The organism is Pseudomonas phoenicis (assembly GCF_047302395.1).
Taxonomy (GTDB): Bacteria; Pseudomonadota; Gammaproteobacteria; order Pseudomonadales; family Pseudomonadaceae; genus Aquipseudomonas.
Window position 1 is genome coordinate 1,486,580 of sequence record NZ_CP154852.1, and the last position, 55,781, is coordinate 1,542,360.

Genomic DNA, 55,781 nt, shown 5'->3' on the forward strand with positions numbered 1-55,781 from the left:
GGCCCATGGCAGCCTGTACCAGGCCGGCTGGGAAGGCTGACATGGGCCAGGCCAGCGCGCTCAAGGCGCCCCTCCCCTTGCCGGCAGCACTCACCGCCCATGCACCGGTTCGCCCTCAGGCGCGAGCCGAGGCTCCGCACTTCGAGGCCGACCAGGCGCACGTGCGCTTCGTCGGCCTGGGCAAGACCTACCCCGGTCAGGCGCAGCCGGCCTTGCAGGGCATCGACCTGAACATCCGCCGCGGCGAGATCTTCGGCATCATCGGCCGCAGCGGTGCCGGCAAATCTTCGCTGCTGCGCACCATCAACCGTTTGGAGCTGCCGAGCCTTGGGCAGGTGCTGATCGACCAGGTGGACATCGCGCCCTTCGACGAAGACCAGCTCGTGGCGCTGCGCCGGCGCATCGGCATGATCTTCCAGCACTTCAACCTGATGTTGGCCAAGACCGTGTGGCAGAACGTCGAGCTGCCCTTGAAGGTGGCCGGCGTGGCCAAGGCCGAGCGTCACCGCAAGGTGCGCGAGCTGCTGGAGCTGGTTGGATTGCACGACAAGCAGCATGTCTATCCCGCGCAGCTGTCGGGTGGACAAAAGCAGCGCGTGGGCATCGCCCGGGCATTGGTGCACGACCCGCAGATCCTGCTGTGCGACGAGGCCACCTCGGCCCTGGACCCGGAAACCACCGCCTCGATCCTGGCGCTGCTGCGCGACATCAACCGGCGCCTGGGCCTGACCGTGGTGTTGATCACCCACGAGATGGCGGTGATTCGCGACATCTGTCACCGGGTGGTGGTGCTCGAACGCGGTGAAGTGGTCGAACAGGGTGAGGTGTGGCGGGTGTTCGGCAACCCACGCCATGAAGTCACGCGTACCTTGCTGGCACCGTTGCAGACTTGCTTGCCCGACGCGTTGCTGGCCAAGCTGCGCGCCGGTCCCGGCGAGGGTCAGGGCGCCGTGGTACTCAAGCTCAGCGTGCTCGGCGAGCCGGCACTGAGCGAGCTGTTCGCCGACCTGGGCGGGCGCGTGCGCCTTCTGCAGGGCGGCGTGGAGACCATCGGCGAACATGTGCTGGGGCAACTGATCCTGGCGGTGCAGGACGCACCCTACGACACCGAACAACTGCGCGAGCGCGCCGGCCGCTGGGCCGAGCGCGTGGAGGTACTCGGCCATGGGCTTTGATCGTTTGCTCGAAGGCTTGCTCGACACCTTGCTGATGGTCGGCGTGTCGTCCTTGGTCGCGCTGTTGGTGGGGGTGCCGATGGCGGTGTTGCTGGTCACCAGCGACAAGGGCGGCATCTACGAGGCGCCGCTGCTGAACCGGGTGCTGGGCGCCTTCGTCAACCTGTTCCGCTCGATCCCGTTCCTGATCCTGATGGTGGCGCTGATCCCCTTCACCCGCCTATTGGTGGGCACCACCTATGGTGTGTGGGCCGCCGTGGTGCCGCTGACCATCGCCGCGACGCCGTTCTTCGCCCGCATCGCCGAAGTGAGTCTGCGCGAGGTCGACCACGGCTTGGTGGAAGCGGCCCAGGCCATGGGCTGCCGGCGCTGGCACATCACCTGGCACGTGCTGTTGCCCGAGGCGCTGCCCGGCATCGTCGGCGGCTTCACCATCACCCTGGTGACGCTGATCAACTCGTCGGCCATGGCTGGCGCGATCGGCGCCGGTGGGCTGGGCGACATCGCCTATCGCTATGGCTACCAACGTTTCGACAGCCAAGTGATGCTGACCGTGATCGCCATGCTGGTGGCACTGGTGGCGGTGATTCAACTGGGCGGCAACCGCCTGGCGAAGCGCTTGAACAAGCGTTGAAGGTTCGGCGGCGCGGGCTGCCAAACGCGGTGGCATCGCTCGGGCGATGGCGCCGCCTTCCGCCCGGCTTCGACTGGCATGCCCCAGACGCGTGCCGTTGCGACGCGCACTGCCTTCACTGGCCGTTCAGGTCCGCCGCAGACATCGGCCGCCCGAACCAGTATCCCTGCCCCAGCTCGCAGCCTTGTTCCAACAGAAATTCCGCCTGCTGCGCCTGTTCGATGCCCTCGGCGTGCACCTGCATGTTCATGCTGCGCGCCAGGGCGATGATCACGCGCACGATGGCGATGTCATCGTCGTCCTCCGGCAAACCGGCGACGAAGCCTTGGTCGATCTTGAGCTTCTGTACCGGCAGACGCTTGAGGCGCAACAACGAGGAATAGCCGGTGCCGAAATCGTCGATGGCCAGACGCAGGCCCAGCTCACGCAGACGGTGCAGTTGTTCGAGCGAGATTTCCGGATCGTCCATGACCGCGCTCTCGGTCACTTCCAGTTCCAGCAACGCCGGGCTCATGCCGGTTTGCGCCAGCACCTGCGCGACGTCCAGGTACAGACCACGCTGGCTGAACAGCCGGCTGGAGATGTTCACCGCCACGAACTGCAAGGCCTGGCCTTCGGCCTGCCAGCGCACCATCTGCCAGCAGGCCTGGCGCAACACCCACAGGTCGATTTCGGCGATCAGCCCGGTGCGCTCGGCGACCGGGATGAACTCGCCCGGTGGCACCAGGCCGCGTTCGGGGTGCTGCCAGCGCACCAGCGCCTCTACGCCGACCCGCGCGCCGCTGGTCAGGTCGTGCACCGGCTGGAAAAAGACGCGCAGCTCGTCCTGCTCCAGGGCGCGGCGCAGCTCGCTTGCGGTTTCCACGCGCTGCTGGGCATGGGCGGTCAGTTCCTCGGTGTACAGCGCGTAACCCGCACGGCCATTGCCTTTGGCCTTGTACAGCGCGGCATCGGCGTTGCGCAGCAGTTGCTCGGCGCTGCGCGCGTCGTTGGGAAACAGACCGATGCCGATGCTGACGCTGATCGACAAGCGGTGCCCGTCGCAATCGAACGGGGCCTTCATGTGCTCGAGGATGGTACGCGCCAGGTCCGCCGCCTGGCTCACCTGTTGGCAGCGCTCGAGCAGCACAGCGAATTCGTCGCCACCCAGCCGCGCCAGGGTCACACCGCTGCCGAGCAGTTCGCCCAAGCGTTCGCCGACGCGCTTGAGCAACTGATCGCCCAAGGTGTGGCCCAGGCCGTCGTTGATGCTCTGGAAATGGTCGAGGTCCATCAGCAACAGGGCGCAGCACCGCTTGTGGGTCTGAGCGGCGCTCAGGGCCTGTTCGACGCGGTCGTTGAACAGCAGGCGGTTGGGCAATCCGGTGAGCGGGTCGTGGTGGGCCAGGTAGGCCAGTTCCTGCTCGGAGTGCTTGATGGCGCTGATGTCGCTGAACACGGCCACGTAATGGCTGACCTGCCCCTGCTCGTCGCGAATGGCACGGATGGTCTGCCACTGCGGATAGATCTCGCCCGACTTGCGGCGGTTCCAGATCTCCCCGCTCCACTCGCCGGTGGCCTCGAGCGCCGCGTAGATGCCTTGATAGAACACCGATCCATGATGGCCGGATTTGAACTTGCTCGGCCGCTGACCCAGCACTTCGTCTTCCCGGTAACCGGTGATGCGCATGAACGCCCGGTTGACGTGCACGATCAAGCCATCGCGATCGGTCACCAGTACGCCTTCCAAGGTACTGTCGAAGACCGCTTCGGCCATACGCAGGCGTTGCCGGTCTTCGCGGCGCAAGCGCGCGCCCCGACCGATGGAGCCGAGCAGGCGGGCGCGATTGACGAAGAACAACACGGTGCTCGCCAGCAGCCACAGCGACACGCTGACGTTGTGGCCAAAAGCCTGGGCCTGGGGATCGTCGAACAGGTGATCCAGCACCTGCCCGGCCAGTACCAGCCAGAGAATCGAGAGCACCAGGTAGAGCGCAGCCATGCGCAAGGCGTCGCGAACGGAAACGGACATAGCGGGTGGGTTGGCCCAAGCTGAGTGGAAGCGCCAGTATAAGGGCACAATGCTGTCATGGCTGCCCATCTACGCGACGCGCTTGGATTTTCACCCGACGGAACGCCTCCAGCACCCCGGAACTAAATCCGACCCACCCACTCATAAGTGGCACATCGCTTCTGTAGCGGGCCGGGTCGCGCCGCACGCTCTTCGCAATCCGACGATCCGTACCGATGCCCAAGAACTTCGACCCGCCCTTGTCAGACGCTTCCCCGCCAGACACCGCCGAAACCCTCCTCGCCCTGCTCCATGCCCAAGCCGAAGTCGCGCGCCTGAGCGAACGCGAGCGGCTGTTCAGCTCGCTGTTGGAAAGCGTCAACGCCGCGCTTTGGGCTTTCGATTGGGAAACCCGCCAAGTGCTGTACGTCAGCCCTGCCTATGAGCGCATCTTCGGTCGCGCAGCCGCTTTGGTGATGGCCGACTTCAGCGAATGGCGCGACGCGGTCTATCCCGACGACTTGGCCTATGCCGAACAGAGCCTGGCGGACGTGCTGACCAGTGGCGCCGTCGAGGACCGCGAATACCGCATCATCAATGCGGCAGGCGAAGTGCGCTGGTTGAGCGACAAATGCTTTCTCAAGCAGGCCCGCGAGGGCGACCAGCGGGTCATCATCGTCGGCATCGCCGAGGACATCACGGAGAAGAAGCAGCTCGAAAGCGAGTTGCAGCGCCTGGCCACCATCGACGTGTTGACCCAGAGCAGTAACCGTCGGCATTTCTTCGAGTGCGCCCATCAGGCGTTCGAAGACGCCTGTGCCGACGACACCCCCCTGTCGTTCCTGCTGCTGGACATCGACGACTTCAAGCAGATCAACGACAGCTACGGCCACCAGGAAGGCGACCAGGTATTGCAGCGCATCGCCGACAGCGGCAAGAACGCCTTGCGCCGCGGCGACCTGTTCGGGCGCATCGGCGGCGAGGAGTTCGCAGCGGTGTTTCCGGGCTGCACGGCCGAGGCGGCGCAGCAGATCGCCCAGCGCCTGCAACGGGAGATCCAGCGCTTGAGCTTCAGCCATGGCCAGCAGGTGTATCGGGTCACCGTCAGCCAGGGGCTGACCGACCGCACACAGAACGACGAACTGCTCGACAGCCTGTTCGCCCGTGCCGACGAGGCGATGTACCAGGCCAAGCGTCAGGGCAAGAACCAGATCGTGCAGGGTTGAAAGCAGGCTATGGTCCAATGCCGGTCAGTTGAACTGGAATCGTGTCGATTAGGGCTGCTTTGCAGCCCATCGCGGCTGAAGCCGCTCCTACATGCAGGGTTACGCCCTGTAGGAGCGGCTTCAGCCGCGATGGGCCGCTAAGCGGCCCCAATTGCCCGATGACCGCCACCAGGCCGCACTTTTTCTCGGGCACAACCTTGGCGCGCAACCATTCTCCAGACATGAAAAAACCCGCCGAAGCGGGTTTTTTCATGAAGCGAGACAGCGATCAGGCGAGTTCGGCGAAGCACTCTTCGATGATCGCCAGGCCTTTGTCCAGCAGCGCGTCTTCGGCGGTCAGCGGAACCAGGATACGCAGGACGTTGCCGTAGGTGCCGCACGACAGCAGGATCAGACCCTTGTCACGCGCTTTGGCAACCACTTGCGCCACGGCAGCGGCGTTCGGCGTGTGGGTGCCCTTCTCGAACACTTCCACGGCGATCATCGAGCCCAGGCCACGGACGTCGCCAATGATCGGGTGCTTCTGCTGGATGGCACGCAGGCCGGCGGTCAGGTGCTCGCCAACGGTGCGGCTACGCTCGAGCAGCTTCTCTTCTTCGAACACTTCGATCACGGCCAGGGCCGCAGCGCAGGCGATGGGCGAACCGGCGTAGGTGCCGCCCAGGCCGCCCGGTGCGATGGCGTCCATGTACTCGGCCTTGCCGCAGACACCGGCCAGCGGGAAGCCACCGGCGATGGACTTGGCGAAGGTGGTCAGGTCAGGCGCGACGCCCATCTGCTCCATGGCGAAGAACGTACCGGTACGGCCAGCGCCGGTCTGCACTTCGTCGGCGATCAGCAGGATGCCGTGCTGGTCGCACAGTGCGCGCAGACGCTTCATCAGTTCGACGGGCGCGGGCAAGAAGCCGCCTTCGCCTTGCACAGGCTCGAGGATGATCGCGGCGATGTCCTTGGGCTCGGCATCGTTCTTGAAGATGCGCTCGACCGAAGCGATGGCCTCGTCGACGCTCACGCCGTGCAGTTCGTTGGGGAACAGCGCGCGGAACACACCGCCTGGCATCAGGCCCATGCCGGCCGAGTACGGCACGACCTTACCGGTCAGGCCCAGGGTCATCATGGTGCGGCCGTGGTAGGCGCCGGTGAAGGCGATGACGCCGGCACGGCCGGTGGCGGCACGGGCGATCTTGATGGCGTTCTCGACCGCTTCGGAGCCGGTGGAGACCAGTAGGGTCTTCTTCTCGAAGTCGCCGGGCACCAGGGCGTTGATCTTCTCGCACACTTCCACGTACGGCTCGTAGGCCAGGACTTGGAAGCAGGTATGGCTGACCTTGGTCAGCTGTTCCTGGACGGCGGCGACCACTTTAGGGTGCAGGTGGCCGGTGTTGAGGACCGCGATGCCGCCCGCGAAGTCGATCAGTTCGCGGCCTTCGACGTCGATGACCGTGGCGTTCTTCGCCTTGTCGACGAAGATCGGGTGGATCTGGCCGACGCCACGTGGGACGGCGGCGACGCGACGTTGCATCAAGGATTCGTTGGTCTTGCTCATAAAGCCCTCTTTGGCGCCCATAGGCATGGCGCGCTTATCGAGGGTGGCAGGAACGGCGGCGCACAGTATTCGTTGATCGACTGCCGCACGCGCTCCTGGCCACCAGGTACTGCGCTGTAAAAAAGGCCAGCGAGACGTCGCTCTCGCGCCCCGCTGGCAGAGGTGAAGCGTGTCAGTGCATCAGACGCTCAGGCACAGGTACTTGATTTCGAGGTAGTCCTCGATGCCGTACTTGGAACCTTCGCGGCCAAGGCCGGAAGCCTTGATGCCGCCGAACGGCGCGACTTCGTTGGAGATCAGGCCGGTGTTGATACCCACCATGCCGTATTCCAGCGCCTCGGCGACGCGGAACACGCGGCTCATGTCACGGGCATAGAAGTACGACGCCAGGCCGAATTCGGTGTCGTTGGACATGGCGATGACTTCGGCTTCGTCCTGGAAGCGGAACAGCGGCGCCAATGGGCCGAAGGTCTCTTCCTTGGCCACGGCAGCGGACTTGGGCACATCGACCAGGATGGTCGGCTCGAAGAAGTTGCCTTCGATCAGCTTGCCGCCCGACAACACCTTGGCGCCTTTGGACACGGCGTCTTCGATGTGTTCCTGGACCTTGGCCACGGCCTTGTGGTCGATCAGCGGACCCGTGGTGGTGCCCTCTTCCAGACCGTTGCCGATCTTCAGCTTGGCCACGGCAGCCTTGAGCTTCTCGGCGAAGGCATCGTAGACGCCGTCTTGCACGTAGATACGGTTGGCGCAGACGCAGGTCTGGCCGTTGTTGCGGTACTTGGAGATGATCGCGCCTTCGACAGCCTTATCCAGGTCCGCGTCGTCGAACACGATGAACGGTGCGTTGCCGCCCAGCTCCAGCGACACCTTCTTGATGTCCTTGGCGCACTCGCGCATCAGCTGGACGCCGATCTCGGTGGAGCCGGTGAAGGACAGCTTGCGCACCAGGCTGTTGCCGGTCAGTTCGCCGCCGACTTCGCCAGCGCTGCCGGTGACCACGCTCAGCACGCCTTCCGGGATGCCGGCACGGTGGGCCAGCTCGACCAGAGCCAGGGCGGAATACGGGGTCTGCGAAGCGGGCTTGACCACCATGGTGCAACCGGCGGCCAGGGCCGGGCCGGCTTTGCGGGTAATCATCGCGGCCGGGAAGTTCCACGGGGTGATGGCCGCAGTGACGCCGATCGGCTGCTTGATGACGATCAGGCGCTTGTCGGGCTGGTGGCCCGGAATGGTGTCGCCGTAGACGCGCTTGGCTTCTTCGGCGAACCACTCGATGAACGAGGCGGCGTAGGCGATTTCACCCTTGGCTTCGGCCAGCGGCTTGCCCTGCTCGGTGGTCATCAAACGGGCCAGGTCGTCCTGGTTCTCGATCATCAGCTCGAACCAGCGGCGCAGCTTGTTGGAACGCTCCTTGGCCGTCAGCGCGCGCCAGGCCGGCAGCGCCTTGTCGGCGGCCTCGATGGCGCGGCGGGTTTCGGCGGTACCCATTTTCGGTACGGTGCCGATGACTTCGCCGGTCGCCGGGTTGGTCACGTTGAGGGTCTGGCCATTGTCCGCATCCAGCCACTGGCCATTGATGTAGGCCTGCTGACGGAACAACTGAGCGTCTTTGAGCTGCATGTCGACTTCCCGGATTGTTGATGGTGGAAAAAACGCCCGGTATCGGGTACCAGGCGTTTGAAATCTCAAACGAATGCTAAGCGGCTGCTGGGGTGTAGGACAATAGGCCGTTCAGAAAAAAGAACGAACGGCAGTTGGCGATGTGTATGGGCGATGCCAAGACTCTGCTTGCCCGCTATCGCTACCCGCAGCGCCACACGGGTTATTCGCCTATCGCCGCCTGGTAGCCTGCCGCGTCCAGCAGCTTGTCCAGCTCGGCGCTGTCGCTCGGCTTGAGCTTGAAGATCCACGCCTCGTAAGGGGTTTCGTTCAAGGCTTCGGGGCTGTCGGCCAGCGTCTCGTTGACCGCGATCACTTCGCCGGCCACTGGCGAATAGATGTCCGACGCTGCCTTCACCGACTCGACTACGCCTGCTGCGTCGCCTGCGGCGAACACCTTGCCGACTTCCGCCAGCTCGACGAAGACCACATCGCCCAACGCATCCTGGGCGTGGTCACTGATGCCGACGGTGACCGTGCCATCGGCTTCCAGGCGGGCCCACTCGTGACTTTCGGCAAAACGCAGTTCGGCAGGGATGTTGCTCATGGGGTGTTTTCCTCAAATAGGCTCAGCGGTCGGCCCGCCGTGGGGGTGTTCAGATCAGGATCTTGCCGTGGCGCACGAAGGTCGGCTTGACCACGCGCACCGGGTACCACTTGCCACGGATTTCCACCTCTGCGCGCTCGCCGGTGGCGATGGGCAGGCGCGCCAGGGCAATGGATTTGCTCAAGGTAGGAGAGAAACTACCACTGGTGATCTCCCCTTCGCCAACCCCAGCGACGCGCACCACCTGGTGGGCGCGCAGTACGCCGCGCTCTTCGAGCACCAACCCGACCAGTTTTTCCTGCACGCCGCGGTCGATTTCCGCCAGCAGACCGGTACGGCCGATGAAGTCGCGGCCGGCCGGTTCCCAGGCGATATTGGCGTCGAGGTTGGAGGTCAGCGGGGTGTGCGCCTCGTCGATGTCCTGGCCATACAGGTTGAAGCCGGCCTCCAGGCGCAGCGTGTCACGCGCGCCCAGGCCGCTGGGGGCGATGCCGGCACCGACCAGGTCGTAGAACAGGCTCGGCGCGTGCGCGGCGGGCAACGTGATTTCCAGGCCGTCCTCGCCGGTGTAACCGGTGCGGGCAATGAACCATTCGCCGTCCGCCACGCCCTCGAACGGGCGCAGTTGGCGCACCAGCGTGGCGCGTGCGCTGCTCAGCAATTGGGCGATCCGGTCGCGTGCCCGAGGGCCTTGAATGGCCAGGATGGCCAGTTCGGGGCGGGGCTGGATCGACACGTCGAAGCCGTTGCCGCGTTTGTGCAGCCAGGCGATGACTTTCTCGCGCGTGGCAGCGTTGGCCACCAGGCGATAACCGGCTTGAGTGCGGTAGACGATGAGGTCGTCGACCACGGCTCCGTGCTCGTTGAGCATGGGGCTGTACAAAGCGTTACCTGGCGCTTCCAAGCGCGCAACGTCGTTGGCCATCAGGTATTGCAGACACAGGGTGGCATCGTTGCCATCGATGTCGATCACGGTCATGTGCGAAACGTCGAACACACCGCAATCGCTGCGGACCTGATGATGCTCCTCTACTTGCGAACCGTAGTGCAGGGGCATGTCCCAGCCACCGAAGTCGACCATCTTGGCACCCAGGGCCAAGTGCAGGTCATACAGGGGCGTACGCTGTCCCATGGGTTTCTCCTTCCGGGCGTGGCGGGCAACGGCGCGTGGTGACGTTGAATCGTTACCCGACTTTGTAGGGCGCGCCGCTGCGAGTGCGGCGCATTGTAGCCACATGCACACGGCCTGACACCCTCAGCGAGCAAGCCCCGGCCCGCGCGCAGAGCGTCGGATCAATCCGACGACCGGCAGCAGCCCCACCAGGACCAGGCTCAGCGCCGGCAACGACGCGCGTGCCCACTCGCCTTCGCTGGTCATTTCGAAAACCCGCACCGCCAGGGTGTCCCAACCGAACGGACGCATGAGCAGGGTCGCGGGCATTTCCTTGATCACATCGACGAACACCAACAGGCCGGCGCTCAAGGTGCCAGGCAGCAACAGCGGCAGGTAGACCTTGCCGAACAGCCGCAGGCCGCCGACGCCCAGGCTGCGCGAGGCTTCGGGCAGCGACGGTCGGATGCGCGCCAACGTGCTTTCCAGCGGGCCGAACGCCACCGCCATGAAGCGCACCAGGTAGGCCAGCAGCAAGGCCCACAGGCTGCCCAGCAACAGCGGTTTGCCGGCACCGCCCAGCCACTGCGAGAGAGGAATCACCAGCTGGTTGTCCAGGTAGCTGAAGGCGAGCATCAACGCGACCGCCAGTACCGAGCCGGGCAAGGCATAGCCCAGGTTGGCCAGGCCTACGCCGCTGCGGATCAGCGGGGTCGGCGCCTGGCGCCGGGCGAAGGCCAGGCACAGCGCCACGCCGACGGTGAGCAACGCCGCCACCGCGCCCAGCGACAAGGTGTGCCAGACCAGCCCCAGATAGCGCTCGTCGAGGTCGTGCCGGCCACGCTGGTAGAACCAGACCAGCAGTTGCAGCAACGGAATCACGAAGGCGCAGGCGAACACCAGCAAGCACCAAGCGCTCGCCGCCAGCGCCCTGACGCCGCGCAGCCGATACAGCGGCTGCACCCGCGCCCGCTCGCCACCCGTACGCCCGGCACCACGGGCGCGACGCTCGGCGTACAGCACCAGCATGACGAACAGCAGCAACAGGCTGGCCAACTGCGCCGCGCTGGACAGGCTGAAGAAGCCGTACCAGGTCTTGTAGATGGCCGTGGTGAAGGTGTCGAAATTGAACACCGCCACCGCGCCGAAATCCGCCAGGGTTTCCATCAAGGCCAAGGCCAGTCCGGCGCCGATGGCAGGTCGCGCCATGGGTAGCGCCACCCGCCAGAAAGCTTGCAGCGGCGACAGCCCGAGCACCCGTGCCGCCTCCATCAGGCCGCGCCCCTGGGCCAGGAAAGCACTGCGCGCCAGCAGGTAGACGTAGGGGTAGAAGACCAGCACCAGCACCACGATCACCCCGCCGGTGGAGCGCACCCGCGGCAGGCGCAGCGGGCCGAACGCCTCGCGCAGCGCGCTTTGCACAGGGCCGGCGAAGTCCAGCAGGCCGACGAAGACGAAGGCCAGCACATAGGCCGGAATGGCGAACGGCAGCATCAGCGCCCAATCGAGCCAGCGTCGGCCGGGGAACTCGCACAGGCTGGTCAGCCAGGCCAGGCTCACACCCAGCAGCAGCACGCCGATGCCCACCCCCAGCACCAGCGTCAGGGTGTTGCCCAGCAGGCGCCGCATCTGGGTGTCGAGCAGGTGCGACCAGATCTGCATGTCGATGCTTTGCCACGACAGCGCCAGCACGCTCAGCGGCAGCAGCACAAGCGCGGCGCACAGGGCGACCGGTACGTACCAGCGGCGTTGTGGGGTATGGGACACGACGGCTTCTCGGTCGGCGTGACGCTGCCGTGGCAGGTCGCAAAAGGATCGGAATTGCCCGAAGCGCGAGGCTTCGGGCACGGGGCCAAGTCAGTGCCAGCCGGCGCGGTCCATCAGGCGGATCGCCTCGGCCTGGCGCTTGCCGGCCACCTCCACCGGAATGCTGTCGGCCTTGAAGCGGCCCCAGGCCGCAACTTCGGCGGACGGCTCGACGTTGGGGTTGGCCGGGAATTCCTGGTTGAGGTCGGCGAACAGTTTCTGCGCCTGCTCACCGGTCATCCACTCCACCAGGCGCACGGCCGCCTCAGGGTGTGGCGCATGCCGGGTCAGGCCGATGCCCGACAGGTTGACGTGCACGCCACGGTCGTTCTGGTTGGGCCAGAACAGCTTGAGCGGCACTTGCGGGTTGGCCTTGTGCATGCGCCCGAAGTAGTAGGAATTGACCACACCGACGTCGCATTGGCCGGCCTCGATGGCCTGCAGCACGGCGTTGTCATCGGAGAATACGTCGGTAGAGAGGTTGTCGACCCAACCCTTGACGATGTCCTCGGTCTTGGCCTCGCCGTGGGTTTCGATCAGCGTGGCGGTCAACGACTGGTTGTAGACTTTTTTCGCCGTACGCAGGCACAGGCGCCCTTCCCACTGCTCGTCGGCCAGCGCCTCGTAGGTGCTCAGCTCCTCGGGCTTGACCCGCTCGGTCGAGTAGACGATGGTCCGCGCGCGCAGGCTCAGGCCCGTCCAATCGCCGGACGAGGCGCGGTATTGGGAGGGAATGTTCTGCTCGATGACGCCGGATTTGATCGGTTGCAGGATGCCCATGCGCTCCGCCTGCCACAGGTTGCCGGCATCCACCGTGAGCAGCAGGTCGGCGACGCCGTTCTGGCCCTCGGCCTTGATGCGCTGCATCAGCGGCGCTTCCTTGTCGGTGATGAATTTGACCTGTATGCCGGTCTTGGCCGTATAGGCGTCGAACACCGGTTTGATCAGCTCGTCGATGCGCGAGGAATACACCACCACCTCGTCCGCCGCCTGGGCCGTGCCACCGAACAGGGAAAGGGCCAGGACGGCCCATGCGGGCTTGCGTGACAACATGGGAAAGCGCTCCTCTGGACTTGAGAGGCGCAAAGGGTAGTGGTTCTTATTTGCCTACTCACCCCTGGAGCAGTTACCGGATGTTGCCAGGACGCGGCAACCTACCGCGTCCAGCGTTTCAAGGCCGCGCCAGTGCCGGCAGGTCGCCGCTGAGGCCGAGCGCCTGGCGCACGAACAACGCCTTGGCGTCAGGCAACCCTTCCACTGCCTTGAGCCCGGTATTACGCAGCCAACGCAGCGCCAGGCGGTCGGACTGGAACAAGCGCTCGAAGCCTTCCATGGCCGCCATCAGGGCCAGATTGTGCGGCATGCGCCGCCGCTCGTAACGGCTCAGCACTTTGAGGTCGGCCAGCCGTTCGCCACGGGCGCTGGCGTGCAGCAACTCTTCGGCCAGCACCGCAGCGTCGAGCAGGCCCAGGTTGACGCCCTGCCCGGCCAGCGGGTGGATGGTGTGGGCCGCATCGCCGATCAAAGCCAGACCCGGCTCGACGTAACGCTTGGCATGCCGCTGACGCAGCGGCACGCACACGCGGGGATCGGCCTCCAGCACCTGCCCCAAACGCCCTTCGAACGCCGCTTGCAGGGCCTTGCAGAAATCCTGGTCGTCCAGCGCCATGGCCTTTTGCGCCTCTTCCGGCGTGGTCGACCAGACGATCGAACACCAATCCTGCGCGCCGTCGCGCTCCAGGGGCAGGAAAGCCAACGGGCCGTGGTCGGTGAAACGCTGCCAGGCGGTGCGCTGGTGGCCCTGGCTGCAACGCACACTGGTGACGATGGCATGGTGCAGGTAATCCCATTCACGGGTTTCGCTGCCCGCCAGGCGCCGCACCGCCGAATGCGCGCCATCGGCGGCGATCACCAGGGGCGTGCGCAGGCGCCGGCCGTCGGCCAGGGTCAGCAGCCAATCGTCGCCCGAATGACGCAACTGCTCCAGACGTGCATTGGCCAGCAGGTTGATATCGCTGTCGTGCAACTGCTCGAGCAGCGCGTCCTGCACGATACGGTTCTCGACGATGTGGCCGAGCACCGGGGCATGCACGCTGGCGGCGGAAAAGTGGATCTGCCCGGTGCCGGTGCCGTCCCATACGCGCATGTCGGTGTAGGGCGAGGCGCGCCGCGCGGCGATGCCCGGCCAGGCGCCCAGGCGTTCGAGCATGCGCTGGCTGGCGGCCGACAGGGCGCTCACACGCGGTTCGAAGCGGGCGGCGGCCGAGAACGGCGCGACGCTCAGCGCACCGCCGTCGAGCAGGTACACCTGTAAGCCGCTGTGGCGCAAGGCCAGAGCCAAGGCGCTACCCACCATGCCGGCACCGACAATCAACAGATCTGCGCGCATTTCCATGCTCTACGCCTGCCTCGTTTGCGGCTTGAGCCGCACGTATAGGGTTTTGTCGACCCGCGCGACCAGCTCGCCGGCTTCGTCGCGGATGTCGACCTGAAGCCGGGGCAGGTACTTCTTGCCCGTGGCGGTCTGCTGGCGGATCTCGTCGAGCAAGGCGTCGTCGATTTCGAATTCGGCGTATACCGGGCCTTTGCCGGGGGCGATGAAATCGATGCTGGCGGCCTTGTCCCAGACGATGTAGCCGCTGCCCAGCTGTTCGATCAGCAATAGCATGTAGAACGGGTCGACCATCGAGTACAGGCTGCCGCCGAACTGCGTGCCCACGTAGTTGCGGTTCCAGAAGGTGAGCTTCATGCGCACCGCGATGCGCCGCAGGTCGGGGCTGATCGACAGCACACGGATACCGGCGCCCAGGTACGGCGGGTAGCAGTTGAGCAGCCAGCGCAGCGTCCGCGCGCGCCGTGCGCGCTTGCGCGGATCGCTCATCGAGCGCCTCGCGGATCGGGGCGTGTGCCCAGGCCCATGGCCTGGCGGGCGAACCAGCGCTTGGCCGGCGGCAACAGATCGAGACCGAGCAGGCCCAGGTTGCGCCCGGTGGTCAGGAGCGTGCCGGTACTGCCGAACAGCCGCGTGACCTGGTCGGAGAAGCCGACGGTCAAGGCTTGGTCGAGGCGCTGGCGGCGCAGGTAACCCTCGAGGGTGGCCAGGTCGCCGGGTACCGAGGGGCCGGCGAGCAAGGCATCGGCCAGCGATTGCACGTCACGCAACGACAGGTTGAAGCCCTGTCCGGCGATCGGGTGCAGGCTGTGTGCGGCGTTGCCCAGCACCACCAGATGCGGGCGCACCTGCTCTTGGGCCTCGATCAACGACAGCGGATACAGATGCCGCGCGCCGACCTGGCGGAAACCGCCCAGGCGATAGCCGAAGGCGGCCTGCAGTTCGTCGAGGAACGGGCGCTCGTCGAGTTCCGCCAGGCGCTTGGCATCCATGCCGCGACGGGTCCAGACCAGCGCGCAGCGGTTGTCGGGCAACGGCAGCAAGGCCATCGGGCCTTGCTCGGTGAAGCGCTCGAAGGCCTGGCCGCCGTGGCGTTGGCCGGGTGTGACGTTGGCGATCAGCGCGCTCTGCTCATAGGCGCGGTGGCGCACATGGATGCCAAGCTGTTCGCGCAGCGCCGAGCGGCCACCGTCGGCCAGCACTGCGAGGTCGCATTCGAGTTGGGTGTCGTCGTCCAGGCGCAGGCGATAGCCCTGTTCGACGGCCTGTAGCGAAGTCACTTCGGCCGGGCAGCGCCAGGTCACCACCTCGGGGTCCAGCGCCTGCCACAGGCATTGGCCGAGCCAGGCGTTCTCCACCACGAACCCCAATGCCGGCACGCCTTCCTCGCTGGCCTCGAGGCGGGTCGAGCCGAAGCGGCCACGGTCGGACACCTGGATCTGCAGGATCGGCTCGGCGCGCACGGCGATTTCTGGCCACAGCCCCAGGTGCTGGTAGATCTGCTGGGTGCCGTACGACAACGCCGAAGAGCGGGCATCGTAGCTGGGCTGGAAGCTGTCGCCCGGGGCGAAGGGCTCGATCAGCACGATGCGCCAGCCGCGCGCCTTGGCCCCGGCTTGCAGCGCCAGGGCCAGGCTGGCGCCGACCAGGCCGCCGCCGATGATCGCCAGGTTGACCCGGCTCATGCCGCTTCACCGCGGGCCGCGGCCATCAGCGCTTCGATCTCGGCAACGGTCTTGGGCACGCCATGGGTGAGGATTTCGCAGCCGCTGCGGGTCACCACGACGTCGTCTTCGATGCGCACGCCGATACCGCGCCATTTCTTGGCCACGTTCTGGTTGTCGGCGGCGATGTAGATGCCGGGCTCGACGGTCAGGGCCATGCCCGGTTCGAGCACGCGCCACTGGCCGCCGACCTTGTAGTCGCCGACATCGTGCACGTCCATGCCCAGCCAGTGCCCGGCGCGATGCATGTAGAAGGCGCGGTAGGCCTCGCTGTCGATCAGGGCCTGCACCTCGCCCTTGAGCAGGCCCAGTTCCACCAGGCCTTCGGTGATGACGCGCACGGTCGCCTCATGGGCGTGGTTCCAGTGCTTGCCCGGGGCGATCTGGGCGAAGGCCGCTTCCTGGGCGGCGAGCACCACCTCGTAGATGGCTTTCTGTTCCGGTGAGAAACGTCCGTTGACCGGGAAGGTGCGGGTGATGTCGCTGGCGTAGCAGTCGATTTCGCAACCGGCGTCGATCAACACCAGATCGCCGTCCTTCAACAGGGCGTCGTTCTCCTGGTAATGCAGGATGCAGCCGTTGCGCCCGGCCGCGACGATCGAGCCATAGGCCGGCATCTTCGCGCCGCCACGGCGGAAGGCATAGTCGAGTTCGGCTTCCAGGCTGTATTCGCGCAGCCCCGCACGGCATGCCTGCATGGCGCGGACATGGGCGCCGGCGGAGATCTCGGCGGCCAAGCGCATGACCTTCACTTCGGCGGCCGACTTGTACAAGCGCATGTCGTGCAGCAGGTGGTCCAGGGCCACGAACTCGTTGGGCGGCTGCGCGCCCAACCGCGCCTTGGAGCGGATGACGTTGATCCAGTCCATCAGGCGCCGGTCGAATTCGGGGTTGCTGCCCATGGCGCTGTAGACCCGCTCGCGGCCTTCGATCAGGCCCGGCAGGATTTCGTCGATGTCGGTGATGGGGAAGGCGTCATCGGCGCCGTGCAGGCTGATGGCGCCTTCCTGCCCGGCACGCAGGCCGTCCCATTGTTCGCGCTCGGCGTTGCGCTCGCGGCAGAACAGCACGTACTCGCCGTGCTCGCGCCCGGGAATCAGGGCGATGACCGCTTCGGGCTCGGGGAAGCCGCTGAGGTACTGGAAGTCGCTGTCCTGACGGTAGACGTGCTCGACGTCACGGTTACGGATCGCCAGGGCCGCTGCGGGCAGGATGGCGATGCTGTTGGGGACCATCTGCGCCATCAGCGCCTTGCGCCGACGGGCGTATTCGGCCTTGGGTATGTGGCTCATGGGCAATACGACCCCCGGTTCGATCAGTGCAGAGCGGGCTTGGGCGCAGGCGCGGCAGGCTTGGCCAGCTCGGTGAACAGCAGCAGTGGCGCCACGCGCAGGTATTCCATGACCTGCATGTAGTCGCTCTCGCCGTCTTCGGATTCTTCCAGGGCTTCCTGCACCTGGGAAATGGCGACCAGGTCCTTCAGCACTTCCTTGGCGTCGGTGCTCAGCTCCAGGCCGCCGGCGTTCTGCCCGAACCCGGCGAGGAAGCCCTGGCACCATTGGCCGAGGGCGATGGCGCGGGTTTCCAGCGCGGCTTCGTCGCCGGGCAGCAGCAGCACGATGGCGATGTCTTCGCCGGTCAGCTCGCCTTTGACCATCTCTTGCAGGCCAAGCAGGGCGTTGCGCACGCTGTCGACGGGCTCGTTCTCGAGCAGTTGCGCGGCATCGGCCAGCCAGGCCTCGGCCTCGAACCCGGCGCCGGCGCAGCAACGCCCCAGCAGCAGGCCATGCAGCTCGGCGGGGGAAACGGGGTGGCCGTTGCTGGAAAGCAGATTGGCGAAGGCGGTGTATGGCGAATTGGTATTGGGCATGGGCAACTAGGCGCCAGACGGCGCGATGTCTAGAATGGAAGGCTCGTATCCTAGCACCGGCAGGCGCGCCAAGACCATCGGCGATGGCCGGCACGGCAGGCCCAGAGGCATGATCGTCGGGCGACTCAACAACGGAGTGAAGCGAGTGGAACCCACTCAAGAGAACGACCTGCAACGGCTGATGAGCCGCTTCGAAGTCCTGATCGACCGGGTCGAGCAACTAAAACGGCGAAATGCACTCCTAATGGCTCAGGAAAAATCCTGGCGCGAGGAACGCGCGCACCTCATCGAAAAGAACGAGATCGCCAAGCGCAAGGTCGAATCGATGATCGTGCGCCTCAAGGCCCTGGAGCAAGACTCATGAGTTCACCCAACAGCGTCACCGTGCGGATCCTCGACAAGGATTACTCCATCATCTGTCCGCCCGAAGAGCGCAACAACCTGGTCGGAGCCGCCCGCTACCTGGACGGCAAGATGCGCGAGATCCGCAGCAGCGGCAAGGTGATCGGAGCAGACCGCATCGCGGTCATGGCCGCACTGAACATCACCCACGAATTGCTGCATCGTCAGGAGTCGCCCGCGTCCGCCCCGGCAGGCACCACGCGCGAGCAGGTACGCGATCTGCTCGACCGTGTCGATCAGGCACTCTCCGACGACACGGGTACCAAAATCGACTGAGGTAGGTATACTGGCGCCACTCCCTGGTGGATGCGCCAGTCGGTTATGTCCCTGAGCCGATACGCTTAACCACGGGGGTTGCACGCTGAGGTGGGTGTGCATGTCCGCTCGACGGAAAGCCTTAACGCCTCCTGCAATCTCCACCTTGAACTTTCGGGTTCAAGGGCTACACCGATAGCGGTCCTATCGGGGAGCCCGAATTTCTTCGCCCGCCTACCCTGGCGGGCGTTTCGTCTGCGCCGCCAATGCCGGCCGCTTCCGGGACCGCCAGTGCCATGACCGACACCGCGCCGCTCACCCGCCCCCAACTTCGACGTCAGTTGCGCAAGGCCCGCCGCGCCCTCAGCGCAGCGCAGCAGCGCGACGCCGCGCGGGGCCTGTACCGACAACTGGCCCAGCACCCGCTGTTCCGCCATGCCCGGCACATTGCCCTGTACCTGCCCAACGACGGCGAAATCGACCCCAAATGGCTGATCCGCGAGGCGCACAGGCGCGGCAAGCATGTGTACCTGCCCATCCTGCACGCCTGGCCGCGCACGCACATGGTCTTCCAGCGCTTCGAAGCGGGCGAATCGCTGCGCCGCAACCGCTTCGGCATTGCGGAACCTGTGGTCAACCGCAAACGCCAACGGCCGATCTGGGCGCTGGACCTGATCCTGTTGCCATTGGTGGGTTTCGATGAAGACGGTGGCCGGCTGGGCATGGGCGGCGGCTTCTATGACCGCAGCCTGGCGTATCGGTCGCGGCGCACGACATGGAACAAGCCGCTGTTGCTGGGGCTGGCCCATGAGTGCCAGAAGGTCGAGCGGCTACAACAGGCCAGCTGGGACGTGCCGCTGGCAGGCACGGTGACGGACAGCGCCTGGTACCTGGCCGCCGCCGAAGCGTCGCAAGGCCCGACTTAACGCGGCGTTTGCACCTGCGCTACAGGGGTTTGGTAGGCTGCGTCGAGCTTGCGCTCCCACAGGCTTTGCGCATAACCGGTGGTCACGACGCCGAGGCCGAAAATGAAGACCAAGACCCACAGCAGATCCGGTTTGCGTTTGTTCATCGATTGCCCCCCAGGCAAACAGAAATGCCCTATTGCGCAGTGCGTCATGAGGGCAGCTAGCTTGAAAATCGGGCGCATTCTGCGCTAACCCAGGCCGCCAGGCAAATGCTGAAAACGACCGGTGGTCGGTTTCATGAAACAGATTATTACCACGATTGTCCGGAGCACTTCTCATGGCCCATTGGCTGATGAAATCCGAGCCCGATGAGCTCTCCATCGAAACGCTGGGCCAGTTGGGCGATGCCCGCTGGGATGGCGTGCGTAACTATCAGGCGCGCAATTTCCTGCGGGCGATGAGCATAGGCGACACCTTCTTCTTCTACCACGCGAGCTGCCCACGGCCAGGCATCGCAGGTATCGCGCAGATCATGGCGGCGGCGTATCCCGACCCTACCGCACTGGATGCGAGCAGCCCGTACCATGACGCCAAGGCCAGCGCCGAGAAGAATCCGTGGAGCGCCGTAGATGTGAAGCATGTGCGCACTTTTGCCCACGTATTGGACTTGGGGCTGCTCAAGCAGCAGAGCGCGCTGGCCGAACTGGCCTTGGTGCAAAAAGGCAGCCGCCTGTCGGTGATGCCGGTCAGCGAAGCCCAATGGGCGGCGGTGCTGGCCCTGGCGACCTGAGCGAGCCCGCCCAGCCGATCACTGCACGATGAGGTTGTTGAACAGCAGGTCCTCGACGATCGGCTTGCCCTCTTCGGCTTGTAGTACTTGCTGCACCTGCTTCAGGGCTTCTTGACGCAAGTGCTCCTTGGCCTCGACGTTGCTCATGCCGTCGACCGTCTGCTGGGTGAACAGCGCCACCAACTGGTTGCGGATCAAGGGCTCGTGCAACTTGACCGCCGCTGCGGCCTCGGCACCGGTCACGCGCAGGGCCACATCGGCCTTGTAGACATGCAGCTTGGCGCTGCCGTCCAGCGCGTAGTTGCCCACGAAAGGCGGTGTCAGGCTGTAGTAGGCCACTTTCGCCTCGCCTTCCTTGGCCTCTTCCTCGGCCAGGGCCGCCATGGGCAGCATCAGGGCCAATACCATCAAGATCCACGCTTTCACCAATTCCGCTCCTTCCTCAAGATGGCCCCCAGCTTAACCAGCGGGCCAAGCAAACCCAAACCCCAGCTTATGCGACACCATCAGTTGCGGCCATGCTCGTTGACCGGACCTGGGGCATTCCTACACTTATCGGCCACGACCCGCAAAGGAAGAGTCCGATGAAAGCGCTGAGATGCAAAGCCCTGGGGCCGGCCAGCCAACTGCTGCTCGAAGACGTCGCCGAGCCGGACCTCGGGCCGAATCAGGTGTTGCTGCGCGTGCATGCAGCCGGGGTCAACTTCCCCGACACGCTGATCATCGAAGGCCGCTATCAATTCCAACCGCCATTGCCTTTCTCGCCCGGTGGCGAGGCGGCAGGCGTGGTGGCCGCAGTCGGCGGGCAAGTCACGGGCTTGAAAGTCGGCGATCGGGTCATGGCGTTGACCGGCTGGGGCAGTTTTGCCGAGTACGTGGCGGTCGACCAGCATCAGGTGCTGCCGATGCCGGCCGCCCTGGATTTCACCACCGCCGCCGGTTTCGCCATGACCTACGGCACCGCCCTGCACGCGCTGACCCAGCGCGGCCGCCTGCAACCTGGGGAAACCCTGCTGGTGCTGGGCGCTTCGGGCGGCGTGGGCCTGGCGGCGGTGGAGATCGGCAAGGCCCTGGGCGCACGCGTCATCGCCGCCGCCAGCCATCCGGACAAATTGGCCGTGGTCCGGCAGGCCGGAGCCGATGAAGTGGTCGACTACAGCCAAGCCAGTTTGAAAGACGAGATCAAGCGCCTGACCGCCAGCCAGGGCGTGGACGTGGTGTTCGACCCGGTCGGCGGCGCGCTGACCGAGCAAGCCTTGCGCGGTCTCGCCTGGGACGGCCGCCTGCTGGTGGTCGGTTTTGCCAGCGGTGAGATCGCCCAGCTCGCCGCCAACCTGACCTTGCTCAAAGGCGCCGCGGTGGTCGGCGTGTTCTGGGGCGCCTTCGCCCAACGCCAACCGCAGGACAACGCCGCCAATTTCCAGCGCCTGTTCGCCTGGCACGCCACCGGCCAGCTCAAACCCCTGGTGTCGCAGACCTACAGCCTGGCTGACGCCGGCCAGGCCATCGAGCGGCTGGCCCAGCGCCAGGCCGTGGGCAAGCTGGTGGTGCAGGTGATCGCAGACGCTCAGGCCTGACGCAGCGTGTGGCAGCGCTTGAAGCGCGCCTCCAGGTTGCGGTCGGGCATCTGGTGCGTACGCAAGGCTTGCAGTGTTTGCTCGACGTAATCGCGGGTCGTGCCGAAATGCCCTTTGGCACAGGCGAGAATTTCCCCGAGCAACGTGTCCGGCAGGTTGCCGGCATAGCACGGCAAATGCCGTTCCAGCACGAAGCCTAGCGCCTGTACCCGGCTGCCGTCGGCCAGACGGCAATTGAGCCAATGCGGCCGATAGGCCGGGAACGGCATCTCACGCCGCCATAGCGCCAACAGCGAGTCGTGCAGACCGACGTCGTCCAACCGATAGGCGAAACCGCTGCACGAACCGCCGCGATCCAGGCCGAACACCAGCCCCGGCGTCTGCGGCGTACCACGATGCGCGTGGGACCACAGATACAGGCCACGGTGATAGCCATGCACCCGCGCCCGTTGGCGCTCCAGCGCATGGCATTCGGGCCGCCAGATCAATGAGCCGTAGGCGAACAGCCAGACCGGCCCGCCGGCATGGCGCGCCATGGTGGTCGTCATCGAATGAAGCAGCTGCTCTTCGGTCAGTTGCTGACCGAAATCGAGCCGCGGAGGGTAAGACACTTGCCAAGGACCGGATTCGATTGCCGACATGGTGCGCCGCCACTGTTTCCCAGAAACCACAGAAGGTTCCAACTCTAACGCAGTGATGCGCTAACAGATTCGCCGTTAGGCAGAAAGTCGGAACTTTCATCGAAAGCGGGGTTACGCCTCGCGCTCGATCGAGGGAAAACCGGCCTCAGCCACGCGGCGCGTAGGCGAACACATCGGCGCGCATCTGGTGCGCGTCCATTCCCGCTTCGACCAGGGCATCGAGGGTGGCGTAGACCATGTTGGGCGACCCACTGGCGTAGACGTGCACTTCGCCAAGGTCGGCGATGTCTTCGCAGACTGCCGTGTGCAGCAGCCCGCAGCGCCCTTCCCAACCACACACGTCGCTGACCACCTTGTGCAGGAACAGGTTGGGCCGCTGCGCCCATTCGTGCCAATGCTCGATGTGGTAGAAGTCTTCGGGCTGGCGCACGCCCCAATACAGATGCACCGGGTGCTCGAAGTCCTGCGCCCGGCAATGCTCGAGCAGGCTGTGCATCTGCGCCATGCCGGTGCCAGCGGCGATCAGCACCAACGGCCCGTCGGGCAGCTCGGCCAGGTGCGCATCGCCGAACGGCATCTCGATACGCGCCAGACGCTCGCGCCTGAGCTGCTCGATCAGCGCCTTGGCGCCTGCCTCGCGGGCCAGGATGTGCAGCTCGAGGTCACGCCCACCATGGGGCGCGGACGCCAGGGAAAATGCGGCCTTGTTCGCGCCTTCGCGCTCGATCATCAGGTACTGCCCGGCGTGGTAGCGCACGGTTTTGCCGGCCGGGCCACGCAGGCGCACACGCCACACGTCGCCGCCGACCTCCAGGCATTCGCTGAGGGTGCAGGTCAGCTTGCGCACCGGCAGCTCGCCCAGAGCCAGCACCCCGTCCCAGAGCAACACGCAGTCTTCGAGCGGCTGCGCGATGCAGGTGAACAGCTCGCCATGGTCGCGAACCTCGCCGTCCTGGCGTACCCGCCCCTCCACCAGCAACGCCGCGCAGACGTGGCAGTTGCCGTTGCGGCAGCTGCTCGGGCAGTTGTAGCCCAAGCGCCGCGCCGCCTCCAGAATCCGTTCTCCGGGCTCGAGCGAAAGCACGGCCCCGGATGGCTGCAAGGTCACCTGCATCAATCTATTCCCAACTGGTCCCACAGCTCATCGATACGTCGGGTGACGGCCTCGTCCTTGACGATGGCGCGCCCCCATTCACGCGTGGTCTCGCCTGGCCACTTATGCGTGGCATCCAGGCCCATCTTCGACCCCAGCCCCGACACCGGCGACGCGAAGTCGAGATAGTCGATCGGGGTGTTGTCGATCAGCACCGTATCACGCTTGGGGTCCATGCGCGTGGTGACGGCCCAGATCACATCGTTCCAGTCGCGGGCGTCGATGTCGTCGTCGGTGACGATGACGAACTTGGTGTACATGAACTGTCGCAGGAACGACCACACCCCCAGCATCACGCGCTTGGCGTGCCCCGGATACTGCTTCTTGATGGTCACCACCGCCATGCGGTACGAGCATCCTTCCGGCGGCAGATAGAAGTCGACGATTTCCGGGAACTGCTTTTGCAGGATCGGCACGAACACTTCGTTGAGCGCCACGCCGAGAATGGCCGGCTCGTCCGGTGGCCGGCCGGTGTAGGTGCTGTGGTAGATCGGGTTGCGGCGATGGGTGATGCGCTCGACGGTGAACACCGGAAAACTGTCCACTTCGTTGTAGTAGCCGGTGTGGTCGCCATATGGCCCTTCGGGCGCCATCTCGCCGGGGTGGATCACGCCTTCGAGGATGATTTCCGCCGTGGCCGGCACTTGCAGATTGTTGCCCCGGCACTTGACCAGTTCGGTACGGTTGCCGCGCAGCAGGCCGGCGAAGGCATATTCGGACAAGGTATCGGGCACGGGCGTCACCGCGCCGAGAATGGTCGCAGGGTCAGCGCCCAGTGCCACGGCCACGGGGAAGGGTTCGCCCGGGTGCTTCTCGCACCAGTCGCGGTAGTCCAGGGCGCCGCCGCGGTGGCTCAGCCAGCGCATGATGACCTTGTTGCGGCCGATCACCTGCTGACGGTAGATGCCCAGATTCTGGCGCTCCTTGTGCGGCCCCTTGGTGACCGTCAGGCCCCAGGTGATCAACGGCGCGACGTCGCCCGGCCAGCAATGCTGCACGGGCAGCATGCCCAGGTCGACGTCGTCGCCTTCCAGGACGATCTCCTGGCAGGGCGCGTCCTTGGTCACCTTGGGCGCCATGGAAATGATCTTCTTGAAGATCGGCAGCTTCGACCACGCGTCGCGTAGCCCCTTGGGCGGCTCGGGCTCCTTGAGAAAGGCCAGCAGCTTGCCGATCTCGCGCAGCTCGCCCACCGATTCGGCGCCCATGCCCATGGCGACCCGCTCGGGCGTGCCGAACAGGTTGCCCAGCACCGGGATGTCGAAACCAGTGGGTTTTTCGAAGAGCAACGCCGGCCCTTTTGCGCGCAGGGTGCGGTCGCACACCTCGGTCATTTCGAGCACCGGCGAGATGGGCACCTGAATGCGTTTCAACTCTCCGCGCTGCTCAAGCTGCTGCACGAAATCCCGAAGATCCTTGAATTTCATCGACCATGCCAGTTAGAAAATAGGCGTACATCCTACCCGCTCTGACGGGCAAACAGCAGCCCGTCAACGCCCGGCATCGCTCAGTCGTGGCGCGTGCCCAGCAACACGGGCGCAAACAGTGGGCCGAGCCTGGCGCTCCCTGCATCGGACAAGTGATCTTCGTCTTTGTACTGCGAAGCTCCGTCGACCTCGATGCTGCAAACGCCATCGGTGCACATCAGCGGCGTCGGATCGATGACATGGACTCCCGGATCGGCTTCGCTCAAGGACGCAAACAAGCCGCCGATGAACCGCTGCCGCGCTAGATGCTCCTGGATCGGGCGCCCCAAGCCGTCGGCCGATCGCCCGACCCGCGCCAGGCTGGTCAGACGGTTGATGCTGCCCTTGCGCTGCAGCGGCACCTCCTTGAACAGCCAGACCTGCATCCCGGCCTCTCGCAACGCAGCCACGCGCGCCCTGACGGCGGCGGCCATGCGTTGCTCGGCCTGGGCGCTATCGTCGTGGGCGTCGAGCAGGAGCGTTCTGTCGCCATCCTCGCGTCCGTAGACATACAAGCTCCAATTGGACGCCAACACGACATCCTCGATCCCGAGACCGAGCATCTTGTCCATGGTCTGCCGATTGAAATCCCGACAGTGCTGGCTGGGCTCATCGCTCAGAATCGGTGGGCAGCCGCCCATGCTGAACAGCCACACCGACCGGCCTCCATCACGGGCATTGCGCTCGATGGCCGGCATCAAGGCGGCAGCGTGGCTGTCCCCCCAAAATGCCTGGGTCGGCGGCTTGGCCTGCTCTCCGCCAACCAGGCACGCTTTGTCTATCGATTCGTCCTGCGTCGCCGCCATGCACGTCATCTGCCCGGCTCGCCATTCACGGGCCTGCGCGTATTCCAGCGCCTTGCCGCTCAGACGGCCTGGCACACCATCGGCGGCGCGAATCGCCGAACCGATCGCCACCAGTACGACGATGGTCGCCAAGCCACCGGCCAATATGGACGTACGCCCTGCCAGCAAACGTCTTTCCCGAAACGGTAGTTCGACATAGCGCAGGCTCAGCCAGGCCAGGCCGAGTGCCAGGCCCATCCAGCCCAAGGCCTCAAGCGGCTGGATCCCGTCGGTGGAAACGGTGTTGGCATATACGTAGACCGGCCAGTGCCACAGGTACAGCGAATAGGACAGCAACCCCACCCAGACCAACGGCCGCAGACTCAGCAGCCGCACCGCCGGGCCTGGCCCCTGCGCGCCGGACCAGATCAGTGCGGTGGTGCCCAGAACTGGCAACAGGGCCGCCCAACCCGGAAACAGCGTAGAGCGGTCGAACGTGAACACGGCCACGAGGACCGCCACCATGCCGGCGAGTCCGATCATCTGGTATATCCAGGGGCGCACAGCTTGCCTGGGCGCAGGCAGCACCGCGAGCATGGCCCCGCACAGCAGTTCCCAGGCGCGGGTGGGCAGCGAGAAGAAGGTGAATGCCGGCTTGTGCTCGATACAAGCGATGTTCAGGCCGAACGAAACCAGCAACAAGCCCAGCAACATCCAGCGCCAGTGTCTGAGAAAGCGCAGCAGCGCCACCATGATCAGCGGAAAGAAGATGTAGTACTGCTCTTCGACCGCCAACGACCAGGTGTGCAGCAATGGCTTGAGGTCAGAGGCAGGCTCGAAGTAGCCGTGCTCGCGCATGAACAGAATGTTGGCGATGAACAGCGACTGATACCGCACGGTGCGGCCCAGCTCGGAAAAGTCCTTCGCGCCCAGCAACAGCCAACCCATCGCCAGGGTCGCCAGCACGACCACGCTCAAGGCTGGAATGATGCGGCGCGCGCGACGCGCCCAGAAGTCGATGAAACTGAAGCGTCCCGTGCTGATTTCGCGCAGGAGGATCGAGGTGATCAGAAACCCCGAGATGACGAAGAACACATCCACACCGACGAAACCGCCGCTGAATGCATCGAATCCAAAATGAAACAATACGACGGGAATCACCGCCAGCGCTCGCAATCCATCGATATCGCGGCGATTACCAAACGTGTGCATGAAATAAACCTCAGCTGCTTTCGAAGCAGCGTTCCTTGGAGGCGCGAAGTCATCAGCCGCGCCAACACCCGTCCAAATGCAAACAATAGGGGGCGAAAAGCGTCCTTGCGGTTAATGCCGGTCATTCAAGCAATTGGGGCCGCCTGGCGGCCCATCGCGGCTGAAGCCGCTCCTACAGGATTGCGCCAGTTCTGTAGGAGCGGCTTCAGCCGCGATGGGCTGCAAAGCAGCCCCAATCAACACTATTTCGGCTTAACTGACGGGCATTGCCCTTCCAGGCGCCTTAGACAGCCAATGTCACTTGCGCTTCATCGACAGGAAGAACTCGTCGTTGGTCTTGGTCTGCTTGAGCTTGTCGATCAAGAACTCGATGGCGGCGATTTCGTCCATCGGGTGCAGCAGCTTGCGCAGAATCCACATGCGCTGCAGCTCGTCGTCGGCGGTCAGCAGCTCTTCGCGGCGGGTACCGGAGCGGTTGATGTTGATGGCCGGGAACACGCGCTTCTCGGCGATGCGACGGTCCAGGGGCAGCTCCATGTTGCCGGTACCCTTGAACTCTTCGTAGATCACTTCATCCATCTTCGAGCCGGTCTCGACCAGCGCGGTGGCGATGATGGTCAGCGAACCGCCTTCCTCGATGTTGCGCGCGGCGCCGAAGAAACGCTTGGGCTTCTCCAGGGCATGGGCGTCGACACCACCGGTGAGGACCTTGCCGGAGCTCGGGATCACGGTGTTGTAGGCTCGCGCCAAACGGGTGATGGAGTCGAGCAGGATGACCACGTCCTTCTTGTGCTCGACCAAACGCTTGGCCTTCTCGATGACCATTTCGGCGACCTGCACGTGGCGGGTCGGCGGCTCGTCGAAGGTCGAGGCGACCACTTCGCCACGCACGGTGCGCTGCATTTCGGTCACTTCTTCCGGGCGCTCGTCGATCAGCAGGACGATCAGGTGGCACTCGGGATTGTTGCGGGTGATGTTGGCCGCGATGTTCTGCAGCATGATGGTCTTACCGGCCTTGGGCGGTGCGACGATCAGGCCGCGCTGGCCTTTGCCGATGGGCGCGCAGAGGTCGATCACGCGGCCGGTCAGGTCTTCGGTGGAACCGTTGCCGGCTTCCATCTTCAGGCGCTTGTTCGGGAACAGAGGGGTCAGGTTCTCGAACAGAATCTTGTTCTTGGCGTTTTCCGGGCGGTCGAAGTTGATGGTGTCGACCTTCAGCAACGCGAAGTAACGCTCACCTTCCTTCGGCGGGCGAATCTTGCCAACGATGGTGTCACCGGTGCGCAAGTTGAAGCGGCGGATCTGGCTCGGCGAGACATAGATGTCGTCGGGGCCGGCCAGGTACGAAGCGTCTGCCGAACGCAGGAAACCGAATCCATCCTGGAGAATCTCCAGCACGCCGTCACCCGAGATCTCTTCGCCGCTTTTCGCGTGTTTTTTCAGCAGGGAGAAGATCACGTCCTGCTTGCGCGAACGGGCCATGTTTTCGATGCCCATCTGCTCGGCCATTTCCAGCAGATCGGTAATCGGCTTTTGCTTGAGTTCTGTCAGATTCATAGAGGGAGTGACGTAATCATGTAAGAAGGGGGGAATTAAGCTTCTGGCTTAATGAAGCCGCGCCGCAAGATTGGCGACAGGATCGCGTACTGATTCGAATTGGGAGTGCGTCGGCGACGGCGTGCAGGGGGCACTGGAGAAGCAGTGCGAGGCCGAATGTAACACTTGCTTTTTTCGGCGTCTAGGGGACGGAAAAAGAAAAGCCCCGGGATTCCGGGGCTCTCACTGCATCACAGATTGGCGTCGAGGAAGGCTGTCAGCTGCGATTTGGACAGGGCGCCGACCTTGGTCGCTTCGACGTTACCGTTCTTGAACAGCATCAGGGTCGGGATGCCGCGCACGCCGTGCTTGGCCGGGGTTTCGGCGTTTTCGTCGATGTTCAGCTTGGCGACGACCAGCTTGCCTTCGTAGGTGCTGGCGATGTCGTCCAGTACCGGCGCGATCATCTTGCAGGGGCCGCACCATTCGGCCCAGTAGTCGACCAGCACCGGCGTTTCGGCCTTCAGGACTTCGGCCTCGAACGTGGCGTCGGTGACGTGTTTGATAAGATCGCTGCTCATGGATATCTCCAGGTCATAAGGCAAAATCGTCGTCCATCATAGCTGGCCCCACGTTTTACCGGAAGTGACGTCCGATTGACTATGACTATCGCGACGCAAGAGCGGACGAATCAAGCGTGGACACGGTTGTCACAACCCAGACTCCATATTCTTTCGCCGAGACGAATGGACGGATGTGCCCTTTCGCACGCACGGCGTCGAACGCTGCGCAGGCCCTCATGCGCTTGTCCTGCATCAAGGCACGATGCATGGTGCGTTGGCGAAGGCCGACGATCGTGGCACGATTGCCGAGTTATCGACCGAGAATCCCCAGATCATGCCGCATAAAAACGCGAAGAGCTTGTCGTTGATCGCCGCCATCGACCTCGGCTCCAACAGTTTCCACATGGTAGTGGCCAAGGCACACCATACCGAGATCCGCATTCTCGAACGCCTGGGCGAAAAGGTGCAGCTCGCCGCCGGCATCAGCGAGGAGCGCCTGCTCAGCGAAGAGGCTATGGAACGTGGTCTGGAGTGTCTCAAGCGCTTCGCCCAGCTGATCCATGGCATGCCGCCGGGATCGGTGCGCATCGTCGGCACCAACGCCCTGCGCGAGGCGCGCAACCGGGCGGTGTTCATCCAGCGCGCCGAAGCCATCCTCGGCCACCCGGTGGAAGTGATCTCCGGGCGCGAAGAGGCGCGTCTCATCTACCTGGGCGTGTCCCATACCCTGGCCGACACCCCCGGCAAGCGCCTGGTGGCCGACATCGGCGGCGGCAGCACCGAATTCATCATCGGCCAGCGCTTCGAGCCGCTACTGCGCGAAAGCCTGCAGATGGGCTGCGTGAGTTTCACCCAGCGCTATTTCCGCGACGGCAAGATCACCCCGGCGCGCTATGCCCAGGCCTACACCGCCGCGCGCCTGGAGCTGATGAGCATCGAGAATGCCCTGCACCGCCTGACCTGGGACGAAGCCATCGGCTCGTCGGGTACCATCCGCGCCATCGCCACCGCCATCAAGGCCGCAGGGCAAGGCAGCGGCGAAGTCAATGCCGACGGCCTGGCCTGGCTCAAGCGCAAACTGTTCAAACTCGGCGACATCGACAAGATCGACTTCGACGGCGTGAAGCCCGACCGGCGCACGATCTTCCCCGCAGGCCTGGCGATTCTCGAAGCGATCTTCGACGCCCTGGAACTGGCGCGCATGGAGCACTGCGACGGCGCCCTGCGCGAGGGCGTGCTGTTCGACCTGCTAGGGCGCCACCACCATGAGGACGTACGCGAACGCACCCTCAATTCGTTGATGGAGCGCTACCACGTCGACCAGGACCAGGCGGTGCGCGTCGAGCGCAAAGCGCTGCACGCCTTCGACCAGGTCGCCGGTGCCTGGCAACTGGACGACGGCAACTGGCGCGACCTGCTCGGCTGGGCGGCGAAAGTGCACGAGGTGGGCCTGGACATCGCCCACTACCACTATCACAAGCATGGCGCCTATCTGATCGAGCACTCGGACCTGGCCGGCTTCTCCCGCGAAGATCAGCAAATGCTGGCCCTGCTGGTACGCGGCCACCGGCGCAACATCCCCAAGGACCGCTTCGCCGATTTCGGCGAGGACAGCGTGCAGTTGATTCGCCTGTGCGTGCTGCTGCGCTTCGCCATCCTGTTCCACCACATCCGTGGCACGCAGCAGATGCCCACCGTGACGCTGCAAGCGGGCGAGCGCAGCCTGGAAGTGATTTTCCCGCAAGGCTGGCTGGAACAGCACCCGCTGACCCAGGCCGACTTCGCCAACGAGGCGCAGTGGCTGACCCGGGTCGGCTTCGACCTCAGCGTACGTTGAGGACCGGGTTGCTCAGGCGCTCCAAAAGAGTCGCCTGGGCGTTGCGCGAGTTCTGGTTGCCGGTCGGCGTGCTGCGCACGTAGCGCCCGTCGGGCTGCAAGGCCCAAGCGTGGGTGTTGTCGGTCAGGTAGCTTTCCAGCTCCTTCTTCACCCGCAGCAGCAGCTTCTTGCCCTCTACCGGGAAGCAAGTCTCGACGCGCTTGTCGAGGTTGCGCTCCATCCAGTCGGCACTGGACAGGTAGATCTGCTCTTCCCCGCCATTGAGGAAGTAGAACACCCGCGTGTGTTCCAGGAAGCGGCCGATGATCGAGCGCACGTGGATGTTGTGCGACACCCCTGGAATGCCAGGCCGCAGGCAGCACATGCCGCGCACCACCAGATCGATGCGCACGCCGGACTGGCTGGCCTTGTACAGCGCCTTGATGACCTTGGCATCGGTGAGGGAGTTGAACTTGGCGATGATGTGCGCCGGTTTGCCGTCCAGGGCGAACTGGGTTTCCCGGGCGATCATGTCGAGCATGCCCTTCTTCAGGGTGAAGGGCGCGTGCAGGAGCTTCTTCATGCGCAGTGTCTTGCCCATGCCGATCAACTGGCTGAACAGCTTGCCGACGTCTTCGGTCAGCGCCGCATCCGAGGTGAGCATGCTGTAGTCGGTGTACAGGCGGGCGTTGCCGGCGTGGTAGTTGCCGGTGCCCAGGTGCGCGTAACGGACGATGTCGCCCTGCTCGCGGCGCAGGATGAGCATCATCTTGGCGTGGGTCTTGAAGCCGACCACACCGTAGATCACCACCGCACCGGCCGCTTGCAGGCGGCTGGCCATCTGCAGGTTGGACTCTTCGTCGAAGCGCGCGCGCAGCTCGATCACCGCGGTGACTTCCTTGCCGTTGCGCGCGGCATCGACCAGGGCGTCGACGATTTCCGAGTTGGCACCGCTGCGGTACAGGGTCTGGCGCACCGCCAGCACGTGTGGATCTTTAGCGGCCTGGCGCAGCAGGTCGACCACCGGCGTGAAGGATTCGAACGGGTGCATCAGCAGCACGTCCTGCTTGCTGATGACGCTGAAGATGTTGTCGGCGTTCTGCAGGATTTTCGGAATCGCCGGAGTGAACGGGACGTATTGCAGCTGCGGGTGGCTGTCCAGCCCGGTGATGCTGAACAGGCGGGTCAGGTTGACCGGGCCGTTGACCTGGTACAGCTCGCTTTCGCTCAGGTTGAACTGCTTGAGCAGGTAGTCGGACAGGTGTTTGGGGCAGGTGTCGGCCACTTCCAGGCGCACCGCATCGCCATAGCGGCGCGAGAACAGCTCGCCGCGCAGGGCGCGGGCCAGGTCGTCGACGTCTTCGGAGTCCAGCGCCAGGTCGGCGTTGCGGGTCAGGCGGAACTGGTAGCAGCCCTTGACCTTCATGCCCTGGAACAGGTCGTCGGCGTGGGCGTGGATCATCGACGACAGAAACACATGGTTGGCGCCCGTGCCGCCCACCTCTTCCGGCACGCGGATCACCCGCGGCAGCAGGCGCGGCGCCGGAATGATGGCCAGGCCCGAGTCGCGGCCGAAGGCGTCCACCCCTTCCAACTCGACGATGAAGTTCAGGCTTTTATTCACCAGCAGCGGGAACGGGTGGGTCGGGTCCAGGCCGATCGGGGTGATGATCGGCGCGATCTCGTCGCGGAAGTAGCGGCGCACCCAGCTTTTGAGTTTGGGCGTCCAGTAGCGGCGGCGGATGAAGCGGATCTGATGCTTTTCCATTTCCGGCAGCAGCACGTCGTTGAGGATGGCGTACTGCCGGTCCACTTCGAAGTGCACCAGCTCGCTGATGCGCGCCAGGGCCTGGTGCGGTTGCAGGCCGTCGGCACCGGCCAGTTCGCGGGCGAAGGTGATCTGTTTTTTCAGGCCCGCCACGCGAATTTCGAAGAACTCGTCGAGGTTGCTGGAGAAGATCAGCAGGAACTTGAGCCGCTCGAGCAGCGGATAGCTCTCGTCCAGCGCCTGTTCCAGGACGCGGATGTTGAACTGCAGCTGCGAGAGTTCGCGATGAATGTACAGGCTGCTGTCGTCCAGGCTCGGCACGCTGATCACCGGCGCGGGCACCGTTGCGACGACCTCCATGACCGGCTCGGGCGTCGGCGTCAGGTCCGGTGGGGTCTGCGTGAGTTCTTCGGGAGCGGCTCGCAGGCTTTTGGCTTCGACCGGGCTTGGCACTTCGTTATTCATCGCTAATTCCTGTAGGACGGCCCATGGGGACGCGCCGGTGCGGGCTTACTGCCCTCTGAGCAATTGCGCCGCACGCACGGCGAAGTAGGTCAGGATGCCATCGGCCCCTGCGCGTTTGAAAGCGGTCAGCGATTCGAGGATCACCGCCTCGCTGAGCCAGCCGTTGTCGATGGCGCCTTGGTGCATGGCGTACTCGCCGCTGACCTGGTACACGAAGGTCGGCACCTTGAATTCGGTTTTGACCCGATGAACGATGTCCAGGTACGGCATGCCCGGTTTGACCATGACCATGTCAGCACCTTCGGCCAGGTCCGTGGCCACTTCGTGCAGGGCCTCGTCGCTGTTGGCAGGGTCCATCTGGTAGGAGGCCTTGTTGGCTTTGCCCAGGTTCAGCGCCGAGCCGACCGCGTCGCGGAACGGGCCGTAGTAGGCGCTGGCATACTTGGCCGAGTAGGCCATGATGCGCACGTTGACGTGACCGGCCACTTCCAGGGCTTCGCGGATCGCGCCCAGGCGGCCGTCCATCATGTCGGATGGCGCCACCACCTGCGCACCGGCCTCGGCGTGGGACAGCGCCTGGCGCACCAGCGCGTCGACGGTGATGTCGTTCTGCACGTAGCCGTCTTCGTCGAGGATGCCGTCCTGGCCATGCGTGGTGAACGGATCGAGCGCCACGTCGGTGATCACGCCCAGCTCCGGGAAGCGCTCGCGCAGGGCTCGGGTGGCGCGCTGGGCGATGCCGTCCGGGTTCCAGGCCTCGGCGCCGTCGAGCGATTTCTTTTCCGTCGGCGTGACGGGGAACAGCGCCAGGGCCGGGATGCCCAGTGCCACCCACTCCTGCGCCGCTTCGAGCAGCAAGTCGATGGACAGACGCTCGACGCCCGGCATGGAGGCGATGCTTTCGCGGCGGTTTTCGCCGTCGAGCACGAACACCGGCAAAATCAGGTCATCGACGGTCAGGACGTTTTCACGCACCAAGCGACGGGAAAATTCGTCCCGACGGTTACGGCGCAAACGGGTGGCAGGAAACATACGGTTGGCGGGGGTAAAGCTCACGGCAGACTCCTGAGCCCGCGCAGGCGGGCGGCGCGACAGTTATAAGCGGCCATTATGACCCCTGCATGACAGGGAAGGACAACCCTGCGACTCGTGGACGCATGCCGCAAGCGTGTAGGAAATGTTCACGTCAGGACACATTTGGACACTTTCCCCCACGTCCACTAAGGGGTAGGCTGCGCGTTCATTTCGCCAGCCCCCCCATGCCATGCTTCAACAATTCCTGCACGATTTTGGCTACTTTGCCCTATTTCTCGGCACGTTTTTTGAAGGCGAGACCATCCTGGTGCTTGCGGGATTCCTCGCGTTCCGCGGTTACATGGACATCAGCTGGGTAGTGGTGGTTGCGTTCTTCGGCAGCTACGCCGGCGACCAGCTGTGGTATTTCATGGGCCGCCGCCACGGTCGCGCCATCCTGGCGCGCAGGCCGCGCTGGCAGGCCATGGGCGACAAGGCGCTGGACCACATCCGCCGCCACCCCGACATCTGGGTGCTGAGCTTCCGCTTCGTCTACGGCCTGCGCACGGTCATGCCGGTGGCCATCGGCCTGTCGGGCTATCCGCCGCGCCGCTATCTGCTGCTCAACGGCATCGGCGCCGCCGTCTGGGCCCTGGCGCTGGGCGCGGCGGCCTATCACTTCGGCGCCATCCTCGAAGGCCTGCTGGGCAATGTGAAGAAGTACGAGCTGTGGGTGCTCGGCATCCTGCTGGTGCTGGGCCTGGGCCTGTGGATACGCCGCTACGTGCGCAACCAGCGGGCCGAGCGCGCCGAACGTGCCGCCGCAGCCCTCGCGGCCCAGGCCGAAGACACCCGCCCCAAACGCCCCGATGCGGATACCGAGCACGAGCAGCGCTGAGCGTGTGACTGAACACCCTTAGGCGTTTGCGTTCCAACGGGATACAGTCAGCGGCCCGTCCCGGAGATGAAAACATGAGCAAAAAAGTTGCGGTGATCCTGTCTGGCTGCGGCGTCTACGACGGCGCCGAGATCCAGGAAAGCGTCATCACCCTGCTGCGCCTCGACCAGCGCGGCGCCCAGGTGCAGTGCTTCGCGCCGAACGTGGCGCAGATGCACGTGATCGACCACCTGACCGGTGAAGAAATGGCCGAAACCCGCAACGTACTGGTGGAGTCGGCGCGCATCGCCCGTGGCGAGATCAAGGATTTGCGTGAGGCCAAGGTGGAAGACTTCGACGCGTTGATCGTGCCTGGCGGCTTCGGCGCGGCGAAGAACCTGTCGGACTTCGCCGTGAAGGGTACCGAGTGCACCGTTCACCCCGACGTCCTGCACGTCGCCGAGGCCTTCGCCGCGGCGAACAAGCCGGTAGGGCTGATCTGCATCTCACCTGCTCTGGCCGCCAAGATCTACGGGCCTGGTGTGGTGTGCACCATCGGCAACGACCCGGGTACCAGCGAAGCCGTGGTGAAGATGGGCGGCACCCACGAAGAGTGCGACGTGCACGACATCGTCGAAGACGTGCAGCGCAAGCTGGTGACGACGCCGGCTTACATGGTCGCCACCAACATCAGCGATGCGGCCAGCGGCATTTATAAATTGGTCGACCGGGTGCTAGAAATTACCCACGAAGGCGATCAGTAACGACCGCGACGCCCACAGCGGGTTTGAAGAATTGACCATCGATTTTTAGTCAAACCCTTTCCAACCGGTATCCCGCTGTTGGAGCCGGTTCGGCGCTTTGCTCGGCCGCGAAGCTCGCTACGAACTTGTTGGAGCGGCTTTAGCCGCGATGGCCTGCGTAGCAGGCCCAAAAGCTGCGATCGGTTTTCGCCAGATGCTCACAAGGTGCCCGAAGTAGGGCGGCGCTGCCGCCCATCGCGGCTCAAGCCGCTCCAACGGGGCTGGCGCAGTCTGCGAAGGCTTGGCTGAAGCCAAACGATCTCTGATAACACGCATGCTCGCGCAATGCGTTCTCTGCGCTACAGCTCTCCCCCGACAGTCCCGACAAGCCAATACCCGTCAAGTCCTGATCAGACGAGTAAGGATCCGATCCAGTGCATTGGCGAAGGCCTGTTTGTCGCGCTCGCCATAAGGCGCCTGCCCTCCTCTAACCTGGCCCAGCTCGCGCAACTCGGTGAACAGGTTGCGTGCCGCCAGACGGTCGCCCATGTTGCGCTCGTCGAACTCGCGGCCCCGTGGGTCGAGGGCAGCCACACCCTTCTTGACCAAGCGGTCGGCCAACGGCACGTCGCTGCAGATCACCAGTTCGCCGGGCTCGGCATGCTCAACCAGGTAATCGTCGGCCGCGTCCGGGCCACTGGGTACCACGATCAGTTGCACGATGGCGAATGCGGGCTTGGCGACGGCCTGGCCAGCCACCATGATCACTTGTAGCTGGCGCTTGAGGGCGAACTTGACCACCAGGTCACGGGCGGGACGGGGGCAGGCGTCGGCGTCGATCCAGATGCGCATGGGTTTGTTCTCTACTAATCAGATGGAGGCATTATGGCGTGTCGCAGTCGATGCTTGTAGCGACTGTACTGAGCATCAGACACAGCGGGCCATTTAGCCAATCCCATGATTGATCCCCTACCACCTGAACGACATCGGGACGAACGCCAACTGTTGCCTGCCGATCTGTGAGCAAAGATTCGCGGTGAGCTGGAAGCAGCTGAAAAGACGCCCGCTGCGCGGAGCGCCGAGCGCCTTCATGAGCGAGGGTTACGTGTGAAGTTTCTGCGAAGCGTGCATCAGTAGCGCAGCGGCAATCAGCGTGGAGTCCATCACTGAATCAAGGACCTTGGCCGACTCATCGGGCTGTTGGATGCGGTGAGCTTCAGCGGTCTCATAGATGTCTTTGAGCAGGGTGTCAGCGTAGGCCAAAGCTTCTTGAACGCTGAGGTAGGGAGGGAATTCAACGGGGGAAGACGGCGGATCGGGGACGATTTTCTTTATTGCACAGCTCCCAATTTATTGAAGGAACTGCCATCCACACCTTTCTCACGAGACAAGGGTGGCAGCCGTACGCGGGGTGAGAAACCGGTAAATATGGGAAACCCGGCCAGACCGAAGCCTGCCCGCGCACGGCCGCCATGACATTACTGCCGACATATTTACAGCAGGGTTCTCACACCCTGATCGCCTTGAGGGCGAACGAGGGACGTTAGCTATGAAATTCATCCCTATCAATTCTGAAATCGCGGCAGCAGTCGTAGGATAATTCCTAAAGCCTATCAGAGCATCTTTTTCGAAAGCTATGGCAACTGTTCAATCGATGTGCTTTCTTCACCTGACAAATTTGTCAGTTGTCTAAAAGCGTTGCTGAACTCAAGCTCATACTCAGCTACCACCTGAAAGCCTATGTCCACAAGGTTCGAGAATGAAGACAACGACCAAGACCGAACGTTTCTATCAGAACGACCATTTTCAGACCGAATCAGGTGAACGCGGTCACATAAGTATTTTTCGTAATCAGCTATTCCCACTGGCGCAAATCCACGGTGATACTCAGGCAGCTGCTAATATTTTGGCAACCGACGTTTCAAAAACCGTGATAAAAGTGACGGCCGCACTCACATCATTGCAGATCAGCTACACGCCGTATGGCCACAATCCAAATACATGTGCTGATGAAACAAAACTAGGCTTCGCCGGACAACTCCGCGAAAATTTAGAAAACAACTATCTATTGGGAAACGGGTATAGAGCATTCAACCCTAATCTAATGCGCTTCAACTCACCTGACAACCACAGCCCTTTTAGCAAAGGTGGAATAAATAGTTACGCCTATTGCGCAAGCGATCCTGTAAACCGTTCGGATCCTTCCGGACATATGTATAATCACCACACAGGAAAAACTTACCCTGGTCTTCATAAAATGATGAACCTGGCAAGTCCAGCACAAAGCTTTCTTCCTCCTCGAACACTTAGCACATCTACGGCTTCACACCCAAAAACTAAACGATCCAATATCTCGACCTCTTTAGTTGGTTCGCCTCTATACGTATCCCTAGGCGGTTCGGGGAGTAAAAACTATAAAAAAATGACTGCCTCGCGGACTGTAAAAATGATGTTGGACACTGCTGAAACTGAAGCTTGGAGAATTTTTCATCCTCCACAGGCACCTAGACCTTACCATATAAAAAACATGCAATATCTGCTTATAGGATCCGAACTAGAAGATTTAGGCTTGATTCATGCAGCGGAGTACGCTTACGGTTTCGCCAACAGCGTTCTCCCCGGGAGGCTCAAAAAATTTGGAGTTCCGAAAAACCTGCAAGAGAGCACGATCGCCACATGGGAAACATTAAATCAAAAAACAGAAGCAGAAATTTTAGATCTGTTGGCTAATGAAATCAGGACGGAGTTCCCTTCCACAAACTAAAACGCTGTTTTACAGATAAGCGCTCGCTTGACGCCAATGCTTCACATGGTGCCGCCCCATAGCAACCTTAAATTAGATATTTTCTATGGTGCCACCGTTTCCACCTTGCGCGTTCTTCCACCCCCCACCCAACGCCAAAAACACCCCCACCTGCCCCATCGCCACCTGCGCATCCGCCGCCGCCAACTGCGCGCGCATGTCGGTGTAGGTGCGCGTCGCCTGCAGATCGGCCAGGAACGACGCCCGCCCTGCCTCATAGAACCGGTGCGTCTGGTCCGCCGCATCCTTGGCCGAGCGTTCGGCATCCCGCAACGCCTCGCGTCGCTCCAGCAGCGCGCTGTACTGTGCCAGGCGGGTCTGGGTTTCGCGGATGGCGTTGAGCACCACGCCGTCGAAGCGGGCCAGCGCGCCCTGGGTCGAGGCTTCGGCCTCGCGGATGCGCGCGCGGGTGGTGTTGGTGGGGATGGTCCAGCTCACTTGCGGGCCGAAGCCCCAGCGGTTGGTCGAAGGTTTGCCGAGGTTGTCGACCAGGCCGATGGTGCCGATCTGTGCGCCGAAGCTGATGTCCGGGTACAGCGCCCCCGTGGCGACGCCGATGTTGGCCGTGGCCGCCGCCAGTTGGCGCTCGGCCTGGCGCACGTCGGGGCGGCGCTTGAGCAGGGCCGCGCCGTCGCCCACCGGCAGCAGTTGCGCCAGGTGCGGCAGCTCGGCGCAATCGGCGACGCCGGCCGGCAACTGCTCGACCGGCTTGGCCAGCAATGCCGCCAGCGTGTACAACCCAGCTTCGCGCTCGGCCTTGAAGCGCGGCAGTTCGGCGCGCAGCGACTTGAACTGGGTCTGCGAGCGGGTCACCTGGGTTTCGTCGCCACGCCCCGCGTCGCGCAGGCGCTGGTTGAGTTGCACGCTCTGTTCCTGCAAATCCAGCGACTCGCGGGCGATGTGGTATTCCTCGTTGGCCGAGCACACTTGCGTGTAGGCCTTGACCACGTCGGCCACCAGGGTGATGCGCGCCGTGTCGGCAGCGGCCTGCACCGCGTCGGCATTGGCCTTGGCCGCTTCGGTGCCGCGCTTGAAGGTGCCCCACAGGTCGAACTGGTACGAGGCGCTGATCACGGCGTCGGCGACGTTGTCGACCGGCACTTTTTCCGGCTGCAGGAAGGCCTCCCCCGACTCCTGCAAGCGCTGCGCGCCCAGCTTCACGCCGCCTTCGAAACCACCGCGGCCTTCTGCCACCTCTACCTGGGCACGGGCTTTGGCGATGTTCGCTGCGGCCACGCGCAGGTCGGTGTTGGCGGCCAGGGCCTGCTGCACCAGCGCATCCAGTTGCCGGTCCTTGTACAGCCGCCACCAGTCTTGCGGCACTGGCGCCGATACCACGCTGTCGGCGTCCTGGCGCAACGGCCCGTTGAGGTCCTCGCGCTGTACGGCCGCGTCCTTGGGCGGCTTGTAGTCCGGCCCGACCGTGGCACAGGCCGCCAGCGAAGCGGCCAGGCCCAACACGATCCACTGCTTCATGGCCGCTGCCCCTCGACGATCGACACCGTGGCGGTGCGCCCGGCGATCATGCGGAAGTCCGCCGGCACCTCGTCGAAGGCGATGCGCACCGGAATGCGCTGGGCCAGGCGCACCCAGCTGAACGCCGGGTTGACGTTGGGCAGGAGGTTGGCGCCACTGCTGCGGTCGCGGTCCTCGATGCCGGCGGCCAGGCTCTGCACGTGGCCGCGCAAGGGCGTAGCATCGCCCATCACGCGGATGTCCACGGCATCGCCGACGCGGATGCCGCTGAGCTTGGTTTCCTCGAAATAGCCATCGACGTGGTAGGAGGCGCTGTCGACCACCGCCAGCACCGCGCGGCCGGCGGTGACGAATTCGTGGGCGCGCGGTGCGCGGTCGTTCAGATAGCCGTCGACCGGGCTGCGGATCACCGAACGGTCCAGGTTGAGCTGCGCCGAATCGACCGCCACCTGCGCTTCGTTGACCGCCGAGCGGGCGCGGGCTTCGCGCGACTGGCTCTCTTCGAGCTGTTCGGCGGCCACCAGGTTGCCCAGCTTGCGGTTACGGCGGGTTTCGCGCGTGGCCTGGGCCAGGGTTTCCTGGCGCTCGCCGAGGGTGGCCCGGGCCTGGCGCAGCGCCAGGCGGAAGCGGTCCTGGTCGATGGTGAACAGCACGTCGCCGCGTTTGATCACCTGGTTGTCGCGCACTTCGACCTTCTGGATCAGGCCGGAAACGTCCGGGGCGATCTGGATCACGTCGGCGCGGATGTGCCCGTCGCGGGTCCAGGGGGCGAACAGGTAGTAGTTCACCATCTGCCACACGAGCACGGCGGCGAAGCTCACGACCAGCAAGGTCAGGACCACACGGCCCAGGGTCAGCATTGGTTTTTTCATGGCAGCATCAGGCTTCGGCAAAAGTGGTCGACCGCGCTCAGGAGCACGGCGTACAGAGCAACGTTGAACAGCGCCCGGTGCCAGACCAGGCGGTAGAAATGCACGCGCACCAGCAGCGCATGCAATCCGAGAAACAGCACGTAGGTGAACACCATCATCACCAGCAGCGTGGGCAGGAATACCCCGCTGACATCGACATCACCGATCACAGCGGCGCTCCATCCAGGCCAGGTGGCAGTTCCAGCGGCTCGCTGGGCTCCAGGGTCACTTCCACGCCGGGCAGCAAGGCCAGGCGCAACCCGCTCAGGGCGTACAGCAAGTGCGCACGGGCCTCGCCGCGCTCGTCGCCCGGCTCCAGCACCAGGCGCTGGCGCGCGCGTTCCATGTTGCGCAGCAAGGCGGGCGAAGCGTGCAGCCGCTCGCCGGCGCGCAGGCAGGCGGCGTAATGCCCGCCCACTTCCGCGATGACCGTCAGCAGGCGCTCGCGCGAATCCGCGCCGACCCGCGGCAAGTACGCCTGCAGGTCGAGCAGGTTCAGGCCGACGCGCAGGTCGCGCAGCGCCACGCCTGTGTCCTGGCCGGTCTGCGCCAGACGCGGCAGGTGCTGCATCAAACGGTCGAGCATCTGCACGCCGACCTTGCGTTGCTCGGCCAGGGTGGCGGGTACGGTCATCTCGACGATGTCGCGCCAGGCGAAGCGCGTCATGCGCTTGGCCGCCAGCTCCACACCGAAGGGGCGCAGCACCAATGTCCAGATGAAGGCGAACAGCAGCCCCACGGGACCGGCCAGGTTGGCGTTGATGAAGGCCAGGAAATCTGCGTCGTAGGCGCCCTGGATGCTGATGAAGGTGGAGGTGTTGACGATGGTCAGCAGCGTGCCCAGGTAGAAGCGCGGTTGCACGGTCAGGGTGCCGACGCAGATGAAGGGCACGGCGAAGGCCAGCACCAGCATGGGGAAGTCGTGCAGGTTCGGCAGCACCAGGAACAGGTACAGGCTGGAGAAGATCACCGACATCAGCGTCCAGAAGAAGAACCGGTAGATCTGCGGTGCCGGGTCGTCCATGGCGGCGAAGAAGCTGCACGCCACGGCGGCGAGGATCACCGCGCTGGCGCCGTCGTGCCAGCCCAGGCCGATCCACAGGCCGCAGGCCACCAGGATCGCGGTGAAGGTGGAGAACACCGAATAGAACATCAGCCCGCGGTCGAAGAAAGGCGTCAGGCGGGCCAGGCGCCAATGGCGGTAGACCGCGCGCCAAGGCGTGGCGTCGTCCTGGCGCAAGGCGTTTTGCAAGGTGCAGCAGTCTTGCCAGAGGTCGATCCACTCGCCCAGGCGGTACAGGGCGTTGGACAGCAGCAGTTGGTCGCGCTGGGCCAACGCCTGCGGTGCCGGTTGCAAGTGCACGAGGGTGGCATGCAGGTCTTTCCAGCGCGCCAGCGAAGGCTGCTCGGCGCTGGCCTGCAACCACTCGCGCGCCTGCGCCAGCGCCGGCAGCAGTTCGACGAAGCGCGCCGGCGCGCGGCTTTCCAAGGCGAGCAAGGCGTCGTCCAGGGCGTCGATCACCGGCAGCAGGTGGATCATGCGTCCGCGCAGTTCGCGCACGTTCTTCAGCAAATGCGGGCCGGCACCTTCATGGCCGAGCTGACCGATCATCACTTCCAGGCCGTTGAAGGTGGCGACCATGGCCGTGCGCATGCCCGCTGCCTGTTCGCCATCACTGGCACGGGCCAGGTAGTGGTCGCTGTAGCGCTTGGCCTCGGTGAACCAGTTGCCGGTCGAACCGACCACCACCGGCGCCAGGCGTCGCGGCCAGAAGATCGCCCCGACCACGGCGGCGCAGACGATCCCCAGGCAGATTTCCTGGGCCCGCGACGAGGCCACATCGAACACCGCAGTGGGGTTGTCGACCACCACCAGAGCGATCATCGGCAGGGTGTAGCCAGCCAGCATGAACACGTAGCTGTTGGCGGTGCGCAGGTTGAGCGAGAGGTACAGCAAGGTGCCGGTCCACAGCGCCACCGCCGCGCTCAGCAGCAAGGGCGACTGCACCAGCGGCGGCACCAGGAAGATCGCCCCGCCGGCACCGAGCAGGGTGCCCAAGGCGCGGTACAGTGCTTTGGAGCTGGTCGGGCCGACGAACGGGCTGGAGACGATGTACACCGTGGCCATCGCCCAGTAGGGCCGTGGCAGTTGCATGAGCAAGGCGATGTACAGGGCGATCATCGATGCGGCGAAGGTGCGTACGCCGTAGAACCAGTCGCGAGCCGGGGGAACCGAGCTGAAGAAATCCTTCACAGCGCTCCCCCTGCGGTCTCGAAGGCGCGCAGTACGCGCAAGGCGGCCTCCAGGTCGGCCTGGTCGATGTCCTTTAGCGCAGCGCGGCGCAGACGTACCAGTTCCTGCTCGATGGATTCGGCCAACGTGCGGCCGCTGGCGGTCAGGCTCAGGGCTTTGGCGCGGCGGTCGTGGGGGTCGGCACTGCGGCGGACCAGGCCGGCGCTGCACAGCTGGTCGAGCAGGCGCACCAGGGAGGGGCCTTCGAGGCCGGCAGCCTGGGCCACGGCCACCTGGTGCACGCCGTCGCCCAGGCGCACGATCATCAGCAGCGGCATGGCGCAGGCTTCGGAAATGCCGTAGCCGGTCAACGCGCTATGGCACAGCCGCCGCCATTGCCGGGCGGCAACGACCATGCCGCTGCTGACGTTGAGGCGCAGGGAGTCGAGATTCATGGGATAGGATTTAATTCATAGTTTGCTAACTATTAATATACGCCTGCCCGACCCCCTGTCGTCAACCACGGAGGGCTGGATGGCGAGACGCAGGCGCTGCGTCGTCGAGGGATGAGAGCTCGGAACCAGGGTGTGGGTTCAGGGAAGGTGATGGGCTTCGTGCAGTGCTCGCAGGATCTGGGGCGCCATCGTTGCTCGAGCTAGTTTCCAATCGCGAGTGGATCGACGCGCCAGCCGTCCGTCCCACCCGGTCAGCACCAGGGCACCCGGGCTTTGCCTGAACGATCGCCCTTCACCCCCCTGCCTGGTCCTCGACCGGCCTAGCCCCGGCCCGGCGCCTGCCCAACTCGATCGCCCGCTCCCGCCAATGCTGTGACCGCGCCGCATTGTCGCAACTGAAATACAGCGCCAGTTCCTCGGCCGCCTGCACCACCCCCGCCGTGCTGGCCAGTTCCAGCCAGTGCAGCGCGGCCAGCGTATCGACCTCGACCTGCACGCCGTGCAGCAACCGGTAGCCCACCTCGAAACGGCAACGCGCATCGCCCTGCTCGGCCCCGCGCAGGAACCACCGATGGGCGGCGGTCAGGTCGACGCTCCAGGCCTGGTCGCCGTCGCACACCTCTTCTTCGTAGAGATCGCCCAAGGCTGCGGCGGCATGGGCCATCCCGCAGGCGAAGGCGCGCTGGTAACAGTCGACGGCATCGACATAGGAAATGTCCAAGCCTTTGCCGAAGTAATGCTGCTGGCCCAGGTTGAACCAAGCGGTGGCACAGCCTTGCAACGCCGCCATGCGCAGCAGGTGGTTGGCCAGCAAAGGGTCGGCACGCCAGTACTTGCCGTTGAGCCACACCCAGCCCAGGTCGTTGAGTGCCGCCACGTCCCCTTGTATGGCGGCGTGGCGCAGGTCACGGTACAGCGCCTGTGGCTCGTCGCTCTCGTCGAGCCGCCGCACCCGCGCGCAGCGCACACCGTCGACCGGCAGCCCGACGCCTGCGAACAAGGGCGAGCGACGCCCCAAGCGCGGGGTCACCGGGCTGACGGATAACGGCAGCAAACGTTCGAGCAGCGAGTGGATGTTGCTGGCAGGTGACATGTTCATCCCCATTGAACAGACCGCGACGCAACCCCGACCTCGACTGCGATGGTCTTTGATTCTTGCGCGATGTCGCGACGAAACCTGTCGCGAACGATCCCTTGGCAGGCAACCAAATGCCGGTTACTTGATCTGAGCGAGACGTGGCTAATTGCCATGCCTTCCCGCTGCCGCCATGCTATTGCGGCAAGCCTAGACAAGGACGTTCCAATTTGCCGTTCGCCACGACCCGCGCCACCCTCAGCCGCCAATGGGCGCTGCTGCGACAGTTGCCGAGCCGCTCGCCGGGCATTACCAGCGCCGAACTGGTCGAAAGCCTGCGTGACGTAGGGTTCAACGTCAGCAAGCGCACCGTCGAGCGCGACCTCAACGAGCTGTCATTGATTTTCCCGCTCGAGCGCAACGACAAGAGCATTCCGTTCGGCTGGCACTGGTCGGCCACGGCGGGTAGCGAGCTGCGCGGCAGTTTCGACCTGCAAGGCCATCTGCGCACCGATGCCCTGCAGACCGGCACCGAGCCGGGCCTGCAGCTGCAAGCCTGGATCAGCGACGCCCTGGCCCGGCAACTGCGTCAGGCGCCATTGAGCGCCGACATGCGGCTCACCGCGCTGGAAAACGGCCATCGCCTGCGCGCCACGGTCAGCGATGGCCTGCCGCTGCGCTGGTGGTTGTTGAGCCAGGGCGAGGGACTGCTGGTGGAGCAGCCGCTCAGCCTGCGCCAGGAAATCGCCCGTACCTTGAGCAGCGCGGCGGCGCGCTATCAAGTCTGAGGGATTCTGCTGCCGGGGCGTTGGCTCAGCGCTGCATGCCCCAGCGCCGCACGGTCCAGCGTTCGAGGGTATCGAACACCAGCCCTTCGACCAGCAAGCCGATGAGGATCACCACCGCCAACCCCGCGAACACCTTGTCGGTGTACAGCTCGTTGCGGTTCTGGAACACGTACCAGCCCAATCCGCCCTTGCCGCTGCTGGCGCCGAACACCAGCTCGGCGGCGATCAGCGTGCGCCAGGCGAAGGCCCAGCCGATCTTGAGCCCCGAGAGGATCGACGGCAGCGCCGCCGGCACCAGCACGTACAGCACCAGGCGCAGACCGCGCAGGCCGTAGTTGCGCCCGGCCATGCGCAAGGTCTCCGACACGCCGAGAAAACCTGCATAGGTATTGAGCGCCAGCGCCCACAGCACCGAGTGCACCAGCACGAAGATCAGGCTGCCGTCGCCCAGGCCGAACCACAGCAGCGCCAGCGGCAGCAGGGCGATGGCCGGCAAGGGGTTGAACATCGACGTCAGAGTGCCGAGCAGGTCGCGGCCCACCTGGGTCGACACCGCCAGGCTGGTCAGGCCGAAGGCCAGCACGATGCCGATCAGGTAGCCCTTGAGCAGCACCACCAGCGACACCGCCACCTTGGCCGGCAGTTCGCCGCTGAGCATGCCGTCCCAGAACGCCACCAGGGTTTGCAGGAAGCTGGGCAGCAGCAGGTCGTTGTCGGTGTAGCGTGCGGCGATCTCCCAGAGCAGCGCCAACAACGCCAGGATCACCGCCTTGCGCAGCCAGCCGTGCTGCCACAGGCGCTGGGCGAAAGGTAGCGGACGTTCCAGAGGCACGCTGTGCAGCGGCTCCAGGACATTCTCGAATTCAGGGCGCACGGGTGTGGTGGTCATGTCCGCTGCTCCTTGAGTGAAGCGGTGATCGGACGGCGCACCTGATCGATTGCCTGCGGTGTGAGGGTCATCTTCAGGCTCCCGTCAGTAAGCGATGCGCACGTCGTTGAAATCCAGGCCGGACGCCACTGCGGGCGCCTCGCCTTCGTCGAACAGCAGGCGGTGGATCTTGCGGGCGCTGGCCTGGAAATCCGCTGCGCCCAGGCTGCCCTGGTGGTACTGGTGGCTGTGCACCTCGGCACGCACCCGCCCAGGGTGGGGCGAGAGCAGCAGGATGCGGTTGCCCACCACCAGCGCCTCCTCGATGGAGTGGGTGACGAACAGCAAGGTGAAACGGACCTCTTCCCACAGCAGCAGCAACTCTTCCTGCATCTTGCGTCGGGTCAGGGCATCGAGCGCGGCGAACGGCTCGTCCATCAACAGCACCTTGGGTTGGGTGGCCAAAGCACGGGCGATCGCCACCCGCGCCTTCATGCCGCCCGACAGCGTATGCGGATAGGCGTCGGCAAAGGCCGCCAGCCCCACCTTGTCGAGGTAATGCAGGGCACGCTCCTCGGCCTCGGCACGCGGCAGGCGCCCGGCGATGCGCAGCGGAAACATGACGTTCTGCTTGACCGTCTTCCAGGGCGGCAACTGGTCGAACTCCTGAAACACCACGATGCGGTCCGGCCCCGGGCCACGTACCGGCTCGCCCTGCAGGAGGATCTGCCCTTGCTGCGGCGCGATGAAGCCGGCCACCGCCTTGAGCAGGGTCGACTTGCCGCACCCCGAAGGCCCGAGCAGCACGAAGCGGTCGGCCTGGTCGACTTCGAAGCTGACCTGATGCGTGGCGCGCACCACGCGCTGCCCGGTGCGGTATTCCAGGCTGAGGTTGTCCACCGCCAGCAAGGGCGGTGTCGTGCGGTGTTCCTGCGTGCTGGCCACGTGGCCTGGCAACGGCGCGTTCATGGGCGGTCAGCTCCCTTGCAGGGGTTGGGGATCTTGGAAGAAGTAGTCTTTCCAGGATTCGGGTTTGTGCTTGAGGGTGCCGATGCGGTACATGAATTCGGCCAGCGGGTAGGTGTTCTTCGGCGTGATGGTGAATTCGTACTTGGGGTTGTCGATCAGACGAATCAGCGTATCGCGGTCGATCTTGGCCTTGGTCACGCGGATGTAGGTGTCGGCTGCGGCGGCCTTGTCGTTCTGGGCGAAGTTCGCGGCTTCGGCCAGGGCCTGGACGAAGGCGTGGTAGGTTTTGGGGTTGTCCTGGCGGAATTTCTCGGTGGCGAACAGCAGGGTCGGCGAGTTGGGGCCGAGCAGGTCGTAGCTGTCGAGCACCACGTGCACGTTGGGGTTGGCCAACGCCTGATCCTGGAACGGCGGGTTGGAGAAGTGCCCGTTCAGCTCGGTGCCACCGGCCAGCAGCGCGGCGGTGGCGTCGGGGTGCGGCACGGCCAGGGTGTAGGCGTCGAGCCGTGCGTAGTCCTTGTCGCCCCACTGCTTGGCAGCGGCGTATTGCAGGAAGCGCGACTGCACCGACACGCCCACCGCCGGTACCGCGATGCGGTCCTTGGCGGTGAAGTCGGCGATGGTCTTGACCGCAGGATTGCTGCTCAACAGGTAGTACGGGAAGTTGCCGAGCGAGGCCACGGCCTTGACGTTCTGCCGGCCTTTGGTGCGGTCCCACACGGTCAGCAGCGGCCCGACACCGGCGCCGGCGATGTCCACCGAGCCCGACAGCAATGCGTCGTTGACCGCCGAGCCACCGGACAGCTGCGTCCAGTCGACCTCGATGTCCAGACCCTCGACCTTGCCGTACTTCTCGATCAGGTGCTGGTCGCGGACTACGTTGAGCAGCAGGTAGACGATACCGAACTGCTCGGCGATGCGGATCTTGCCTTCGGCCTGGGCCACGGCGGGCGCGGCGAGGCTGCCGACGAGCAGGCTGGCGCCCAGGCCCAGGCTGGCCGCCAGGCGGGTGATGGAGTTGCGCATGGTGGAAATCCTTGTCGTCAGAACGGGGCATCGCCCTGGATGGTGGTGCGGTACAGCTTGCGCCGCAGGTGCGCCGGGCAGCCGGCGGCCAGGTGGATCAGCGAGCGGTTGTCCCAGAACACCAGGTCGTGGGGCTGCCAGCGATGGCGGTAGACGTTCTGCTCCAGCACGCTCAAGGCGTACAGCTGTTGCAGCACGTCACGGCTCTCATCCTCGGGCAGGCCGATGATGCGCGTGGTGAAGCCTTCGCTGACGAACAGCGCCTGGCGGCCGGTCTCCGGGTGGGTGCGCACCACCGGGTGGATGACTTCCTGCACCTGCGCCAACTGCTCGGCCGTGAGGGTCGGGCGCCAGTTGCCGGTGAAACGGTCTTCGGCGTAGCGCGCTGTGTAGGAATGCGCCGCCTCGCGGCCCTTGACCACACGGCGCAGCGCGTCGGGCACGGCGTCCCAGGCTTTGTGCATGTCGGCGAACAAGGTGTCGCCGCCCTCGCTGGGCAGCTCCTGGGCGTGCAGCATCGAGCCCAGGCTTGGCAGCAGCTTGTAGGACAGGTCGGAGTGCCAGAACTTGCCGGCATCGCCCAGGCCGAGGTTGCGGCCGTCTTCGACGATGTTGGAGACGATGAGGATTTCCGGATGCTGTTCGAGCAGGAACTGTTTGAGCACATGGATCTGCAACGGGCCGAAGCGCCGGCTGAAGGCGATGTGCTGCTCGGGGGTGATGCGCTGGTCGCGCATGACCAGCACGGCGTGGTCCAGGTGGGCGCGGTGCAGGCGCTGGAAGTCATCGCCGTTGAGCGGCTGGCTCAGGTCCAGGCCGAGGACCTCGGCACCGACCGCACCGTCGAAGGGCACGATCCGAAAGGGTTGTGGTGGCGCGCTGTCGACCGACAGCAGGGCACTCGAAGCGACGGACATGTTTTCACTCCCACGCAGCGCGACTTCAGGCGCGCATCGATCAAAAACGCACGGGGGCTTCCCGTGTGGGTTCTGGGTCGTGCGGCGCGCCGATTGGTCGGCAGGTACGCAGTGGGGAGGGAATTTAAGGGAATAAGCAGATTTATTTAAATACCTTTATGGAATATCCATAGAGGCGGTATTTGCTTTGTCTATTGACCGGCTGGCGGTGATGGTGCCGTCCAGTCGAGCCAGGACAGCACCACTTGGGGCTGCTCCGCAGCCCATCGCGGCTGAAGCCGCTCCTACAAAAACAAGCGCAACCCTGTGGAGGCGACTTCACTCGATCCAACAGAACAAGCGCAATCTTGTAGGAGCGGCTTCAGCCGCGATGGGCTGCAAAGCAGCCCTAACCGTCCAAATCAACGACATTACGGCCAATGATTAGGATCTGGCGCAGCGGCGTGTGATGAACCCGCTGCGCGCTACCTATCGGCAAGACTTCAGTTCGACTCCCCCGCCTCGCCCGCAGTGAACCGCACTTCATTCGACAGGAACGCCAGCAGGTCTTCGTTCAACTGCTGGGCGTGGGTGACGGCAAAACCATGGGGGGCGCCGGAATAGACTTTGAGCTGCGCATTGCGAATCTGCTCGGCCGCGCGCTTGCCGGTGGTCTCGAACGGCACCACCTGGTCGGCATCGCCATGGATCACCAGGGTCGGCACCTCGATCTGCGCCAGGTCCTGGCGGAAGTCAGTCTGCGAGAAAGCCGTAACGCAAGCCAGGGTGGCGTGGATCGAACCCCGCAGGGCCATGTTGAGGGTCTGCGCCTTCACGCCATCGGAAACGTGCTGGCCTTCGTTCAAGCCATAGAACTGCGTGGCGAAGTCGCTGATGAACTGGGCACGGTCGGCGCGCACACCGGCTTTGATGTCTTCGAACACCGCGTTCGCGACGCCTTCGGGATGGTCGTCGGCCTGCCCCAGCATCGGCGTCACCGACCCCAGCAGCACCAGCCCGGCCACACGCTCGCCGCCCAGGCGAGCCACATAGCGGGCGACGTCGCCGCCACCCATGGAGAAGCCGACCAGGGTCACTTGTTGCAGATCCAGGTGGTCGATCAGCTGGGCGATGTCGTCGGCCAGGGTGTCGTAGTCGTAACCGTCCCACGGCTGGCTGGAACGGCCGAAACCGCGACGGTCGAAGGCGATGGCGCGGTAGCCGCGGCTGGCCAGGAACTCCATCTGCGAATCCCACATGTCGGCGTCCAGCGGCCAGCCGTGGCTGAACAGCACGGGTTGGCCGCGGCCCCAGTCCTTGTAGTAGAGGGCGGCGCCGTCACGGGTCACGAGGGTACTCATTGCGATGTCTCCAGGAACGTTGGCAGGTGTTGGTCTTGAGTTCGCAAGGTGACGAACGTTCAGATTGGCGACTGCCTGGCGCTCGATGCGCAGCGTGCAGGCGATGCCCGCCAGGCGTGGCAAAGGCCTTCATACGGGTAACGCCACGCCCTTGTAGCGCGATGGTCAGGCTGGCCTGGCGCCTAGAGCACCACCCGCAAACACTGCCCCGCGTGGTACAGCGAAAACCCCGACTCGTAGAACGCCGTACGCAGGCCTGGCGTGCTGACCGGCCTGGCCGTGGAAAAGCCGACGGGCAGGCGTTCGGCCTCGCCGCTGAGCAGAAAATCGGCCAGGGCCTTGCCCACCACCGTGCCAGTGGTGTTGCCGCGGCCGTTGTAGCCGGTCACCGCCACCAGGCCGGGGGCCGGTTCGAACAGGCGCATGAGGTGGTCGGGAGTGAAGTCGATGCAGCCGGTCCAGTGCAGCTGCCAGTCGACCTTGCCCAGCGCCGGGAAATAGTGGCGCTGGATGCGGTCGGCCCAACGGCGCACGAACCAGGCCGGTTTGTTGTCGACCCGCCCCAGGCTGCCCAGCAACAGGCGGCCCTGGTCGTCGCGGCGGATGCTGCTGAGCACGGTGCGGGTGTCCCACGAGCCTTGGCCGTGGGGTAGCACGGCGTCGGCGGCGGCGCCGTGCAGCGGTGCGGAGGCCACCTGGTAGTAGTAGCCGCGGAAGTACTGCTGGCGCAGCGCATTCCAGTCGCCTTCGGTGTAGGCGCCGGTGGAGATCACCACCTGCTGGGTCTGCACCGAGCCCGAGCCCGTCTGCACTTGCCAGTGGCCGTCGGCGCGGGTCAGGCGTTGCACGGGCGATTGCTGGAATACCCGACCGCCCAGGCGCGCCACAGCAGCGGCCAGCCCCTGTGTATAGGCCATGGGGTTGATCGTGCCGGCGCGGTGATCGAGCAGCGCGGCGGCGATCTTGTCAGTGCCGCAATACGCTTGGCAGCGCGCGCCGTCGAGCAGTTCGACCGGCGCGCCGCGGCGCGTCCACTGGGCGTGGCGGGCCTGCAAATCGGCGATGCCGGCGGCGTTGTGCGCCATGTGCAGCGTGCCTTCGTGCCGCGCCTGGCAGTCGATGCCCAGGCGTTCGATCAGCGCGAAGACCTGCGCCGGCGCCTCGCCGAGGGCGGCGTTGAGACGGCTGCCGGCTGGATGGCCGAGGGTGGCTTCCACGTCGTCGGGGCGAATCCAGGTACCGGCATTGACCAGGCCGACGTTGCGTCCCGAACCGCCGTGGCCGATGGTGTGGCCTTCGAGCAGCACCACCGAGCGGCCTCGTTCGAGCAGGTGCAGCGCTGCCGACAGCCCGGTGATGCCGCCGCCGATCACGCAGACGTCGGCTTTGTGCTCGCCGGTTAGGCGGTGCACGGGCATGTTCAGTGGTGTGACGGACTCCCATAGACAGCCTTGACGCAATTGGGACATGGTCGGGCTCCAGCGATGTTGTTTTTGTCGTGGTATGGGTCGCAGCGTTGGGGTTGGTGTATGGCAGGGGTTGTGTGCTGCCTGGGTTGGGGCGGCGTTGCCGCCCATCGCGGCTGATCGGAACGCCGAACCGGCCGCTCCTACAGTGAGGGTTCATTGCGGCTGAAGCTTACGAGTACTGTAGGAGCGGCTTCAGCCGCGATGGGCCGCGCAGCGGCCCCAAGTGCCCGCTTGCCCGACGCCCGGCATCACACAGCTGGCTCCTCAAGACACGGCCCACTACTCAATCGAAGACGATCCCCTGCGCCAACGGCAGCTCACGCGAATAATTCACGGTATTGGTCTGTCGACGCATGTACCCCTTCCACGCATCGGAACCCGACTCGCGTCCGCCGCCGGTTTCCTTCTCGCCGCCGAACGCCCCGCCGATCTCCGCACCGCTGGTGCCGATGTTGACGTTGGCGATGCCGCAATCGCTGCCCGCCGCGCTCTGGAAGCGCTCGGCCTCGCGCAGGTCGGTGGTGAAGATGCACGACGACAACCCCTGCGGCACCTCATTGTTCAGGCGCAGCGCCTGCTCGAAATCGTCGTAGGCCAGCACGTAGAGGATCGGCGCGAAGGTCTCGTGGCGCACCACCGCGCTCTGCGCCGGCATCTCGACGATGGCCGGCGCCACGTAGTAGGCGTTCGGGTATCGCTCGGCCAGTTGCCGGGCGCCACCGAAGACTTCGCCGCCCTCGTCACGTGCCTGGGCCAACGCACCCTGCATGGCTTCGAAGGACTCCCGGTCGATCAGCGGACCGACCAGGTTGTCTTCGCGCGGGTCGCCGATGCGCACCTTGGCGTAGGCGGCCTTGAGGCGGGTCAGCACCTCGTCCTTGACCGAGCGATGCACGATCAGCCGGCGCAAGGTGGTGCAGCGCTGTCCGGCCGTGCCGACCGCCGAGAACAGAATGCCGCGCACGGCCAAGTCGAGGTCGGCGCTGGGCGCCAGGATCATCGCGTTGTTGCCGCCCAGTTCGAGGATGCTGCGGCCGAAGCGCGCCGCCACCCGCGGCCCGACTTCACGGCCCATGCGCGTGCTGCCGGTGGCGCTGACCAGCGCCACCCGGGCATCGTCCACCAGCGCTTCGCCGGCTTCACGACCGCCGATCACCACCTGCGCCAGGCCCTGGGGCGCATCGCCGAACGCTTTCAGCGCCTGCTCGAACAGCGCCTGGCAGGCCAAGGCGGTCAACGGGGTCTTTTCCGACGGCTTCCACACCACGGCATTGCCGGCCACCAGCGCCAAAGTGGTGTTCCACGCCCATACCGCCACCGGGAAGTTGAAGGCGCTGATCACCCCGACCACGCCCAGCGGGTGCCAGGTCTCGCGCATGTGATGGCCCGGACGCTCCGAAGCGATGGTCAGGCCGTACAACTGGCGCGACAGGCCTACGGCGAAGTCGCAGATGTCGATCATCTCCTGCACTTCGCCCAGGCCTTCCTGGGTGATCTTGCCGGCTTCGACCGACACCAGCTCGCCCAGGTCGGCCTTGTGCCGGCGCAGCACCTCGCCGAACAGCCGCACCAGCTCGCCGCGACGCGGTGCCGGCACATTGCGCCAGGCTTCGAAGGCGCGTTGGGCATGGTCGATGGCCGCCGTGGTCTGCGCTTTGCCGACCAGCTCGACCGAGGCGATGCGGCTGCCGTCGATGGGCGTGTGGACCGGGTGATCACCGCGGCCATGAGCCTGTTCGGCAACGCCCAGACGCTTGAGCAGTGCTGCGACCATCGTGTTTCTCCTACATCGGTGGAATGTCGTGGATTTCAGTATTCATCCGATTGCATCGGCGCAACAAACGACCTTTACTCCGCTTGTCATTCCTCCAACGACTGTTCCAACCTGCCAGAGACGAGCGATGTCCAAACGTTTGATGCCCACCATGGCAGCCCTGCAATGCTTCGAAGCCACGGCTCGCCACCTGAGCTTCACCCGTGCTGCTGATGAACTGCACCTGACCCAGAGCGCGGTCAGCAAGCAGGTCGCGCACCTGGAAGAGATGCTCCACCAGCGTCTGTTCCTGCGCATTCGCCGGCGCCTGCAACTGACCCCGGCCGGCAGCCTGTACCTGGCCGAGGTCAGCAAGATTCTGATCCAGGTGGACATGTCGAGCCGCTACGTCCTGACCTACGGCCAGCAGACCGAAGTGCTCAAGGTCGCGACCCAACCCAGCTTCGGCGTGCGTTGGCTGATCCCGCACCTCAAGGGCTTTGGTCGGCGACACCCGAACATCCATCTGGACATCCGTAACGAGATGGAGCCGTTCGCGTTGCTGCAAGGCGCGGCGGACGTAGTGTTCTTCTTCGGCCAGGGCAGTTGGCCAGGCGCCGCCTGCCTGGAACTGTTCGGCGAAGAAGTGCTGCCGGTATGCGCGCCGGAGCTGCTGGCGGGCGGCGCGGTAGACAGCGTCGAGGCGTTGGCGCGCGAGGTGCTGCTGCAGAACGCCTCGCGGCCCGAGGCTTGGCACGAGTGGTTTCAGCAGCAGGGGGTGCAGGCGGTCAACAGCTACCAAGGGCCGCGCTTCGACACGTTCTATATGGCCCTGAGCGCTGCGCAATCGGGCTGCGGGGTGGCGCTGGTGCCGCGCTATCTGGTGGCCAAGGAGCTGACCGAAGGCAGCCTGGTGCTCGCCTGGAACCATGCCATGCCCAGCAAGGGCGCGCATTACCTGGCCTATGCCGAGCATTCGGCGGAGGTGCCGAAAGTGCGGGCGTTGGTGGAGTGGGTGCAGGCACAGTTGCGCGTATAGCCGTCCAAGACCGGCTCGAGGCACGCCGACCAGCCACGATGACCTACGCAGCAGCCCCAACCCAACCCCACAACTGCCACAACGCTGTCTCTGTAGGAGCGGCCGGCCGGCGCACCGGTTCAGCCGCGATGGCCTGCGTAGCAGGCCCAACCCAGCCGCCTTGACCTGCCAGGAAAACTTCTTCGCCTAGACGGAGCCAAGTTTCAAGCCAGAAGCACCAGACAAAGGCTTGAGCGGAAACTGAGCAACGACAGCATTCATACAAGAGGGAATGACAGACGCACTTTTTTTCGCTTGTAGGCGCGATGCATTCCCAGCTTTCATACTCTGGTCCCTTCCGCCGACCCAGGAACCTTGCGATGGCTACCCAGGACTTCGTCAGCCCCGACCAGATTCGCGCGCAGTTCTCCGCCGCGATGTCGCTCATGTACAAACGAGAGGTGCCACTGTACGGCACACTGCTGGCGCTGGTGGGCGAGATCAACCGGCAGGTGCTGGTCGAACGGACGGAGGTGGCGCATGCCTTGGCCCGCACGGGTGAGCTCGAGCGCCTCGACCAGGAACGCCACGGCGCCATCCGCGTCGGCACTGCTGAAGAACTGGCCACCCTCGCCCGGCTGTTCGCGGTGATGGGCATGCAACCGGTGGGCTACTACGACCTCAGTTCGGCCGGGGTGCCGGTGCATTCCACTGCGTTCCGTGCGGTGCATGAAGCGTCGTTGCGCATCAGCCCGTTCCGCGTGTTCACCTCGCTGTTACGCCTGGAACTGATCGACAACCCTGGGTTGCGCGAGCTGGCGCAAGGCCTGCTGGCCCAACGCCAGATCTTCACGCCGGCCACCCTTGCCCTGATCGAACGGTGCGAGCGCGAGGGCGGACTCGGCCCTGCCGATGCCGAGCGTTTCGTGCAAGAAGCGTTGCATACGTTCCGCTGGCACCCCGAGGCCACCGTCACCGCCGAGCAGTACCGGCAGTTGCACGAGCAGCACCGCCTGATCGCCGATG

Annotated in this window: 52 protein-coding genes and 1 other RNA gene (2 of these 53 running past the window's edge); 17 read left to right on the forward strand and 36 right to left on the reverse strand. The window is 64.7% G+C overall.

What is annotated here, in order from left to right; all coding sequences use genetic code 11:
- The 3 genes in view from AA0Z93_RS06725 to AA0Z93_RS06735 are tightly spaced (at most 1 nt apart) and all read left to right on the forward strand, a layout consistent with a single transcriptional unit that may run on beyond the window.
- Positions 1–40, forward strand: partial view of a MetQ/NlpA family ABC transporter substrate-binding protein gene (locus AA0Z93_RS06725; RefSeq protein ID WP_413045834.1) — the 3' portion only. It extends 761 nt beyond the left edge of the window; only the last 40 of its 801 coding nucleotides appear in the window; its start codon lies off the left edge, out of view; the stop codon is at positions 38–40.
- A gap of 1 nt (position 41) precedes the next feature.
- Complete coding sequence (locus AA0Z93_RS06730; protein WP_413045833.1) at positions 42–1,175, forward strand: methionine ABC transporter ATP-binding protein; 1,134 nt, start codon at positions 42–44, stop codon at positions 1,173–1,175.
- On the forward strand, positions 1,165–1,809 hold the full coding sequence (locus tag AA0Z93_RS06735; RefSeq protein ID WP_413045832.1) for a methionine ABC transporter permease: 645 nt from the start codon (positions 1,165–1,167) through the stop codon (positions 1,807–1,809). The genes AA0Z93_RS06730 and AA0Z93_RS06735 overlap by 11 nt, the downstream gene beginning before the upstream one ends.
- A 115-nt stretch (positions 1,810–1,924) precedes the next feature.
- Here AA0Z93_RS06735 and dibA read toward each other — a convergent pair whose 3' ends face one another.
- Entirely contained in the window at positions 1,925–3,820 is a 1,896-nt protein-coding gene (gene dibA / locus AA0Z93_RS06740) for a phosphodiesterase DibA (RefSeq protein WP_413045831.1), read from the reverse strand.
- A gap of 215 nt (positions 3,821–4,035) precedes the next feature.
- On the opposite strand from dibA, the gene AA0Z93_RS06745 reads away from it, so the two are divergent.
- A complete protein-coding gene (locus AA0Z93_RS06745; RefSeq protein ID WP_413045830.1) occupies positions 4,036–5,025 on the forward strand; it encodes a GGDEF domain-containing protein in 990 nt (329 codons plus the stop codon).
- 268 nt (positions 5,026–5,293) lie between these two features.
- Here AA0Z93_RS06745 and gabT read toward each other — a convergent pair whose 3' ends face one another.
- The 11 genes from gabT to AA0Z93_RS06800 all read right to left on the reverse strand — a co-directional run bounded on the left by gabT (position 5,294) and on the right by AA0Z93_RS06800 (position 17,683).
- Positions 5,294–6,571 carry a 4-aminobutyrate--2-oxoglutarate transaminase gene (gene gabT, locus AA0Z93_RS06750; RefSeq protein WP_413045829.1) on the reverse strand — a complete coding sequence of 426 codons (1,278 nt, stop codon included), beginning with the start codon at positions 6,569–6,571 and terminating at the stop codon, positions 5,294–5,296.
- A gap of 180 nt (positions 6,572–6,751) precedes the next feature.
- A complete protein-coding gene (gabD, locus tag AA0Z93_RS06755) occupies positions 6,752–8,194 on the reverse strand; it encodes an NADP-dependent succinate-semialdehyde dehydrogenase (protein WP_413045828.1) in 1,443 nt (480 codons plus the stop codon).
- A 202-nt stretch (positions 8,195–8,396) separates the two neighbouring features.
- Positions 8,397–8,780, reverse strand: a complete 384-nt coding sequence (gene gcvH / locus AA0Z93_RS06760) for a glycine cleavage system protein GcvH (protein WP_296266771.1) — start codon at positions 8,778–8,780, stop codon at positions 8,397–8,399.
- Positions 8,781–8,829: 49 nt separating this feature from the next.
- Complete coding sequence (gcvT, locus tag AA0Z93_RS06765) at positions 8,830–9,912, reverse strand: glycine cleavage system aminomethyltransferase GcvT (RefSeq protein ID WP_413045827.1); 1,083 nt, start codon at positions 9,910–9,912, stop codon at positions 8,830–8,832.
- A gap of 123 nt (positions 9,913–10,035) precedes the next feature.
- Complete coding sequence (locus tag AA0Z93_RS06770) at positions 10,036–11,658, reverse strand: ABC transporter permease (protein ID WP_413045826.1); 1,623 nt, start codon at positions 11,656–11,658, stop codon at positions 10,036–10,038.
- A gap of 90 nt (positions 11,659–11,748) precedes the next feature.
- Positions 11,749–12,750 carry an extracellular solute-binding protein gene (locus tag AA0Z93_RS06775; protein ID WP_413045825.1) on the reverse strand — a complete coding sequence of 334 codons (1,002 nt, stop codon included), beginning with the start codon at positions 12,748–12,750 and terminating at the stop codon, positions 11,749–11,751.
- A gap of 118 nt (positions 12,751–12,868) precedes the next feature.
- Positions 12,869–14,086 carry a 2-octaprenyl-3-methyl-6-methoxy-1,4-benzoquinol hydroxylase gene (locus tag AA0Z93_RS06780; RefSeq protein WP_413048332.1) on the reverse strand — a complete coding sequence of 406 codons (1,218 nt, stop codon included), beginning with the start codon at positions 14,084–14,086 and terminating at the stop codon, positions 12,869–12,871.
- A gap of 9 nt (positions 14,087–14,095) precedes the next feature.
- Positions 14,096–14,578, reverse strand: coding sequence for a DUF4442 domain-containing protein (locus AA0Z93_RS06785; RefSeq protein ID WP_413045824.1), 483 nt, complete (start codon positions 14,576–14,578; stop codon positions 14,096–14,098).
- Entirely contained in the window at positions 14,575–15,774 is a 1,200-nt protein-coding gene (ubiH, locus tag AA0Z93_RS06790; RefSeq protein ID WP_413045823.1) for a 2-octaprenyl-6-methoxyphenyl hydroxylase, read from the reverse strand. The genes AA0Z93_RS06785 and ubiH overlap by 4 nt, the downstream gene beginning before the upstream one ends.
- Entirely contained in the window at positions 15,771–17,105 is a 1,335-nt protein-coding gene (gene pepP / locus AA0Z93_RS06795) for a Xaa-Pro aminopeptidase (RefSeq protein ID WP_413045822.1), read from the reverse strand. Before pepP ends, ubiH begins: the two co-directional genes overlap by 4 nt.
- 23 nt (positions 17,106–17,128) lie before the next feature.
- The gene (locus AA0Z93_RS06800) at positions 17,129–17,683 is read right to left on the reverse strand and encodes a YecA family protein (RefSeq protein WP_413045821.1); all 555 of its coding nucleotides are present in this window, start codon (positions 17,681–17,683) and stop codon (positions 17,129–17,131) included.
- Positions 17,684–17,792: 109 nt separating this feature from the next.
- Here AA0Z93_RS06800 and AA0Z93_RS06805 point away from each other — a divergent pair, with 109 nt between their 5' ends.
- The 4 genes from AA0Z93_RS06805 to AA0Z93_RS06820 all read left to right on the forward strand — a co-directional run bounded on the left by AA0Z93_RS06805 (position 17,793) and on the right by AA0Z93_RS06820 (position 19,266).
- Positions 17,793–18,047, forward strand: coding sequence for a TIGR02449 family protein (locus AA0Z93_RS06805; RefSeq protein WP_296266785.1), 255 nt, complete (start codon positions 17,793–17,795; stop codon positions 18,045–18,047).
- Entirely contained in the window at positions 18,044–18,361 is a 318-nt protein-coding gene (locus tag AA0Z93_RS06810; protein ID WP_296266787.1) for a cell division protein ZapA, read from the forward strand. The genes AA0Z93_RS06805 and AA0Z93_RS06810 overlap by 4 nt, the downstream gene beginning before the upstream one ends.
- Positions 18,362–18,378: 17 nt before the next feature.
- Positions 18,379–18,558, forward strand: a non-coding RNA gene (gene ssrS, locus AA0Z93_RS06815) — 6S RNA.
- A 78-nt stretch (positions 18,559–18,636) separates the two neighbouring features.
- Positions 18,637–19,266 (forward strand): 5-formyltetrahydrofolate cyclo-ligase, encoded by a 630-nt coding sequence (locus tag AA0Z93_RS06820; protein WP_413045820.1) that lies wholly within the window; start codon positions 18,637–18,639, stop codon positions 19,264–19,266.
- On the opposite strand, the gene AA0Z93_RS06825 is transcribed toward AA0Z93_RS06820, so the two are convergent.
- Complete coding sequence (locus tag AA0Z93_RS06825) at positions 19,263–19,412, reverse strand: hypothetical protein (RefSeq protein WP_296266790.1); 150 nt, start codon at positions 19,410–19,412, stop codon at positions 19,263–19,265. The genes AA0Z93_RS06820 and AA0Z93_RS06825 overlap by 4 nt on opposite strands.
- 173 nt (positions 19,413–19,585) lie before the next feature.
- Here AA0Z93_RS06825 and AA0Z93_RS06830 point away from each other — a divergent pair, with 173 nt between their 5' ends.
- Positions 19,586–20,038, forward strand: coding sequence for an EVE domain-containing protein (locus AA0Z93_RS06830; RefSeq protein WP_413045819.1), 453 nt, complete (start codon positions 19,586–19,588; stop codon positions 20,036–20,038).
- Between the two features lie 18 nt (positions 20,039–20,056).
- Here AA0Z93_RS06830 and AA0Z93_RS06835 read toward each other — a convergent pair whose 3' ends face one another.
- On the reverse strand, positions 20,057–20,464 hold the full coding sequence (locus AA0Z93_RS06835; RefSeq protein ID WP_413045818.1) for a flagellar basal body-associated protein FliL: 408 nt from the start codon (positions 20,462–20,464) through the stop codon (positions 20,057–20,059).
- Between the two features lie 158 nt (positions 20,465–20,622).
- Here AA0Z93_RS06835 and AA0Z93_RS06840 point away from each other — a divergent pair, with 158 nt between their 5' ends.
- The gene (locus AA0Z93_RS06840; RefSeq protein ID WP_413045817.1) at positions 20,623–21,615 is read left to right on the forward strand and encodes an NADPH:quinone oxidoreductase family protein; all 993 of its coding nucleotides are present in this window, start codon (positions 20,623–20,625) and stop codon (positions 21,613–21,615) included.
- Here AA0Z93_RS06840 and AA0Z93_RS06845 read toward each other — a convergent pair.
- From AA0Z93_RS06845 to trxA, 6 genes are all read right to left on the reverse strand, one after another.
- Complete coding sequence (locus tag AA0Z93_RS06845; RefSeq protein WP_413045816.1) at positions 21,606–22,256, reverse strand: gamma-glutamylcyclotransferase; 651 nt, start codon at positions 22,254–22,256, stop codon at positions 21,606–21,608. The genes AA0Z93_RS06840 and AA0Z93_RS06845 overlap by 10 nt on opposite strands.
- A 145-nt stretch (positions 22,257–22,401) precedes the next feature.
- A complete protein-coding gene (locus tag AA0Z93_RS06850; protein ID WP_413045815.1) occupies positions 22,402–23,370 on the reverse strand; it encodes a CDP-6-deoxy-delta-3,4-glucoseen reductase in 969 nt (322 codons plus the stop codon).
- Entirely contained in the window at positions 23,370–24,836 is a 1,467-nt protein-coding gene (ubiD, locus tag AA0Z93_RS06855; protein WP_413045814.1) for a 4-hydroxy-3-polyprenylbenzoate decarboxylase, read from the reverse strand. Before ubiD ends, AA0Z93_RS06850 begins: the two co-directional genes overlap by 1 nt.
- An 80-nt stretch (positions 24,837–24,916) precedes the next feature.
- Complete coding sequence (locus AA0Z93_RS06860; RefSeq protein ID WP_413045813.1) at positions 24,917–26,872, reverse strand: acyltransferase family protein; 1,956 nt, start codon at positions 26,870–26,872, stop codon at positions 24,917–24,919.
- A 297-nt stretch (positions 26,873–27,169) separates the two neighbouring features.
- Positions 27,170–28,429, reverse strand: coding sequence for a transcription termination factor Rho (rho, locus tag AA0Z93_RS06865; RefSeq protein ID WP_181111034.1), 1,260 nt, complete (start codon positions 28,427–28,429; stop codon positions 27,170–27,172).
- A 230-nt stretch (positions 28,430–28,659) separates the two neighbouring features.
- Positions 28,660–28,989: a thioredoxin TrxA gene (gene trxA, locus AA0Z93_RS06870; protein WP_413045812.1), complete on the reverse strand. Its 330-nt coding sequence runs from the start codon at positions 28,987–28,989 to the stop codon at positions 28,660–28,662.
- A gap of 316 nt (positions 28,990–29,305) precedes the next feature.
- On the opposite strand from trxA, the gene ppx reads away from it, so the two are divergent.
- Complete coding sequence (ppx, locus tag AA0Z93_RS06875) at positions 29,306–30,808, forward strand: exopolyphosphatase (RefSeq protein WP_413045811.1); 1,503 nt, start codon at positions 29,306–29,308, stop codon at positions 30,806–30,808.
- On the opposite strand, the gene ppk1 is transcribed toward ppx, so the two are convergent.
- Together ppk1 and hemB are read right to left on the reverse strand one after the other, a co-directional pair.
- Positions 30,795–33,020, reverse strand: a complete 2,226-nt coding sequence (gene ppk1, locus AA0Z93_RS06880) for a polyphosphate kinase 1 (RefSeq protein WP_413045810.1) — start codon at positions 33,018–33,020, stop codon at positions 30,795–30,797. The two genes, ppx and ppk1, sit on opposite strands and share 14 nt — an antisense overlap.
- A 45-nt stretch (positions 33,021–33,065) precedes the next feature.
- Positions 33,066–34,076, reverse strand: coding sequence for a porphobilinogen synthase (gene hemB / locus AA0Z93_RS06885; protein WP_413045809.1), 1,011 nt, complete (start codon positions 34,074–34,076; stop codon positions 33,066–33,068).
- Positions 34,077–34,284: 208 nt separating this feature from the next.
- Here hemB and AA0Z93_RS06890 point away from each other — a divergent pair, with 208 nt between their 5' ends.
- Both AA0Z93_RS06890 and elbB read left to right on the forward strand, forming a co-directional pair.
- A complete protein-coding gene (locus AA0Z93_RS06890; RefSeq protein ID WP_413045808.1) occupies positions 34,285–34,932 on the forward strand; it encodes a DedA family protein in 648 nt (215 codons plus the stop codon).
- Between the two features lie 74 nt (positions 34,933–35,006).
- The gene (gene elbB, locus AA0Z93_RS06895; RefSeq protein ID WP_413045807.1) at positions 35,007–35,675 is read left to right on the forward strand and encodes an isoprenoid biosynthesis glyoxalase ElbB; all 669 of its coding nucleotides are present in this window, start codon (positions 35,007–35,009) and stop codon (positions 35,673–35,675) included.
- Positions 35,676–36,053: 378 nt separating this feature from the next.
- Here the strand turns inward: elbB and AA0Z93_RS06900 are convergent, their stop codons facing one another.
- Positions 36,054–36,506 carry a YaiI/YqxD family protein gene (locus AA0Z93_RS06900; RefSeq protein ID WP_413045806.1) on the reverse strand — a complete coding sequence of 151 codons (453 nt, stop codon included), beginning with the start codon at positions 36,504–36,506 and terminating at the stop codon, positions 36,054–36,056.
- Positions 36,507–37,413: 907 nt separating this feature from the next.
- Here AA0Z93_RS06900 and AA0Z93_RS06905 point away from each other — a divergent pair.
- Positions 37,414–38,418, forward strand: coding sequence for an RHS repeat-associated core domain-containing protein (locus tag AA0Z93_RS06905; RefSeq protein WP_413045805.1), 1,005 nt, complete (start codon positions 37,414–37,416; stop codon positions 38,416–38,418).
- Positions 38,419–38,490: 72 nt separating this feature from the next.
- Here AA0Z93_RS06905 and AA0Z93_RS06910 read toward each other — a convergent pair whose 3' ends face one another.
- The 6 genes from AA0Z93_RS06910 to AA0Z93_RS06935 all read right to left on the reverse strand — a co-directional run bounded on the left by AA0Z93_RS06910 (position 38,491) and on the right by AA0Z93_RS06935 (position 44,625).
- Positions 38,491–39,933, reverse strand: a complete 1,443-nt coding sequence (locus tag AA0Z93_RS06910) for an efflux transporter outer membrane subunit (protein WP_413045804.1) — start codon at positions 39,931–39,933, stop codon at positions 38,491–38,493.
- On the reverse strand, positions 39,930–40,805 hold the full coding sequence (locus AA0Z93_RS06915; protein WP_413045803.1) for an efflux RND transporter periplasmic adaptor subunit: 876 nt from the start codon (positions 40,803–40,805) through the stop codon (positions 39,930–39,932). Before AA0Z93_RS06915 ends, AA0Z93_RS06910 begins: the two co-directional genes overlap by 4 nt.
- The gene (locus AA0Z93_RS06920; protein WP_296266823.1) at positions 40,802–41,014 is read right to left on the reverse strand and encodes a DUF1656 domain-containing protein; all 213 of its coding nucleotides are present in this window, start codon (positions 41,012–41,014) and stop codon (positions 40,802–40,804) included. The genes AA0Z93_RS06915 and AA0Z93_RS06920 overlap by 4 nt, the downstream gene beginning before the upstream one ends.
- A complete protein-coding gene (locus AA0Z93_RS06925) occupies positions 41,011–43,098 on the reverse strand; it encodes an FUSC family protein (RefSeq protein WP_413045802.1) in 2,088 nt (695 codons plus the stop codon). The genes AA0Z93_RS06920 and AA0Z93_RS06925 overlap by 4 nt, the downstream gene beginning before the upstream one ends.
- Positions 43,095–43,532, reverse strand: coding sequence for a MarR family winged helix-turn-helix transcriptional regulator (locus AA0Z93_RS06930; RefSeq protein WP_413045801.1), 438 nt, complete (start codon positions 43,530–43,532; stop codon positions 43,095–43,097). The genes AA0Z93_RS06925 and AA0Z93_RS06930 overlap by 4 nt, the downstream gene beginning before the upstream one ends.
- Positions 43,533–43,824: 292 nt before the next feature.
- Positions 43,825–44,625, reverse strand: a complete 801-nt coding sequence (locus AA0Z93_RS06935) for a tetratricopeptide repeat protein (protein ID WP_413045800.1) — start codon at positions 44,623–44,625, stop codon at positions 43,825–43,827.
- Between the two features lie 212 nt (positions 44,626–44,837).
- Between AA0Z93_RS06935 and AA0Z93_RS06940 the strand changes: the two genes are divergently transcribed.
- Complete coding sequence (locus tag AA0Z93_RS06940; protein WP_413045799.1) at positions 44,838–45,395, forward strand: WYL domain-containing protein; 558 nt, start codon at positions 44,838–44,840, stop codon at positions 45,393–45,395.
- Between the two features lie 25 nt (positions 45,396–45,420).
- On the opposite strand, the gene AA0Z93_RS06945 is transcribed toward AA0Z93_RS06940, so the two are convergent.
- From AA0Z93_RS06945 to AA0Z93_RS06975, 7 genes are all read right to left on the reverse strand, one after another.
- Entirely contained in the window at positions 45,421–46,284 is an 864-nt protein-coding gene (locus AA0Z93_RS06945; RefSeq protein ID WP_413045798.1) for an ABC transporter permease, read from the reverse strand.
- An 84-nt stretch (positions 46,285–46,368) separates the two neighbouring features.
- Complete coding sequence (locus AA0Z93_RS06950) at positions 46,369–47,232, reverse strand: ABC transporter ATP-binding protein (protein WP_413045797.1); 864 nt, start codon at positions 47,230–47,232, stop codon at positions 46,369–46,371.
- A gap of 6 nt (positions 47,233–47,238) precedes the next feature.
- Positions 47,239–48,258 (reverse strand): ABC transporter substrate-binding protein, encoded by a 1,020-nt coding sequence (locus AA0Z93_RS06955; protein ID WP_413045796.1) that lies wholly within the window; start codon positions 48,256–48,258, stop codon positions 47,239–47,241.
- A gap of 17 nt (positions 48,259–48,275) precedes the next feature.
- Positions 48,276–49,175, reverse strand: a complete 900-nt coding sequence (locus AA0Z93_RS06960; RefSeq protein WP_413045795.1) for a TauD/TfdA dioxygenase family protein — start codon at positions 49,173–49,175, stop codon at positions 48,276–48,278.
- A gap of 482 nt (positions 49,176–49,657) precedes the next feature.
- Positions 49,658–50,515, reverse strand: coding sequence for an alpha/beta fold hydrolase (locus AA0Z93_RS06965; protein ID WP_413045794.1), 858 nt, complete (start codon positions 50,513–50,515; stop codon positions 49,658–49,660).
- Between the two features lie 182 nt (positions 50,516–50,697).
- On the reverse strand, positions 50,698–51,984 hold the full coding sequence (locus AA0Z93_RS06970; protein WP_413045793.1) for an NAD(P)/FAD-dependent oxidoreductase: 1,287 nt from the start codon (positions 51,982–51,984) through the stop codon (positions 50,698–50,700).
- A gap of 283 nt (positions 51,985–52,267) precedes the next feature.
- Positions 52,268–53,758, reverse strand: coding sequence for an aldehyde dehydrogenase family protein (locus tag AA0Z93_RS06975; RefSeq protein WP_413045792.1), 1,491 nt, complete (start codon positions 53,756–53,758; stop codon positions 52,268–52,270).
- Positions 53,759–53,885: 127 nt separating this feature from the next.
- Between AA0Z93_RS06975 and AA0Z93_RS06980 the strand changes: the two genes are divergently transcribed.
- Both AA0Z93_RS06980 and AA0Z93_RS06985 read left to right on the forward strand, forming a co-directional pair.
- The gene (locus AA0Z93_RS06980; protein ID WP_413045791.1) at positions 53,886–54,776 is read left to right on the forward strand and encodes a LysR family transcriptional regulator; all 891 of its coding nucleotides are present in this window, start codon (positions 53,886–53,888) and stop codon (positions 54,774–54,776) included.
- A gap of 359 nt (positions 54,777–55,135) precedes the next feature.
- A protein-coding gene (locus AA0Z93_RS06985; protein WP_413045790.1) for a VOC family protein crosses the window boundary here: on the forward strand, positions 55,136–55,781 show its 5' portion. Its footprint extends 746 nt past the window's final position; the window shows 646 of its 1,392 coding nt (coding positions 1–646); it begins with the start codon at positions 55,136–55,138; its stop codon lies beyond the right edge, outside the window.

Excerpts from the sequence above, each read along its gene's own strand:
- AA0Z93_RS06730 (WP_413045833.1), top strand. The coding sequence starts at position 42 with ATGGGCCAGGCCAGCGCGCTCAAGGCGCCCCTCCCCTTGCCGGCAGCA.
- AA0Z93_RS06735 (WP_413045832.1), top strand. The coding sequence starts at position 1,165 with ATGGGCTTTGATCGTTTGCTCGAAGGCTTGCTCGACACCTTGCTGATG.
- dibA (WP_413045831.1), bottom strand. The coding sequence starts at position 3,820 with ATGTCCGTTTCCGTTCGCGACGCCTTGCGCATGGCTGCGCTCTACCTG.
- AA0Z93_RS06745 (WP_413045830.1), top strand. The coding sequence starts at position 4,036 with ATGCCCAAGAACTTCGACCCGCCCTTGTCAGACGCTTCCCCGCCAGAC.
- gabT (WP_413045829.1), bottom strand. The coding sequence starts at position 6,571 with ATGAGCAAGACCAACGAATCCTTGATGCAACGTCGCGTCGCCGCCGTC.
- gabD (WP_413045828.1), bottom strand. The coding sequence starts at position 8,194 with ATGCAGCTCAAAGACGCTCAGTTGTTCCGTCAGCAGGCCTACATCAAT.
- gcvH (WP_296266771.1), bottom strand. The coding sequence starts at position 8,780 with ATGAGCAACATCCCTGCCGAACTGCGTTTTGCCGAAAGTCACGAGTGG.
- gcvT (WP_413045827.1), bottom strand. The coding sequence starts at position 9,912 with ATGGGACAGCGTACGCCCCTGTATGACCTGCACTTGGCCCTGGGTGCC.
- AA0Z93_RS06775 (WP_413045825.1), bottom strand. The coding sequence starts at position 12,750 with ATGTTGTCACGCAAGCCCGCATGGGCCGTCCTGGCCCTTTCCCTGTTC.
- AA0Z93_RS06780 (WP_413048332.1), bottom strand. The coding sequence starts at position 14,086 with ATGCGCGCAGATCTGTTGATTGTCGGTGCCGGCATGGTGGGTAGCGCC.
- AA0Z93_RS06785 (WP_413045824.1), bottom strand. The coding sequence starts at position 14,578 with ATGAGCGATCCGCGCAAGCGCGCACGGCGCGCGCGGACGCTGCGCTGG.
- ubiH (WP_413045823.1), bottom strand. The coding sequence starts at position 15,774 with ATGAGCCGGGTCAACCTGGCGATCATCGGCGGCGGCCTGGTCGGCGCC.
- pepP (WP_413045822.1), bottom strand. The coding sequence starts at position 17,105 with ATGAGCCACATACCCAAGGCCGAATACGCCCGTCGGCGCAAGGCGCTG.
- AA0Z93_RS06800 (WP_413045821.1), bottom strand. The coding sequence starts at position 17,683 with ATGCCCAATACCAATTCGCCATACACCGCCTTCGCCAATCTGCTTTCC.
- AA0Z93_RS06805 (WP_296266785.1), top strand. The coding sequence starts at position 17,793 with ATGATCGTCGGGCGACTCAACAACGGAGTGAAGCGAGTGGAACCCACT.
- AA0Z93_RS06810 (WP_296266787.1), top strand. The coding sequence starts at position 18,044 with ATGAGTTCACCCAACAGCGTCACCGTGCGGATCCTCGACAAGGATTAC.
- AA0Z93_RS06820 (WP_413045820.1), top strand. The coding sequence starts at position 18,637 with ATGACCGACACCGCGCCGCTCACCCGCCCCCAACTTCGACGTCAGTTG.
- AA0Z93_RS06825 (WP_296266790.1), bottom strand. The coding sequence starts at position 19,412 with ATGAACAAACGCAAACCGGATCTGCTGTGGGTCTTGGTCTTCATTTTC.
- AA0Z93_RS06830 (WP_413045819.1), top strand. The coding sequence starts at position 19,586 with ATGGCCCATTGGCTGATGAAATCCGAGCCCGATGAGCTCTCCATCGAA.
- AA0Z93_RS06840 (WP_413045817.1), top strand. The coding sequence starts at position 20,623 with ATGAAAGCGCTGAGATGCAAAGCCCTGGGGCCGGCCAGCCAACTGCTG.
- AA0Z93_RS06845 (WP_413045816.1), bottom strand. The coding sequence starts at position 22,256 with ATGTCGGCAATCGAATCCGGTCCTTGGCAAGTGTCTTACCCTCCGCGG.
- AA0Z93_RS06850 (WP_413045815.1), bottom strand. The coding sequence starts at position 23,370 with ATGCAGGTGACCTTGCAGCCATCCGGGGCCGTGCTTTCGCTCGAGCCC.
- ubiD (WP_413045814.1), bottom strand. The coding sequence starts at position 24,836 with ATGAAATTCAAGGATCTTCGGGATTTCGTGCAGCAGCTTGAGCAGCGC.
- AA0Z93_RS06860 (WP_413045813.1), bottom strand. The coding sequence starts at position 26,872 with ATGCACACGTTTGGTAATCGCCGCGATATCGATGGATTGCGAGCGCTG.
- rho (WP_181111034.1), bottom strand. The coding sequence starts at position 28,429 with ATGAATCTGACAGAACTCAAGCAAAAGCCGATTACCGATCTGCTGGAA.
- trxA (WP_413045812.1), bottom strand. The coding sequence starts at position 28,989 with ATGAGCAGCGATCTTATCAAACACGTCACCGACGCCACGTTCGAGGCC.
- ppx (WP_413045811.1), top strand. The coding sequence starts at position 29,306 with ATGCCGCATAAAAACGCGAAGAGCTTGTCGTTGATCGCCGCCATCGAC.
- ppk1 (WP_413045810.1), bottom strand. The coding sequence starts at position 33,020 with ATGAATAACGAAGTGCCAAGCCCGGTCGAAGCCAAAAGCCTGCGAGCC.
- AA0Z93_RS06890 (WP_413045808.1), top strand. The coding sequence starts at position 34,285 with ATGCTTCAACAATTCCTGCACGATTTTGGCTACTTTGCCCTATTTCTC.
- elbB (WP_413045807.1), top strand. The coding sequence starts at position 35,007 with ATGAGCAAAAAAGTTGCGGTGATCCTGTCTGGCTGCGGCGTCTACGAC.
- AA0Z93_RS06900 (WP_413045806.1), bottom strand. The coding sequence starts at position 36,506 with ATGCGCATCTGGATCGACGCCGACGCCTGCCCCCGTCCCGCCCGTGAC.
- AA0Z93_RS06905 (WP_413045805.1), top strand. The coding sequence starts at position 37,414 with ATGAAGACAACGACCAAGACCGAACGTTTCTATCAGAACGACCATTTT.
- AA0Z93_RS06910 (WP_413045804.1), bottom strand. The coding sequence starts at position 39,933 with ATGAAGCAGTGGATCGTGTTGGGCCTGGCCGCTTCGCTGGCGGCCTGT.
- AA0Z93_RS06915 (WP_413045803.1), bottom strand. The coding sequence starts at position 40,805 with ATGAAAAAACCAATGCTGACCCTGGGCCGTGTGGTCCTGACCTTGCTG.
- AA0Z93_RS06930 (WP_413045801.1), bottom strand. The coding sequence starts at position 43,532 with ATGAATCTCGACTCCCTGCGCCTCAACGTCAGCAGCGGCATGGTCGTT.
- AA0Z93_RS06935 (WP_413045800.1), bottom strand. The coding sequence starts at position 44,625 with ATGTCACCTGCCAGCAACATCCACTCGCTGCTCGAACGTTTGCTGCCG.
- AA0Z93_RS06945 (WP_413045798.1), bottom strand. The coding sequence starts at position 46,284 with ATGACCACCACACCCGTGCGCCCTGAATTCGAGAATGTCCTGGAGCCG.
- AA0Z93_RS06950 (WP_413045797.1), bottom strand. The coding sequence starts at position 47,232 with ATGAACGCGCCGTTGCCAGGCCACGTGGCCAGCACGCAGGAACACCGC.
- AA0Z93_RS06955 (WP_413045796.1), bottom strand. The coding sequence starts at position 48,258 with ATGCGCAACTCCATCACCCGCCTGGCGGCCAGCCTGGGCCTGGGCGCC.
- AA0Z93_RS06960 (WP_413045795.1), bottom strand. The coding sequence starts at position 49,175 with ATGTCCGTCGCTTCGAGTGCCCTGCTGTCGGTCGACAGCGCGCCACCA.
- AA0Z93_RS06965 (WP_413045794.1), bottom strand. The coding sequence starts at position 50,515 with ATGAGTACCCTCGTGACCCGTGACGGCGCCGCCCTCTACTACAAGGAC.
- AA0Z93_RS06970 (WP_413045793.1), bottom strand. The coding sequence starts at position 51,984 with ATGTCCCAATTGCGTCAAGGCTGTCTATGGGAGTCCGTCACACCACTG.
- AA0Z93_RS06975 (WP_413045792.1), bottom strand. The coding sequence starts at position 53,758 with ATGGTCGCAGCACTGCTCAAGCGTCTGGGCGTTGCCGAACAGGCTCAT.
- AA0Z93_RS06980 (WP_413045791.1), top strand. The coding sequence starts at position 53,886 with ATGTCCAAACGTTTGATGCCCACCATGGCAGCCCTGCAATGCTTCGAA.